The 56937-nt window shown below is 60.7% G+C and carries 53 protein-coding genes and 2 pseudogenes; 40 read left to right on the top strand and 15 right to left on the bottom strand.

What is annotated here, in order from left to right:
* The first annotated feature begins 111 nt into the window (after window positions 1-111).
* From U5782_RS36275 to U5782_RS36265, 3 genes and pseudogenes are all read left to right on the top strand, one after another.
* Window positions 112-372, top strand: a complete 261-nt coding sequence (locus tag U5782_RS36275; protein WP_322048674.1) for a helix-turn-helix transcriptional regulator — start codon at window positions 112-114, stop codon at window positions 370-372.
* A 3-nt stretch (window positions 373-375) separates the two neighbouring features.
* A pseudogene (locus U5782_RS36270) lies at window positions 376-705 on the top strand (HipA N-terminal domain-containing protein); the annotation flags it as partial.
* Between the two features lie 280 nt (window positions 706-985).
* On the top strand, window positions 986-1744 hold the full coding sequence (locus U5782_RS36265) for a GntR family transcriptional regulator (protein WP_322048673.1): 759 nt from the start codon (window positions 986-988) through the stop codon (window positions 1742-1744).
* Window positions 1745-1803: 59 nt separating this feature from the next.
* Here U5782_RS36265 and U5782_RS36260 read toward each other — a convergent pair whose 3' ends face one another.
* Together U5782_RS36260 and U5782_RS36255 are read right to left on the bottom strand one after the other, a co-directional pair.
* A complete protein-coding gene (locus U5782_RS36260) occupies window positions 1804-2007 on the bottom strand; it encodes a tautomerase family protein (protein ID WP_322048672.1) in 204 nt (67 codons plus the stop codon).
* A gap of 33 nt (window positions 2008-2040) precedes the next feature.
* Complete coding sequence (locus U5782_RS36255) at window positions 2041-2826, bottom strand: SDR family oxidoreductase (RefSeq protein ID WP_322048671.1); 786 nt, start codon at window positions 2824-2826, stop codon at window positions 2041-2043.
* 434 nt (window positions 2827-3260) lie between these two features.
* Between U5782_RS36255 and U5782_RS36250 the strand changes: the two genes are divergently transcribed.
* The 12 genes from U5782_RS36250 (at window position 3261) to U5782_RS36195 (ending at window position 16668) form a co-directional block, all read left to right on the top strand.
* Window positions 3261-5342 (top strand): hydantoinase/oxoprolinase family protein, encoded by a 2082-nt coding sequence (locus tag U5782_RS36250; protein WP_322048670.1) that lies wholly within the window; start codon window positions 3261-3263, stop codon window positions 5340-5342.
* Between the two features lie 16 nt (window positions 5343-5358).
* Window positions 5359-7086: a hydantoinase B/oxoprolinase family protein gene (locus tag U5782_RS36245; RefSeq protein ID WP_322048669.1), complete on the top strand. Its 1728-nt coding sequence runs from the start codon at window positions 5359-5361 to the stop codon at window positions 7084-7086.
* A gap of 85 nt (window positions 7087-7171) precedes the next feature.
* The gene (locus U5782_RS36240) at window positions 7172-7639 is read left to right on the top strand and encodes a RidA family protein (protein ID WP_322048668.1); all 468 of its coding nucleotides are present in this window, start codon (window positions 7172-7174) and stop codon (window positions 7637-7639) included.
* Between the two features lie 199 nt (window positions 7640-7838).
* Window positions 7839-8663 carry a substrate-binding periplasmic protein gene (locus U5782_RS36235; protein ID WP_322048667.1) on the top strand — a complete coding sequence of 275 codons (825 nt, stop codon included), beginning with the start codon at window positions 7839-7841 and terminating at the stop codon, window positions 8661-8663.
* A 143-nt stretch (window positions 8664-8806) separates the two neighbouring features.
* Complete coding sequence (locus tag U5782_RS36230) at window positions 8807-9622, top strand: amino acid ABC transporter ATP-binding protein (RefSeq protein WP_415914473.1); 816 nt, start codon at window positions 8807-8809, stop codon at window positions 9620-9622.
* Window positions 9588-10304, top strand: a complete 717-nt coding sequence (locus U5782_RS36225) for an amino acid ABC transporter permease (protein WP_322048665.1) — start codon at window positions 9588-9590, stop codon at window positions 10302-10304. Before U5782_RS36230 ends, U5782_RS36225 begins: the two co-directional genes overlap by 35 nt.
* A 30-nt stretch (window positions 10305-10334) precedes the next feature.
* Window positions 10335-10979 (top strand): amino acid ABC transporter permease, encoded by a 645-nt coding sequence (locus U5782_RS36220; protein ID WP_322048708.1) that lies wholly within the window; start codon window positions 10335-10337, stop codon window positions 10977-10979.
* Between the two features lie 34 nt (window positions 10980-11013).
* Window positions 11014-12030, top strand: coding sequence for a 4-hydroxyproline epimerase (locus tag U5782_RS36215; protein ID WP_322048664.1), 1017 nt, complete (start codon window positions 11014-11016; stop codon window positions 12028-12030).
* Complete coding sequence (locus U5782_RS36210; RefSeq protein WP_322048663.1) at window positions 12027-13316, top strand: NAD(P)/FAD-dependent oxidoreductase; 1290 nt, start codon at window positions 12027-12029, stop codon at window positions 13314-13316. The genes U5782_RS36215 and U5782_RS36210 overlap by 4 nt, the downstream gene beginning before the upstream one ends.
* Window positions 13317-13371: 55 nt before the next feature.
* Entirely contained in the window at window positions 13372-14403 is a 1032-nt protein-coding gene (locus U5782_RS36205; RefSeq protein WP_322048662.1) for a proline racemase family protein, read from the top strand.
* Between the two features lie 87 nt (window positions 14404-14490).
* A complete protein-coding gene (locus U5782_RS36200; protein ID WP_322048661.1) occupies window positions 14491-15369 on the top strand; it encodes a shikimate dehydrogenase in 879 nt (292 codons plus the stop codon).
* Window positions 15370-15522: 153 nt separating this feature from the next.
* The gene (locus tag U5782_RS36195; RefSeq protein ID WP_322048660.1) at window positions 15523-16668 is read left to right on the top strand and encodes a porin; all 1146 of its coding nucleotides are present in this window, start codon (window positions 15523-15525) and stop codon (window positions 16666-16668) included.
* Between the two features lie 91 nt (window positions 16669-16759).
* Here the strand turns inward: U5782_RS36195 and U5782_RS36190 are convergent, their stop codons facing one another.
* The 4 genes from U5782_RS36190 to U5782_RS36175 all read right to left on the bottom strand — a co-directional run bounded on the left by U5782_RS36190 (window position 16760) and on the right by U5782_RS36175 (window position 21482).
* Window positions 16760-17476: an aldolase gene (locus tag U5782_RS36190; RefSeq protein ID WP_322048659.1), complete on the bottom strand. Its 717-nt coding sequence runs from the start codon at window positions 17474-17476 to the stop codon at window positions 16760-16762.
* A 151-nt stretch (window positions 17477-17627) separates the two neighbouring features.
* A complete protein-coding gene (locus U5782_RS36185; protein WP_322048658.1) occupies window positions 17628-18749 on the bottom strand; it encodes a tyramine oxidase subunit B in 1122 nt (373 codons plus the stop codon).
* Between the two features lie 47 nt (window positions 18750-18796).
* Complete coding sequence (eno, locus tag U5782_RS36180; RefSeq protein ID WP_322048657.1) at window positions 18797-20071, bottom strand: phosphopyruvate hydratase; 1275 nt, start codon at window positions 20069-20071, stop codon at window positions 18797-18799.
* A gap of 1 nt (window position 20072) precedes the next feature.
* Window positions 20073-21482 (bottom strand): glycerate kinase, encoded by a 1410-nt coding sequence (locus tag U5782_RS36175; protein WP_322048656.1) that lies wholly within the window; start codon window positions 21480-21482, stop codon window positions 20073-20075.
* Window positions 21483-21751: 269 nt separating this feature from the next.
* Between U5782_RS36175 and U5782_RS36170 the strand changes: the two genes are divergently transcribed.
* The 4 genes from U5782_RS36170 to U5782_RS36155 all read left to right on the top strand — a co-directional run bounded on the left by U5782_RS36170 (window position 21752) and on the right by U5782_RS36155 (window position 24993).
* Window positions 21752-23107: a PLP-dependent aminotransferase family protein gene (locus U5782_RS36170; RefSeq protein ID WP_322048655.1), complete on the top strand. Its 1356-nt coding sequence runs from the start codon at window positions 21752-21754 to the stop codon at window positions 23105-23107.
* 20 nt (window positions 23108-23127) lie between these two features.
* On the top strand, window positions 23128-24318 hold the full coding sequence (locus U5782_RS36165; protein ID WP_322048654.1) for a branched-chain amino acid ABC transporter substrate-binding protein: 1191 nt from the start codon (window positions 23128-23130) through the stop codon (window positions 24316-24318).
* Between the two features lie 151 nt (window positions 24319-24469).
* On the top strand, window positions 24470-24730 hold the full coding sequence (locus U5782_RS36160; protein ID WP_322048653.1) for a type II toxin-antitoxin system prevent-host-death family antitoxin: 261 nt from the start codon (window positions 24470-24472) through the stop codon (window positions 24728-24730).
* Entirely contained in the window at window positions 24727-24993 is a 267-nt protein-coding gene (locus tag U5782_RS36155) for a Txe/YoeB family addiction module toxin (protein ID WP_322048652.1), read from the top strand. Before U5782_RS36160 ends, U5782_RS36155 begins: the two co-directional genes overlap by 4 nt.
* Here the strand turns inward: U5782_RS36155 and U5782_RS41720 are convergent.
* Window positions 24990-25166: a hypothetical protein gene (locus U5782_RS41720; protein WP_415914472.1), complete on the bottom strand. Its 177-nt coding sequence runs from the start codon at window positions 25164-25166 to the stop codon at window positions 24990-24992. The two genes, U5782_RS36155 and U5782_RS41720, sit on opposite strands and share 4 nt — an antisense overlap.
* A complete protein-coding gene (locus tag U5782_RS36150; protein ID WP_322048651.1) occupies window positions 25135-25899 on the bottom strand; it encodes a ParA family protein in 765 nt (254 codons plus the stop codon). The genes U5782_RS41720 and U5782_RS36150 overlap by 32 nt, the downstream gene beginning before the upstream one ends.
* Window positions 25900-26243: 344 nt before the next feature.
* Between U5782_RS36150 and benC the strand changes: the two genes are divergently transcribed.
* Window positions 26244-29030, top strand: coding sequence for a benzoate 1,2-dioxygenase electron transfer component BenC (gene benC / locus U5782_RS36145; RefSeq protein ID WP_322048650.1), 2787 nt, complete (start codon window positions 26244-26246; stop codon window positions 29028-29030).
* A 24-nt stretch (window positions 29031-29054) separates the two neighbouring features.
* On the opposite strand, the gene U5782_RS36140 is transcribed toward benC, so the two are convergent.
* Window positions 29055-29987 (bottom strand): helix-turn-helix domain-containing protein, encoded by a 933-nt coding sequence (locus U5782_RS36140; protein WP_322048649.1) that lies wholly within the window; start codon window positions 29985-29987, stop codon window positions 29055-29057.
* A 150-nt stretch (window positions 29988-30137) separates the two neighbouring features.
* Here U5782_RS36140 and U5782_RS36135 point away from each other — a divergent pair, with 150 nt between their 5' ends.
* Genes U5782_RS36135 through U5782_RS36125 form a run of 3 tightly spaced genes read left to right on the top strand, consistent with a single transcriptional unit; the run spans window position 30138 to window position 33083 of the window.
* Window positions 30138-30983, top strand: coding sequence for an SDR family oxidoreductase (locus U5782_RS36135; protein ID WP_322048648.1), 846 nt, complete (start codon window positions 30138-30140; stop codon window positions 30981-30983).
* A complete protein-coding gene (locus U5782_RS36130) occupies window positions 30964-32739 on the top strand; it encodes an FAD-dependent oxidoreductase (protein WP_322048647.1) in 1776 nt (591 codons plus the stop codon). Before U5782_RS36135 ends, U5782_RS36130 begins: the two co-directional genes overlap by 20 nt.
* Window positions 32736-33083, top strand: a complete 348-nt coding sequence (locus U5782_RS36125) for an NIPSNAP family protein (protein WP_322048646.1) — start codon at window positions 32736-32738, stop codon at window positions 33081-33083. Before U5782_RS36130 ends, U5782_RS36125 begins: the two co-directional genes overlap by 4 nt.
* A gap of 119 nt (window positions 33084-33202) precedes the next feature.
* Here the strand turns inward: U5782_RS36125 and U5782_RS36120 are convergent, their stop codons facing one another.
* Complete coding sequence (locus U5782_RS36120; protein WP_322048645.1) at window positions 33203-34108, bottom strand: helix-turn-helix domain-containing protein; 906 nt, start codon at window positions 34106-34108, stop codon at window positions 33203-33205.
* A gap of 340 nt (window positions 34109-34448) precedes the next feature.
* On the opposite strand from U5782_RS36120, the gene U5782_RS36115 reads away from it, so the two are divergent.
* Together U5782_RS36115 and U5782_RS36110 are read left to right on the top strand one after the other, a co-directional pair.
* Window positions 34449-35816, top strand: a complete 1368-nt coding sequence (locus U5782_RS36115; RefSeq protein WP_322048644.1) for an aromatic acid/H+ symport family MFS transporter — start codon at window positions 34449-34451, stop codon at window positions 35814-35816.
* 85 nt (window positions 35817-35901) lie between these two features.
* Window positions 35902-37077: a porin gene (locus tag U5782_RS36110; RefSeq protein WP_322048643.1), complete on the top strand. Its 1176-nt coding sequence runs from the start codon at window positions 35902-35904 to the stop codon at window positions 37075-37077.
* A gap of 76 nt (window positions 37078-37153) precedes the next feature.
* Here U5782_RS36110 and U5782_RS36105 read toward each other — a convergent pair whose 3' ends face one another.
* Window positions 37154-38026 (bottom strand): helix-turn-helix domain-containing protein, encoded by an 873-nt coding sequence (locus tag U5782_RS36105; protein ID WP_322048642.1) that lies wholly within the window; start codon window positions 38024-38026, stop codon window positions 37154-37156.
* Window positions 38027-38209: 183 nt separating this feature from the next.
* Here U5782_RS36105 and pobA point away from each other — a divergent pair, with 183 nt between their 5' ends.
* Window positions 38210-39394: a 4-hydroxybenzoate 3-monooxygenase gene (pobA, locus tag U5782_RS36100; RefSeq protein WP_322048641.1), complete on the top strand. Its 1185-nt coding sequence runs from the start codon at window positions 38210-38212 to the stop codon at window positions 39392-39394.
* Window positions 39395-39515: 121 nt separating this feature from the next.
* Window positions 39516-40148, top strand: a complete 633-nt coding sequence (locus U5782_RS36095) for an ABC transporter ATP-binding protein (protein ID WP_322048640.1) — start codon at window positions 39516-39518, stop codon at window positions 40146-40148.
* A 76-nt stretch (window positions 40149-40224) separates the two neighbouring features.
* Here the strand turns inward: U5782_RS36095 and U5782_RS36090 are convergent, their stop codons facing one another.
* Window positions 40225-42195, bottom strand: coding sequence for a hypothetical protein (locus U5782_RS36090; RefSeq protein ID WP_322048639.1), 1971 nt, complete (start codon window positions 42193-42195; stop codon window positions 40225-40227).
* Window positions 42196-42494: 299 nt separating this feature from the next.
* Here U5782_RS36090 and U5782_RS36085 point away from each other — a divergent pair, with 299 nt between their 5' ends.
* Together U5782_RS36085 and U5782_RS36080 are read left to right on the top strand one after the other, a co-directional pair.
* A complete protein-coding gene (locus U5782_RS36085) occupies window positions 42495-43178 on the top strand; it encodes a hypothetical protein (protein WP_322048638.1) in 684 nt (227 codons plus the stop codon).
* Window positions 43179-43283: 105 nt separating this feature from the next.
* Window positions 43284-44171, top strand: coding sequence for a DMT family transporter (locus tag U5782_RS36080; RefSeq protein WP_322048637.1), 888 nt, complete (start codon window positions 43284-43286; stop codon window positions 44169-44171).
* Here U5782_RS36080 and U5782_RS36075 read toward each other — a convergent pair.
* Window positions 44168-45052, bottom strand: coding sequence for a LysR family transcriptional regulator (locus tag U5782_RS36075; RefSeq protein ID WP_322048636.1), 885 nt, complete (start codon window positions 45050-45052; stop codon window positions 44168-44170). The genes U5782_RS36080 and U5782_RS36075 overlap by 4 nt on opposite strands.
* A 133-nt stretch (window positions 45053-45185) precedes the next feature.
* Here U5782_RS36075 and argC point away from each other — a divergent pair, with 133 nt between their 5' ends.
* Window positions 45186-46112, top strand: a complete 927-nt coding sequence (argC, locus tag U5782_RS36070; protein WP_322048635.1) for an N-acetyl-gamma-glutamyl-phosphate reductase — start codon at window positions 45186-45188, stop codon at window positions 46110-46112.
* Between the two features lie 511 nt (window positions 46113-46623).
* The gene (locus U5782_RS36065; RefSeq protein WP_322048634.1) at window positions 46624-46974 is read left to right on the top strand and encodes a hypothetical protein; all 351 of its coding nucleotides are present in this window, start codon (window positions 46624-46626) and stop codon (window positions 46972-46974) included.
* An 85-nt stretch (window positions 46975-47059) separates the two neighbouring features.
* Here the strand turns inward: U5782_RS36065 and U5782_RS36060 are convergent.
* A pseudogene (locus U5782_RS36060) lies at window positions 47060-47329 on the bottom strand (LysR substrate-binding domain-containing protein); the annotation flags it as partial.
* Here U5782_RS36060 and U5782_RS36055 point away from each other — a divergent pair.
* On the top strand, window positions 47299-47667 hold the full coding sequence (locus tag U5782_RS36055) for a hypothetical protein (protein WP_415914470.1): 369 nt from the start codon (window positions 47299-47301) through the stop codon (window positions 47665-47667). The pseudogene U5782_RS36060 and the gene U5782_RS36055 overlap by 31 nt on opposite strands.
* Before the next feature lie 68 nt (window positions 47668-47735).
* On the opposite strand, the gene U5782_RS36050 is transcribed toward U5782_RS36055, so the two are convergent.
* A complete protein-coding gene (locus U5782_RS36050; protein ID WP_322048633.1) occupies window positions 47736-47972 on the bottom strand; it encodes a hypothetical protein in 237 nt (78 codons plus the stop codon).
* Window positions 47973-48283: 311 nt separating this feature from the next.
* Between U5782_RS36050 and U5782_RS36045 the strand changes: the two genes are divergently transcribed.
* From U5782_RS36045 to U5782_RS36010, 8 genes are all read left to right on the top strand, one after another.
* Window positions 48284-48949 (top strand): response regulator transcription factor, encoded by a 666-nt coding sequence (locus U5782_RS36045; RefSeq protein WP_322048632.1) that lies wholly within the window; start codon window positions 48284-48286, stop codon window positions 48947-48949.
* Window positions 48949-50754 carry an ATP-binding protein gene (locus U5782_RS36040; RefSeq protein WP_322048631.1) on the top strand — a complete coding sequence of 602 codons (1806 nt, stop codon included), beginning with the start codon at window positions 48949-48951 and terminating at the stop codon, window positions 50752-50754. Before U5782_RS36045 ends, U5782_RS36040 begins: the two co-directional genes overlap by 1 nt.
* A gap of 61 nt (window positions 50755-50815) precedes the next feature.
* On the top strand, window positions 50816-52186 hold the full coding sequence (locus U5782_RS36035; protein WP_322048630.1) for a cytochrome P450: 1371 nt from the start codon (window positions 50816-50818) through the stop codon (window positions 52184-52186).
* Between the two features lie 95 nt (window positions 52187-52281).
* Window positions 52282-52842, top strand: a complete 561-nt coding sequence (locus U5782_RS36030) for a DUF2515 family protein (RefSeq protein WP_322048629.1) — start codon at window positions 52282-52284, stop codon at window positions 52840-52842.
* Complete coding sequence (locus U5782_RS36025; protein ID WP_322048628.1) at window positions 52842-53747, top strand: hypothetical protein; 906 nt, start codon at window positions 52842-52844, stop codon at window positions 53745-53747. Before U5782_RS36030 ends, U5782_RS36025 begins: the two co-directional genes overlap by 1 nt.
* A gap of 49 nt (window positions 53748-53796) precedes the next feature.
* Window positions 53797-54045, top strand: coding sequence for a PAAR domain-containing protein (locus U5782_RS36020; protein WP_322048627.1), 249 nt, complete (start codon window positions 53797-53799; stop codon window positions 54043-54045).
* 800 nt (window positions 54046-54845) lie between these two features.
* Entirely contained in the window at window positions 54846-55421 is a 576-nt protein-coding gene (locus tag U5782_RS36015) for a cupin domain-containing protein (protein ID WP_322048626.1), read from the top strand.
* A gap of 217 nt (window positions 55422-55638) precedes the next feature.
* The gene (locus U5782_RS36010) at window positions 55639-56805 is read left to right on the top strand and encodes a porin (protein WP_322048625.1); all 1167 of its coding nucleotides are present in this window, start codon (window positions 55639-55641) and stop codon (window positions 56803-56805) included.
* Window positions 56806-56937: the final 132 nt, after the last annotated feature.

Here is a 56937-nt window from a genome sequence, read left to right as displayed (position 1 = left end):
CTGCTTCGTCGCTTTGCTGTAGCCCAAGGGATGCATTTCTACAGTTGCTTTTGTAGCCTGTGGGCTACAATTATCGCTAATATGGACAATGATGATGCCCCGGGGCTACAAATGACCACACTGGCAGATGTCGCCGAGATGCTGCGCGAGGCTCGCCGCGCGGCAGGACTCTCGCAGAAAGAGCTGGCGGAGCGTGCCGGTCTCGCGCGCACGACGCTCACGCGGATGGAAACGCTCGCGCGGGGCGACATGAGCGTATCGGCGCTCGTTCGCCTGCTTGAGGCCGCTGGCTACGATCTGCGAACCGTTAAACGCGGCCACGGGCGCACGCTGGACGATGTACTCACCGAACAGCGCACAGCTGGAGACTAATGCATGCGTCTTAATGTGCACGTCAAAGGCAAACTGGTTGCCCATCTCTACCGTCAGGCAGACGACTATGCGCTGCGCTATACCGCAGACGCCGTTGCAGATGACTTTGTCAGCCTGACGATGCCGGTTCGCGAGGACGCGTGGGTCTGGCCTCGCGACTTGCATCCCTTCTTTCGACAAAACCTGCCGGAGGGCTTTCTCCTTCAGGTGATTCGCGAGGAGTTTGGCCCGTATCTCGACGGCACGGACCTCTCGCTGCTGGCCGTGATTGGCGGCTCGGGCATTGGCCGGGTTACCGTTACACCGGAGGGCGCGGCGCCGCGTTCAGAATTGCTGGCAAAGCGCGGCAAGGGCCTGTGAACGGGCCCCTGACGCTGGCGCCGCCCCTGATCGTGTGGGCAATTCGAGTAAACTGGAGCAGTCGTTCTACTTTGATCGTTCCCTGCATAATCCTGTTGACAATGTCGTCATTATGTCGACAATTAAGTGAGCAGGCTCTGCTGTTCAGTGCAGCGACGTCCGTTGCAGACGGTAATTAAAGCTATCGTGGCTGCGAAACCTGGTTTGATGCTCAGGGCTGCGCTCCATAAGCTGCAAGAATTCAGGAATTGACATGGTTAAGCCAGTAACGGAACAGCCGTCCGGCAAAGAAACGGGCGCGGCCCGAGTGTACAAAATGCTTCGCAGCGAGATCCTCACCATGACGCTTGCGCCGGGTGAAGCGCTCGATGAAGTCAGTCTCGCGGAGCGCTTCGATTCGTCCCGCTCGCCCATCCGGGAAGCGCTTGTACGGCTCTCCGCGGATGGTCTGGTGACCACGCTGGCCAATCGCAGCACGGTTGTCACACCGATGGAACTCGCGCGCGTGCCGGAATTCCTCGACGCGCTGGATCTGCTGCAACGTGTCACCACGCGTCTTGCCGCGCTACACCGCACGCCCGCCGATCTGGTCAAGATCCGTGAGACGTATAAGGCCTACCAGAAGGGCGTGGCGACGAGCATCAGGACGCGTGTCAGCCTGCCGATGATCGAGACGAATCACGATTTCCATATGGCGGTAGCGCGCGCAGGGCGCAATACCTATTTCGCCGATCTCTACAGTCGCTTGCTGGATGAGGGACGCAGAATGCTTCATCTGCACCTGCAATTCAAGTTGCAGGATCCCAACATCAGCCCGCAGGAGATGGGCTCGGATCACACGGAAATTCTGGATGCAATCGAGCGAGGCGATGCCGATAAGGCCGAGGAGTACGGCCATCTGCACGCCGTTCAATTCAAGGGCCAATTTCTGGAGTTCATGGATCGCAATCTGACTGCGTCCGTACCTTTGAATTACAAGGCGCCATCGCGCGAGACCACGACGGCTCAGTAGTACGCTGCTTCCTGCGAGATGACTCCCGTCTGCTCGACGGGAGTCATACGACCCGCTCTTTACTTCTCCACGCTGCTTCGCGTCGGTTCGGCAAGCGTGCCGCCAACCGACCACATCGAGCGTTCCACTTCCGTCATCACGAGTTGCACGTCCGCGAGCGGACATTTGGCGATGCGTGCAGTTTCGCGCGTCAGCACTTCAGCGAGTTCCGCCTTCTGGGCGTGAGTTCTGCCCGTGAGCATTTCCAGTCGGATAATTGGCATAACGAATTGTCCTTGAGTATCTTGATCGTGGTATTAGTTCGGCTGCGATGCGTAGGCGAGATAGGCCGAACGCACGAGCCATCCGCAATCGATCGGTAGGGTCGAGCCCGTGATCGCCGATGCGCCGGGTGAACACAGGAAGAAGATCGCATCGGCCACTTCAGACGGCTTGACGAAGCGTTTTAATGCCGACATATCGATGATGGCCTTCGGATCGCGCTCGCCGCTGTCAATGCGAGCCTGCATGGCGGGCGTGAGCGTGTACCCCGGGGCCACCGCGTTGACGCGCACGCCGCTCGGCCCCCACTCGGCAGCCATCACTTCGGTCATCATCTTCAGTCCGGCCTTGCCGACCGCATAGCCAATCTGCGCGGACGGCCGATAAGTCGTCAGCGAGCAGAGATTGACGATGGCGCCTTCGCCCTGACGGCACATTTCGCCTGCAAACGCCCGCGAAACGAGTAGCGTGCCGCGCACATTGATGTCGTACAGGCGGTCGATTTCCGCGACGTCGACTTCGAGCAGTCGCACCGCATTCTGGAGAATGCCGCCCGAATTCACGAGCGCATCGGGCACGCCAAAGCGTTCGACCACTTCGGTGGCGAAGCGGCGGACATCGTCTTCTTTCGATACGTCGAGCGCCAGAAACTCGGCCGTCGCCCCCGACTGCTGCATGTCCGCCACGACGCTGCTGCCGCGATCCGCATTCACATCGGCCACCACGACACGGTAACCCGCGTCGCCAAACCGGCGCGCCGTCGCTTCGCCGATACCGCTTGCCCCACCCGTTACCACGACCAGCTTTTGCTGCTTGTCCATAAGACGCCCTCATTGCGTTGAGCGCTCTCGCGCCACCACGGCGCAATAGCGTTTTGCGTACTTCCGTCTGACGAAAGCGCTTTGTTCAGTCGTTTATTAGTCGACCGAATGTCGACAAATGCTTGCACTCGCCAAAAAAACTGTCAAGAAAACATCGATTTTTGACGAGCATTTCGCGCCAGGGTTTTCCTTGAACAAGCGTAATTGTCTTTGAAAACAAAGGGAAATTTCCAGAGTTGTGGCAGCGCATGATTTTTTCTCGTTGACTTTGTCGTCATTTGGTCGACAATTGGTGTGCGGCGGATGCACCTGAGAAAACGCTAAAGCAGCATCGTGACGAGGACTTGATCAACCCTTGGCAGAAGCGATCCCAGGCACGCAGCCCCCTCTCGTTAGCGGTATTTGCATCGCGCAAACTCTGAACGGATGAAACTATGGCAAGCGCACGCATCGGCGTTGACATCGGCGGGACATTTACCGATCTGGTACTTCTCGACGACAACGGACAGGTGACCTTTACTAAGGTATCCTCAACTCCGGCTGCTCCGGAAGAAGCGGTCCTGACCGGGATCGATCGGATTCTCGGGCAAGCTGGACTCAAGACCTCGGATGTTGCCGAGGTGCTGCACGGCACGACCGTCGGCTCGAACACGATGCTTCAGAAGGTCGGAGCGAAGTGTGGTCTGATCACGACCAAGGGCTTTCGTGACGTGCTTGAAATCGGCCGCGTCCGCACGCCGTCGATGTTCGATCTCACCTGGGACAAGCCGGTCCCGCTGGCGGAACGGCGTTATCGTCTGGAAGTCAACGAGCGCGTCAATGCAGCAGGCGAAGTCCTGGTGCCAACGCCCGTCGACGAAATTCTCAGCGCTGGCGAGTTCTTCCGCGCAGAAGGTGTCGAGTCCGTCGCGATCTGCTTTCTGAATTCATACAAGAACGCAGAGAACGAAAAGATTGCGCTGGAGGCATTCCAGAAGGCCTTCCCGGAAATCAGCGTCACCGCTTCAATTTCCGTTCTGCCGGAAATGCGCGAATACGAGCGCACCTCGACCACGGTCGTGAATGCCTATGTATTGCCTGCGCTGCGCACCTATCTGCAGCGCCTCGAATCGGGCCTAAAGCGTATCGGCGTCAACGCGCCGCTGCTAGTCAGCAATTCGAATGGCGGCCTGTCCAGCGCCCGCATCGCGCAGGACACGCCGGTGTTCTTCATCTCCTCGGGCCGCTCGGCGGGCGTGGTTGGCGCGGGCCGCCTGGGCGACGCGCAGGGCAGCAAGGAAATGGTCGTGTTCGACATGGGCGGCACGACGGCATCGGCCTCGCTCATTCACGACGGGCAGCTGGCCCGCACGAACGAATACGAGTTCCGCGCCGGCATCTCCACGCCGAGCCGCTTCATCAAGGCAGGCGGCTACATGATGCGCGTGCCGACGATCGACGTGGCCGAAGTGGGCAGCGGCGCGGGCTCGATCGCCTGGATCGACGCGGGCGGCCTGCTCAGCGTCGGCCCGGTTTCCGCAGGCGCATTCCCCGGCCCGGTGTGCTACGGCATCGGCGGTGAGCGCCCGACGGTGACGGATGCGAACGCGGTACTCGGCTTCCTGCCGCCGAGCCTCGCTGGCGGCACGATGGAACTCAAGCTGGACGCTGCGCGCAATGCGATCGACACGTTGCTCGCGAAGCCGCTCGGTATTGGCACCGAGGAAGCGGCGGTCGGTATCCGCGAAGTCGTGAACGTCAACATGGCGCGCACCATCAAGGCGGTGACGGTCGAACGCGGCGTCGATCCGCGCGACTTCACGCTCGTCGCATTCGGCGGTTCGGGTCCCGTGCATGCGTGCGATCTCGCCCGCGCGCTCGACATGAAGCAGGTGATCTTCCCGGCGGCGCCCGGCGTGTTCACGGCAATGGGCATGCTGGCCGGTGCGGTGGAGCGCTATTTCGTGCGTCCGTCGCTGAACCTGCTGGATAACCTCAATATCGACGAACTCGCCAGCACGGTCGAGCAAATGCGCAAGGACGCCCGCAAGGCGCTGGCCGAAGAAGGCTATTCCGCCGATCGCATCGAATTCGTGTTCGATCTCGACATGCGCTTCCGTGGACAGGACTACGAAATTCCTGTGCGCGTTCCGGAAACCATCGATGGCGCCACGCGCGAAGCGCTGCGCGAAGGGTTCATTGCGGCTTATACGGCGATGTATGGCTACGCGTCGAAGGACGCCATCGAGTGCGCGAACCTGCGTTTGCTGGCACGCGGCGTGGCATCGAAGACGCTGGATTTCCGCGATATTCGCAGCGCGCAATCCACGAAGGGCGAGCAAAAGCGCGGCACGCGCCGCGTGTATTTCAATCGCGAGTCGGGCTGGGTGGATACGCCGGTGATGTCGCGCTCGCTGCTCGACAACGAGATCGTCGGTCCCGTGATTCTCGAAAGCACCGATACCACCATCGTGGTGCCGCCGGGCTGGCGCGTGAGCGCGGATCGGGTTGGTTGCGTCATCGCGACGCTCGCCTGACTTCATTGGAGCTAACATGACACAACGTAAAGTCGACCCGATCACCTTCGCGGTCGTAAAGAACGCGCTCGACACCATCGTCGACGACATGGCCTTTGCCGTCATGCGCACCGCGCGCTCGCCCATCATTCGCGATGTACTCGACTATTCGGTGACGATGTGCGACGCGGCGGGCCGCATTCTCGCGCAGGCGAAAACCGTCGCGCTGCATCTGGGCGCCGTGCCCGACGCCGTGGATGTAGTAATCAAGAAGTTCGCGGCGACGTGCAAGCCCGGTGACGTGATCGTGCTGAACGATCCGTACGAAGGCGGCATGCACCTTCCCGACATCTTCATGTTCAAGCCGATCTTCTTCGAGAACCGGCTTCAGGGCTTCTCGGTCGTGATCGCTCACCACTGCGACGTGGGCGGCCGCGTGCCGGGCTCCAATGCGGCCGATTCGACGGAGATCTTCCAGGAAGGTCTGCGCATTCCGCCGATGAAGCTCTACAGCGAAGGCGAACAGAACGCCACGCTGGTCGACATCATCAAGAAGAATGTGCGTCTGCCCGACCTCGTGCTGGGCGATCTGGATGCGCAGCTCGCGACCTGCAATATCGGCGAGCGCGAACTGCTGCGCATGATCGACCGCTACGGCGAAGACAATCTGCGTCTTTACTTCGACGAGTTGCTCGATTACGGCGAGCGTCTGACGCGCAAGGCGATCGAAGCGTGGCCGGACGGCACCTACGAATTCACCGACTATATCGACAACGACGGCTTTACCAGCGACGCGATTCCCATCAAGTGTGCGATCACGGTCGCGGGATCGAGCCTGTCGGTAGACTTCGCGGGCTCCTCGCCGCAGGTCAAGGGCGCCATCAATTCGACGCTGTCGTTCGTCAAGTCGGCCACGTATCTGAGCATCCGCTGCGTGCTCGATGCCGATGTGCCCAACAACGCCGGCGTGTATCGCTGCATCGACATCACCGCACCGGAAGGGTCGATCCTGAATCCGAAAATGCCTGCGCCGGTGGCGGCGCGCGCCCTTACGGGCTACCGCGTGGTGGATACGGTCTTCGGCGCACTGGCGAAGATTGCGCCGAAGAAGGTTATGGCCGCGGGCGAAGGCGGCAATACCGTGATCGCGCTGAGCGGCTATGACGGCGACGCAAGTGAGCCGTTCATTCTGGTCGACATGATCAATGGCGCGTGGGGCGGCCGCTCGAACAAGGACGGCGTGGAAGGCGTGACGAACCCGTCGCAGAACATGTCCAATCTGCCGATCGAAACGCTCGAAGCGCGCTATCCGATCCTGATGGAGGAGTACGGCTTCCGTAACGACTCCGGTGGTGCGGGCCGCTACCGTGGTGGCCTGGGACTCGTGCGCCAGTATCGTGTGCTGGCAAAGCGGGTCGTGGCGCAGATCCGCTCCGACCGCGCGGATCACGCCCCGTACGGCCTGTTTGGCGGTGCAGCCGGCGCGCCCTCGCGCAACGTCCTGAATCCGGCTACCACGGCTGAAGCCGCCCCCAGCAAGTTCACGATGGAACTGGAGGAGGGCGTGGTGATCCGCCACGAGCAGGCAGGTGGCGGCGGCTACGGCAATCCGCTCGAACGCGACGTCGATCTCATCGAGCGCGACCTGCGCGACGGCAAGGTGACGGCGGCGTTCGCCGAGCAGCACCACGGCGTGGTTGTCAATGCAGCGGGGTCGATCGACCGTGACGCCACGACGCAAAAGCGTCAGCGCGTCGCTGCCTGACCATAAATCGCGAAATCTTTGCAGATCATGCCGTCGGCGTCCTGATGCGCCCGCCGCCGACGGCAGCTCGATACAGGAAACGGAAATGGAGCAAATCGAAAAACGTCTCGCCGAACTGGGCTACACGCTGCCGGCCAGCCCGGTTCCCAAGGCGAATTACGTCCCTGCCCGGCTGGTCGGCAATCTGCTGTTCATCGCAGGACAGATCCCGACCGCCGATGGCGAAGATAAGTTCGTCGGCAAGGTGGGGCGCGATCTGTCGCTCGAGGACGGTCAGGCAGCCGCCAGGCTCTGCGCGCTGAACATGCTCTCGCAGGTTCGCACCGCGCTGGGCGGCAGCTTCGAGCGTCTGGCCGGTTGCGTGAAGCTTGGCGGCTTCGTCAATTGCGAGCCGGATTTTGGCCAGCAACCCCAGGTCGTCAACGGCGCCTCCGATCTCATCGTGCAGGTGCTGGGCGAAAGCGGCAAGCATACGCGCTTCGCGGTGGGTGCGAATTCACTGCCCAGAAATGTCGCGGTGGAAATCGACGGGATTTTCGAAATCCGTTCGTAATCAACTCGTCGATTGTTTCGAGTACGGCTTTGTGTATTTTTAGTATTCCGATGTAAATCATTTCGGATCATGGAAATTGCATTGACGTATGGTTGGTTTGTCTCTGGTACTGACTTGGCGTTCTACAAAAAATAGATTGCGACGTTGAATCGAAAGCGTCTGATTTCACCCTTACCCTGCGAGGTTAGCAATGATCCGGATGTCCAGCCTTATTCGCCGCACTTTGATGTGCGCCACCGCATTCTCGGCCCTGCTGTCGAGCGTTCCGTCCCATGCGCAGGATACGTCGACGTGGCAAAGCGTCAGACAGGCCGGCGTGCTTCGCTGTGGTATCGCGCTTTCGCCTCCCTACACCATGCGCGATATCAAGTCGGGCGACTACAGCGGCATTTTCCCGACGCTTTGCAAGGACTTCGGTGAAAAGGTCCTGCATGTCAAGGTTCAATTCGTCGACACCTCGTGGGACAACATCGTGGCGGGCCTTCAGTCCGACAAGTGGGATCTGTCGCTCTCGCTCAACGATACGCCGGAACGTGAAAAGGCCATCGCCTTCTCGCGCTCGGTGATCGACTATAACGTGACGCTCGCTTACAACAAGAGCAATCCCAAGCTGCCGAAGGCGATCCATTCGATCGCCGATATCGACAAGCCGGGCGTGATCATCACCGTGATGTCCGGCACGGCGCAGGACAAGGCGATCTCCGGCCAGATCAAGCAAGCGCAGATCATGCGCCTGCCGGGCTTTGACGAGACGCGCCTCGCGCTCATGTCAAAGCGTGCGGACATGCTTGCCGACGACAACATGACCAACCGCATGCTCGATGCCGCGCATCCGGACTGGGCCGTGACCTTCAATCCGAATCCGCCGCTCGCGCAACAGGGAATCTGCTTTGGCGTTCGCAAGGAAACGTCGGCAGCCGATATCGCCGTGCTCAACAAGTTTATCGAAGACGAGCAGAAGTCCGGCGGCGTGAATGCCATCGTTCAACGCTCGGTGAAAGAAACGATCGCTTCGACCAAATAAGGGCAAAAGGGCAGGCGGCGCGATGGGGCGTTTGCGCCGCACTGCTTGCTGAATGACGTTTCCGGCTTCAGCCATCAGGTTCGGATCAAACCGGAATGCCCGTCCGGCGTTCTACGGAGAAAGTTCCCATGTTGCAATCCACTATGAAGATCGTACCTAACTCCGTTCCAGCGGATGATCCTGTCGATACGGCAAGCGCCGGTGATTTCGTCCAGTTGCGCTCGGTTTATAAGTCGTATGGCGAGAATCTCGTCGTCATGGACCACATGAATCTCGACATGCGCGCAGACGATCGCCTCGTCGTGATCGGACCCAGCGGCAGCGGGAAAAGCTCGCTGCTGCGCGTGATGATGGGGCTTGAGGGCATTCAGAGCGGGTCGATCGACTTTCAGGGAAAGCCGTATATTCACGGCGCGGATTCCGGCCGCGGCAAGCGCATCGACGGCAAGCTGCAACGCCAGATCGGCATGGTGTTCCAGCACTACACCTTGTTTCCGCACCTCTCGGTGCTGAGCAACCTGATCCTGGCGCCGGTGAAGGTCGGCGGTGTGTCGAAGGCGCAGGCGACGGAGCGCGCCCGCATGTATCTCGCGAGACTCGGTCTGGAGAGCAAGCTAAACGCCTACCCAAGCCAGCTTTCGGGCGGCCAGAAGCAACGTGTCGCCATCGCCCGCGCGCTGATGCTGGAACCCAAGCTGATGCTATTCGACGAGGTCACGTCCGCGCTCGATCCGGAAATGGTGGTGGAAGTGCAGAACGTGATGCTCAAGCTCGCCGAGCAGAAGATGGCCATGATCATCGTCACGCACGACATGCATTTCGCGCGGGATATCGCGACGCGTGTGGTGTTTTGCGCCAGCGGCAAGGTGGTGGAGCAGGGTGCGCCGCGCGAGATGTTCAAATGTCCGAAGGAAGCGCGCACGCGTGAGTTCCTCGAGAAAGTTCTTCATCTTGATTGAGGGCACGGCCATGCACTATCACTTCGATTTCAGCTTTCTCACGAGTAGCGTGCCGCCCTTGTTACAGGGCTTGAAGGTGACCGTCGAACTGGCGATTGCCGCGAACCTGATGGGCTTGACCCTGGGCTTCGTGCTTTGCTTGCTCGTGATGAGTCGCTGGGCCGTCGTGCGCGTACCGGCGCAACTCTTTATCGAGTTTTTCCGTTGTACGCCGGCGCTGTTGCAGATCGTCTGGTTCTTCTACTGCATTCCCATGATGGTGAACGTCTTTCTCGATCCCGTGTGGATGGGCGTGCTTGCGCTGGGGCTGAACCTGACCGCATTCAACGCCGAGGCCTATCGTGCGGGCGTGCAAGCCGTGCCGAAAGAACATATTGACGCTTGCGTGGCGTTGGGGCTCAAGCCCTGGCAGCGCACGGTTTTCGTGATTCTTCCGCAGGCGTTGCGAAACTCGCTTCCCGTGTTGATGACGAACGGCATCGGCACGTTGCAGCAGAGCGCGCTGGTGGCGATCGTCGCCGTGGCCGATCTGATGTATGTCGCCAAGACCATCGCGACGGAAGCCTACCGCCCCATCGAAACCTACTCGGTCGTGGCGCTCGTCTATTTCCTGTTGTCGTTGCCCATCGCACGGCTGGTGCACGTGATCGAGCGCCGCCAGGACCTCGCCCATCAGCGCTAAGGAGCCGACATGAATATCGATTTTTCAGTCGTGTTGCCGTACTGGCTGCTGCTTCTGAAAGGGCTGGGATTGACGCTGGGCCTGACGGGGCTCTGCGCGATCATCGGCAGCTTGCTGGGCTTCGTAGTCAGTTTGTTGAGAAGCTCGCCCGTTGCATGGATTCGCATGCCCATGACGCTCTATGTGGAGTTTTTCCGCGGCACGCCGCTGCTGATCCAGCTCTTCTGGGTGTTCTTCTGCTTCCCGGTGGTTTTCCGGTTGCCGATTCCGCCGTATCTGTCCGTGGTGATCGCGCTGACGCTTTTCATGGGCGCCATTACCAGCGAGACCTTCCGCGCCGCGCTGAAGTCCATTTCGTCAGAACAACACGATGCCTGCATCGCGCTGAGTCTGTCGCCCCAGGCGAAAGTGCTCTATGTGATTTTCCCGCAGGCTCTGCTGCGTGCGATCCCGCCGCTGCTTTCGAATATCGTCAGTCTGTTCAAGGAAAGTGCGCTGATCTCTTCAGTGGGCGTGGCGGATCTGATGTTCGTGGGCGAAAGTATTTCCAACAGCACGGCGAGGCCGCTGGAATTCCTGACCACCGTAGGTCTGATCTATTTCGTCGTGGCGTTTCCGCTCACGCGGCTGGTCGGCCTGGTCGAGCGGCGATTCCTGCGACGTTTTGCATACTAGATTGAGCAGCGCACAACTTGTGATGAGAAATACTATGAATAAGCATACGTTCAAGTGCATTGAAGGCCATACGGAAGGCATGCCGGTGCGCATGGTGGTCGAGGGGGCGCCGCAGTTGCAGGGGGCGACGATGAACGATCGGCGTCACTATTTCATCGAGCACTATGACTGGATTCGCCGTGCGTTGATGCTGGAGCCGCGTGGCCACGCGCATATGTCGGGCACGCTGCTCTATCCGCCCATCAGCGATAACGCGGATTTCAGCCTGATTTTTATCGAAACGTCGGGTTGTCTGCCGATGTGCGGTCACGCGACGGTAGGTTCGATTTCGTTTGCGCTCGAATCCGGACTGGTGACGCCGAAGCAGGCCGGGCTGGTCGTTGTCGACGTGCCGGCGGGACAGGTGAGTGCCCGCTACGAGATGGATGGCGAGAAGGTCAAGTGGGTCCGCTTTACCAATGTGCCGAGCTTCCTGCTCCATCGCGACCTTGAAATCGAGGTCTCGAAGCTCGGCAAACTGAAAGTCGATATCGCCTATGGTGGTAACTTCTATCCGATCGTCGAAGTCCAGGAGAATTATCCGGGATGCGAACACTTCACGCCGGACGAACTGCTGGCGATGGGGCGCGAAGTGCAAAAGCGCGTCAATGAAGCGCTCGACGTCGTTCATCCGGATAATCCGAAGATCGGTGGCGTCAAGCATTGCATGTGGACGGGCCGCCCGGTCGCGGCCGATGCCGATGGGCGTGCGGTCGTGATCACCGGCGATATCCTGATCGACCGCTCGCCGTGTGGAACCGGCAGTTCCGCGCGAGTCGCGCAGCGCTACGCGCGCGGCCTGCTTTCGCAAGGGCAGGCGTTCCGGCACGAGAGCCTCATATGCAGCCGCTTTATCGGTCGCGTGGAAGGAACAACGAAGCTCGCAAGCGGGCTGGATGCGGTGTTTCCGAGTATCGAGGGGCGTGCGTTTATTACGGGTCGCGGCGAGCATTATGTGGACGAATCGCAACCCTATGCGCACGGTTTTACCCTGGAGGATTTCACGAAATGAACGCGATTCCCCAAGCACGCATTCCGCTAGCTGACAGCGCTGCGCCGCGGGAGCAGGCTGTGGTGATCGGCGGCGGCATTGTCGGCACCTGCTGTGCGCTCTATCTGCAGCGCAGTGGCTATGCCGTGACGCTGGTCGATCCCGCGGTGGCGGGCGACAGCACGGCGAAATGGAGTTGCGGCCAGATTTCGGTCGGCGAAATTATTCCGCTTTCCAAGCCCGGCATTCTGAAGAAGGTGCCGGGCTGGCTGCTGGATCAAACCGGGCCGCTCGCGCTGCGGCCCAGCGCCATGCCCGGCATCATTCCGTGGTTCCTGCGTTTTCTTTCGTGCGCCCGGCCTTCGCGCCTCCATGCGATCGCGGGCGAAATGGCTTCGCTCACGCAACACGTGTTTGCCGATTACGCGCCTCTGCTCGACGCCTGCGATGACAAGGCATTGCTCGGACAACGCCCGATCTTGCAGGTGTTCGATAGCGCGGCGGGTGTCGAACATGAACGCGATCACAATGCAACACGCGCGGCGCTCGGCTTTTCGTCGCAGGTATTGAACGGATCGGATATCGCCGATCTCGAGCCGGCGCTGGCCGGTCGCTTTTCTCACGGCCTGCTATTGCCGCAGTGGCGATTCGTGAGCGACACCGAAGGGTTCATTCGCGCGCTGACCGACAGCTTCGTTGCGCAAGGCGGCCGCCGTGTGCAGATCGGCGCCGATCGCATCGACGAATCCAATGGACGGGCCACGGGCGTCACGCTGGCCAATGGAGAGCGTCTGCCCGCGGCGCATGTGGTCGTGGCGGCAGGCGTGGGATCGCGGCGCTTCTTCAGCCAACTGGGTGTCGATCTGCCGCTCGAGGGCGTGGCGGGCTATCAGACGCTGCTGGCCAACCCGGGAGTGGAGTTCAGACACTCCGTGATTTATTCGGATGGCGGGTTCTGCTTCACGCCGATGCGACGCGGCTTGCAGATTGGCGGCACGATCGAATTCGCGGCGCGTGGCGCTGCACCCAACTTCAAGCGTGCCCAGATCATTGTCGAAAAAGCCAAAAAAATTCTTCCGGAATTGCGAACCGAGCAGCACGAATATGGCGTGGGATATCGCCCGCTTCTGCCAGATACCAAACCTGTTATCGATCGTTCGAAACGTCTCGCCAACGTCACGATGGCGATTGGACATGGCCAACTCGGTCTCACGCTGGGCGCGACAACGGGACGACTGGTAGCGGACCTCGTGGCCGGTCGAACGCCGCAAACGGATTTGAGTCCTTTCAGCGCGTATCGTTTTTGAATGCGTCGCAACAGACTGACTCGACAGCACACTCCTTTTTGAGGACGGTTCAATCATGCGTTGGAAAAAAACTCTGCAACTCGTAGGCGTTCACTGCGAAGGCGAGATTGGCAAGGTCATCACGGGCGGCGTCGTCAGCATTCCTGGCGAGACGATGCTCGACAAGATGAATTACATCAACGAGGTGGACGACAGCCTGCGGCGTCTCGTGGTGCTGGAGCCGCGCGGCTGCCTCCAGATGTCGGTGAACCTGCTGCTGCCGCCCACGCGGCCCGAAGCGCACGCGGGATTCATTGTGTTGCAGTCGGACAAGGCGCATCCCATGTCGGGCAGCAATTCGATCTGCGTGGTTACCGCGTTGCTCGAACTCGGCATGGTGCCGATGCAGGAGCCGGTGACGACGGTGGTGCTCGATACCCCCGCAGGTCTGGTCACGGCCAGGGCGACGTGTCAGGACGGCCGCTGTATTTCGGTGTCGCTCGATATGGTGCCCGCGTTTGTGGAGCAGCTTGATGTCGAGATCGACGCGGAAGAATTCGGCAAGATCCAGGTCGATCTCTCGTTTGGCGGCGTCTATTACGCGCTTGTCGACGTGGAGCAACTGGGTCTCGCGATCGCGCCCGAGAATGCCCGCAAGCTGGCCGACCTTGGCGTTCGTCTGCGTGCGCTGATCGATAGCCAGGTGAAGGTGCAGCATCCGCTCTATGCGTCGATTAACCGAATCGCGTATGTGATGTTCCGCAATCGCGTGGACGGCACCACGTATCAGACGTGCACGACGCTGCCGCCGGGCCGAATCGATCGCTCGCCGTGTGGCACGGGCAGCTCGGCCAATCTCGCGACGCTTGCCGCGCGCGGCCTCGCGCACAAGGGCGCGAAGCTGACGTCGCGCTCGACCATTGGCAGCGAGTTCCGCGTGGAGCATCTGGGCGACGCTGAAGTTGGCGGGCGCGCGGCGGTGCTGCCGCGCATCACGGGCCGCGCGTGGATCTACAGCGTGGAGCAGATGGGCGTGGACCCAGATGATCCGCTGGCAGCGGGCTTCATGTTGAGCGACACGTGGGGCGAGGGCTCGCCCGGCGCTTGACGTTACGGTATAGGACGCGCGTGGTCGGTCATCGGCGTCATTGTCCCGTGACCGACCGCCTACCAGACAGAATGTGAGGAATGAATTGTGATTACCGGAAAAACAGGGGTGTTCTTCATGGTGGCGGACCCGATCGATCAGGTCCGTACGCCGGAAATTTTTAATCAGGTATTCGAGCAATTGGGCATCGACGCGGTGATGGTGCCGCTGCATGTGAAAGCGGGTCATTTGCCCGAGACGATCCGTTCGGTATTCGGGTCGCCGACGACTCGCGGCATGGTGCTCTCGATTCCGCACAAGACCGCTGCTGCGCAACTGGTCGATCATCTGACGCCTGGGGCGCAGGTGGCCAATTCGGTGAACGCTATCCGACGTAACGCGGATGGCACGCTCGAAGGCGCGCAGTTCGACGGTATCGGCTTCGTCGAGTCGATGGACCGCTATTCGATGGACTATCGCGGCAAATCCGTTCTGCTGATTGGTGCGGGCGGGGCGGCCTCGGCCATCTGTACGGCGCTCGCGGAAGGCGGCGTCGCGTCGCTGGCGATTTTCGATGTCGATACGGCAAAGGCCGAAGCGCTCGCACAAGCGATTGCGCAACGCTACCCGATTCGTACGGTAGTTCAGGGGAGCAACGATCCGGCGGGCTTCGATGTGGTGATCAATGCGTCGCCTATCGGCCTGAAAGAGTCGGATCCGTTGCCGGTGCCCACCGAGCGGATTGGCGAGCACACGCAAGTATGCGACATCCTGATGAAGAACCAGCCGACGCCTTTGCTGCGCGCCGCGATGGCCAGGGGCAACGCCGTTCTGCCGGGCTTCGATATGCTGATTCTCCAGTCGCCGCTGTTCCTCGAGTTCTTTGGCGTCAAGGAAGCCGCCGAGCAGTTGCGCAAGGACGATTCGCCCGCCCGTGATCTGCTGTTTCCCCACGAGCTTCGCAGCATGGTCAAGTCCGTCGCCTGATTTTCTTTGCAGTTCGTTGTGAGCAGGGCCGCTGTGTCAAGTCCGTAGCGCCGGGTCTGACGCTACGTCATTTGAAGTTTTCCCCATCTTCGCCTTCCCTGATGCAGGCAATCAATGAAGGTGCGAGTTTAACGACAAAGGTTTGGATTGCTAATGAAAAAAATGATATTGGCGGGATGCATGGCGAGCATTGCGTTGCCGGCATTCGCGCAAAGCTCGGTGACGCTTTATGGTCTGATCGACGAAGGGTTCGATTACACGAACAACGTCAAGGGTGGCAAGGTCTACGAGTTGCAAAGCGGCTATACGCAAGGCAGCCGCTGGGGTCTCAAGGGCAACGAAGACCTGGGTGGCGGCCTGAGCGCCATTTTCCAGATCGAAAGCGGATTCGACGTGAATAGCGGCAAACTCGCACAGGGCGGCCTGGGATTCGGGCGGCAAGCTTATGTTGGCTTGAACAGCGACAAATTCGGTGCGCTCACGTTGGGTCGACAATACGATTCGGTCGTCGACTATCTGGCGCAAACCACCTCGAACGGTAGTTGGGGCGGTTACCTGTTTTCTCATCCGTACGACAACGACAACACGGACAACACCTTCCGGGTGAACAACACGGTCAAGTACGCCAGCCCGAATATCGCCGGGTTGCAGTTCGGCGGCACCTATAGTTTCAGCAACGACACGAACTTCGCCAATAACCGGCAGTACAGTATCGGCGCGCAGTACACGATCGGCGGACTGCTGCTGGCGGCGGCTTATCTACAGGCGAATAACCCGTCGGCCACATCGAGCGGCGCAATCAACAACGGTGGCGACGAGAACTTCCTGGCGAAGCGTCTGCGTGTCTTTGGCGCGGGCGCGACCTACGGATTCGGCAATGCCACGGTCGCTTTTGCGTACACGAATACGTTCGTCGCGCAACCGGTCAGTTCGGGTTACGTTGGCGCCATCATGCCGGGCGGCGGCGCGACGTTGTCGTCGCTGCGCTTCAATAACTTCGAGGTGAACGGGAAGTATCAATTCACGCCGGCCTTCTTTGTCGGCGCCGCCTATACCTACACGCGCACCGATTTCAACGCGAGCAACGGCCAGTCGCATCCGCAGTTCCACAGCGTGGGCATCATGGCGGACTACAACCTCTCGAAGCGCACCGACGTGTACTTCCAGGGCGCGTATCAGCATGCGGGTGGCGGCAAGACCGGCTCTGTGCTGGATGTCGCTTATGTCCCTGGCGCGGATGGAGTCTCGTCGACCTCGAATCAGGTTGTCGGTCGCGTGGGCATCCGGCACAAGTTCTAAGGTTTGCACGTGAGCAGATGTTCGTCGCTCGAGAAGTGCGACGTTTTAGCCCGGCCTGGCCGGGCTTTTTTTGTGAGTCTTGGGAGCAGCTTTAAAGCATGCGCTTGAGCGACGCAAAGAACAATTCCGATTGCAGGCGTTCGCTTTCCATTTGCGCGGCTACGGCGGCGGCGAGTTCGGCGCTGGCCGGGCGCAGCGGCCTGCCCGTCGACATCGCGAGAACCTGCGATTCGCAGGCGCGCTCCAGGTAGTACAGATCGTCGAAGGCGTAGTCGATGCGCTCGCCGCAGACGACCACGCCATGATTGCTCAGAAACACGATGTCCTTGCCATTCATCGCGTTCGCAATGCGCTCCCCTTCGTTGGCATTCAGCGCGAGACCGTTGTAATGGCGATCCGCTGCGACACGACCGTGGAAACGCATGGCGTTTTGCGAGAGCGTGGTATCGAGCCCGCAGTCGTCGATCAACGTCAAAGCCGTCGCATTCGGCATATGCGTGTGGAGCACGCAGCGCTTGCCTGCGATCCGATGAATCGCGGCGTGGATGAACATCGCCGTGGGTTCGACCTCGTGCTTGCCGGCCACGCGATGGCCGTCTTCATTGACGATGACGATGTCATCCGCGCGGACTTCACGCCACATCAGGCCGCGCGGGTTCAGCAGAAATAGGCCGTCCTCGCCGGGTAGCGCGACGCTAAAGTGATTGCAAACGCCTTCTTCCAGACCAAAGTGCGCGGCGGCGCGCAGGGCGAAGGCCAGATCGTTGCGCAGGGCCGTGACTTGCCCGGAGCGGTAGAGTTCACCCATATCGATGCTCGCTGCGTGGAGATACGGAAAAGGGTGAAGGATCGTGTGCATGTTCACAAGTCTATCGGGCGCGGGTGTTGCAATTCGGCGACGTTGCGATGAACGTTGGCGGCGTGCCCTTTCGGTAAGGGGCACGCCTTCCAGGCGACGATCAGAGGCCAGCCGGCTTGTTCCAGAGATTCAGGGACTGGCCGATGCCTTTATCGAGGGCGTTCTTGTAGAGGTCGAAGCCCCAGCTGATATCGAACACCGCCATGCCGCAAGCGATAAAGAGAACGCGTTCGTCGGCGCTGGCGCGACCCTTCTTGTTCCCGTTGACGACATCGCCAAGCCCCGTCGAGTCCTTCAGCGAAGGCAGTTTGCCCGCATCGATCAGACGATACAGCGGGCCGCCGATCACGCCGCTGTAATAGCCTTCCTTGTTGCCCGATGCGATGGCGTCTTCGACATACGCCTCTTGCAGGGCGGTGTGGTCGTACACCACCTTGCAGTGGGTGAGGAACGATTCGTCGGTGTTGAAGGGACCGGATGCGAGAATCGTCGCGCCTGCCTTGATCCACTCGTCCTTGAAGAACAGCGGCTTGAGACGCGACGCCGCCACAGTTATAACGTCGGCGTCGCGGAAGCCTTGTTCGGCCTCGTCCACACCAATCGCGCGAACCTGGTATTTTTCTTCGACCCAGCGCGCGAACTCGTTCGCTTTATCGAGGAACACGTCGAAGCAAACCACTTTCTCGACGGCTTCCAGTTGCGTCATGATCGCGGTGAAACACGCCTTGTTGATTGGGCCGCAACCGATGACCGCGACGTTCTTCGCTTCGCGGTTTGCCAGGTACTTCGCCGCCACGCCCGGAACCGCACCCGTGCGCGCCGCGCTCAGCAGATTGGCGGACATCAGCGCGAGTGGCGCGCCCGTGTCCTTATCGTTGAGCATCATCGTCAGGATCGAGCGAGGCAGGTCCTTTTCCGCATTCGCGTGATTCGAGCCATACCATTTATTTCCGCAAACATCGAAACGGCCGCCCAGATAACCCGGCATCGCGGCGAAGCGACGATCGGGGCCGGCAACCGGCATGTTCGGGAACTTCGTTTCCTTGGGGAACACGATGTTCATGCCGTGGTTGTTGTGATTGGCGCCGCCCATCAGATAATCGCCCTTGCCGAGCAGACTGAAGGTTTCCTCGCAGACATCCACGCAACGCGCGGCATCGAGCACACCGGCTTCGATCATGTCGGGCTCGGATAGATACAGGAAATCGATTTTCGGATACATGTTTTTGCCTTTGGAGATGTGCGGAAAGTGCTTGCTATGCCCCGGCTTCAAAACCGGAGCAGCGACGAGATGTCGTAGAGACGGCAGCCAGGGCTGCGGGCATTGGCCCGCATGAGGAAGTTCAGTTTCTCGATACGCTCACCCGAGCGCGGCGCGCCGTTCTTCTGGAACGGCACTTCGAGTCCAACGGAGAAGTCCATCACGACATCGTCGACCACACCGCCCGAGCGGCCAGAGGGGACGGCGAGCATCGCGTGCTGCTCGGCGAAATGAAAGGCGTCGAGCGCTTCGGTAATCGTGCCGACCTGATTGGGCTTGAGGACAAACCCATCCACTGCACGCGTTTCATGGGCTCTTTGCAGTAATGGCAGGCTGGTCACGGTCAGGTCGTCGCCAACCACGATGGTGCGCGGCAGCGCACGAACAGCGGCGCTGTAACCGGCCCAGTCGTTTTCGTCCAGCAGGTCTTCGATAAAGACCAGGTTGAAGCGCTCGGTCAGATGTCTGGCGTAGTCGATCAACTCCTCGGCGGTGACCTGCTTGCCCTTGAGGAGATAGGTGCGCGCTTCCTTGTCGTACATTTCGCTCGACGCGCAATCGAGCGCGAAAGCAATCCGGCCCGTATAGCCGCAATCGTCGATGGCTTTCTGCATCAATTCGAGGATGACCTCGGGGTCGTCGGATGGCGCGGCATAGCCATAGGAGCTTGCGACCTGAGGCTTGTGTCCGAGGTAGTCGGTGAGGACATCGCCGAGACGCTGGAACACGGCCACCGCCATTTCGATCGCGAAGTCGACGCTATCGGTGCCGAAAGGAACGATCAGGAATTCGTTGAATGCCTGGGTCAGATGCTCGTAGCGGCCGCCGTTGATCACGTTGAAGCAGGGCACCGGAACCGTCCAGATGTCCCGACCGGCAATATGCTTGTAGAGCGGGACGGCACGCGCGGCCGCCGCGGCGCGGAACGCCGCGATCGAAACCGAATAGATCGTGTTGCCGCCCAGGCGCTGCTTGTTGGGCGTACCGTCCAGCGCGATCATGCATTCGTCGATCGCGCGCTGATCGAATACGTCCATGCCCAACAGCGCGGAGGCGATGATGTCGTGAACGATATCGACCGCCTTGTGCACACTCAGACCGTTGTAGGTCGATTTGTCACCGTCTCGCAGTACGAACGATTCGTGCATGCCCACCGACGTCCCGGTCGGTGCCGCACCGCGCCCGATTGCGCCCGACTCGGTGACGATTTCCACCTCGACAGCGGGACGGCATTTGCAGTCGATGATCTGCTGCGCGCGGATAGATACGATTTTGTCCTGCACGTTACTTGCCCTCGTGGATGGCCGGAACATAGAGAATGTTCAGGTCGCAAAGATTGGTGCCGGTATTGCCGGTGAAAATGGCTGAATCGATCGCGTCGAGCGCTTCGAAGCAGCTGTGCTCGCGCAGCGTTTGAAAGAGGCTGATGCCTTGCTTTTCTGCGGCGGCCAGACTCGTGGAATCGGTGATGCCACCCGCGACTTTGGCGGTGCCGTCCGTGCCTTCGCTGTCGATCGAGAGCAGACAGGCGCCTTGCGTTTTCGCCGCGGTGATCGCGAAGCTCACCGTCATCTCCTGACCCGGGCCGCCGTGTCCCTTGATGACGCTGTTGTCCGCGATGTGCGTCGTCACTTCGCCCGAACTCAGCAGGACGCAAGGCGGCTTGATCGGATTGCCGTAGGTCTGGATTTCGCGCGCAATGGAGGCGAACAGCGTGCCCGCATCGCGGCTTTCGCCTTCGAGAAAGGACGTGACGATCATCGCGGGCAGGCCCATTTCCTCGCAGACCTGTTTCGCGTAGATGCACGAATCGGGCAGCGTGTTGAGCAGGAAATAGGTGTTGTCGGGAAAGGCTTTCGGTGTTTCGCCTTCAGGACCGGCATGCATCAGATAATCGACGACGCTTGCCGGCAAACGCTCGGCGACATTGCGATTGACGATGGTTGCGCGCGCATCGTCCAGCGTCGTCATGTCGGGACCGATCGGCGTGCTCTTGTACGCCGCATAAGGCACGGCGATGTCGCCGGTCGCGGGCGAACCGACTGCGTCGCTGATGCCGAACCCGATCAACTCGGCGCCCACGGCCTGGATGCGTTTGGCCAGCATGCCGCCGTTGAGCGCGGAAATATGGCGTCGCACCGCATTGATTTCGTAAATGCCCGCGCCGGATTTCAGCAGGACATCGGTGGTGTCGATTTCGTCCTGAAGCGAGATGCCGTCGATAGGGCACGACATGAGGGCCGAACTACCACCGCTGATGACGGCAATGAACAGATCGTCGGGACCGGCCTCGTCGACCAGCTTGATGATCTCCTTCGATGCGCGATGACCTTCTTCATTGGGCAGCGGATGGCCGCCCACATACACCTCGGTCTTGTCGAAGCGATCCGTCTCCTCGTGAATTTTCACGATCGCAATGCCACGCGTGAGCCGATCGCCCAATACGTGATCGACGGCCATCGCCATGTGATTGCAGGCCTTACCAGCGCCGATCAAATACACGTGACGCTTGTGCGCGAGATCCCAAGAACGGGTGCCGATATGCAGCACGCTGCCTTCGAGCCGCATGATGCTGCGAATGCGCTGGTAGCTGTCGAGACGGGCAAGGGTTCGGTCGGCGATCTCAAGCACGATACGACGTGAAGCCACGTCGCCCTGCGAGAGGAGCGCATCGGAATTGCGGATTTTCTGCATACCTGGAGACTCGATTCGATTTTGAGGAAAACGAATTCAGCGCTATTGCGACTTCGCGCCAGCTTCGTTCGCGACGAAATAACGGCGCTGAACTGGAATCGAATTTAAATTTTTGACCTGTACGGAACCATGTACACTTCATTCAGGTGTTAATCCACTGTGCAGGTCAATAGACCTTCACAGTTCGTCGAATCCGCATCTGTGGGCTGTTTATCCGATCCATGAATCCTGTTCTGACCCTGGACGCGACGGCCGAAGCGCCATTGACCTTGCAGATCATCGACGGCGTCATTCGGGAAGTGGAGGAGAAGCGCTGGAGAGCCGGGATGCGCGTGCCGAGCATCCGTGCTTTCGCGGAAGCGCACAGCGTCTCCACCTTTACGGTCGTCGAGGCCTACGACCGGCTGGTTGCCCAGGGCGTGCTTGTCGCGCGACGTGGCTCCGGTTTTTATGTATCGGAGCGGGGCCACGCAAAGCCAAGACTCGCGGTCGAGAAACTCGACGAGCAGCTAACGAACGGCTGGTCATTGCGCAATTTCGCGGGGGCTGGCGAAGGCACGATTCGCGCGGGCGCGGGTTGGCTCCCGGATGCCTGGTTCGATAGCGACGGGCTCGGTCGTGCACTCCGGCAAATCGCGCTGCATTCGGAGAGCCTGCTGGGATATGGTCATGCCAGAGGTTATGAGCCGTTGCGCGCACAGATCGTTCGCCAACTGGCCGAGCAGGAAATACCGGCGGATATTGCCGGCGTGATGACAACGCTCGGCGCGAATCAGGCACTCGATCTCATCATCAGGCAGTTCACGCAGCCCGGTGACACCGTGTTTGTGGACGAGCCTTGCTACAGCGATTTACTCGTTGCCTTGCGACTTCGCGATCTCAACTGCATCGGGATTCCGATGACACCGTCGGGGCCCGATACGGCCATGATCGAGACGGCCTTCGAAACGCATCGTCCGCGTCTTTACTTCACGAATAGTCGTCTGCACAACCCGACCGGCGCGAGCTACAGCTCCGCTGCGGCGTTCAAGGTGTTGAAGGCGGCGGAGCGGTTTGACTGCCTGATCGTTGAAGACGATGTGTCGGCGGGGCTGGTCCAGACACCGCTGGTGACGCTCGCGTCGATGGACGAACTCAAGCGCGTGATCTACGTGGGCAGCTTTTCAAAGACCATTGGCGCCGGCCTGCGCGTTGGCTTCGTCGCCGCGGACCCAGGTGTTCTCGAAGGGCTGCTTTATCAGAAGCTCGTTTGCGGCATGTCGACGCCCACGGTCACGGAGCGCCTGGTGCATTCGATCTTGTCGGAGGGGCATCTGCGCAAACAGATGGAGCAGTTGCGCGATCGCCTCGCCACCGCGCAGGAGCGCGTTTGCCGCCGGCTGGAGTCGATCGGATTCGAACTATTTTGCGAGCCGCGGGCCGGCATGTTCGTGTGGGCAAAGCCCGCGCAATGGGAAGGCGATTCGGCCGATCTTGCCGCTCTTGCCCTGGAAGAACAGATACTGCTCGCACCGGGAAAGCTGTTTTTCAACGGCAACGTCACGACGAGTTATATGCGCTTCAACGTGGCTCACGCCAATGTCGATCGCTTGTACGCTTTTCTGGCCAAGGCAACGGGGCGCTAGTGCCACGGCAGACAAACACCGTGCTCGACAAGTCTGGAACGAAAAACGGAGGCGAGATGCTTCATCGAAGCATGGGGATGGTCGTTGCTTTTTCAGTGTTCTTCGGTGTCAATTTGCCGGCGCGATGCGAAGGCGTCGATGTCGTCAAGATAGGTATTGCCGAACCGCTGACGGGTTTTTCGGCATCCTATGGAAAGGACGAGGAGAACGCGGCCCGGCTGGCGTTCGAAGAAGCCAATCAGCAGGGTTTCGTCATTGGCGGTCGGAAAGTGCGCTTTGACGTTGACGCTCAGGACGATGCCGCCGATCCCAAAACGGCTGTGATCGTGGCACAGCGGTTTGTCGACGAGGGCGTGAGCGGCGTAATCGGTCATCACAATTCGGGTTGCTCGGTCGCCGCTTCTGCACTGTATGCGCGAGCCGGTATTCCCCAGATCTCACCCACTTCGAGTTCGCCTTCTTACACCGCACAGGGGTTCAAGACAGCGTTCAGGACGACGAGCGACGACGAACAGATGGCGGCGCTGAGCGCGCGCTATTCCGCTCGACAGTTGCATGCGAAGCGTATCGCGGTCGTTGACGACGGGACCGACTACGGTAGCAACTTCGTCAAACAATATGCTGTTGCGGTCCAAAAGGACGGCGGTGAAATCGTATCTCGACAATACACGACACCCCAGTCCGTGGATTTTCGCGCCATCCTCACGGTAATCAAAGGGGTGAACCCCGATCTGATTTTCTTCGCGGGGCAGGACGTCCAGGCCGCCGGTCTTGCAAGACAGATGCGTCAGCTTGGAATCAGGATTCCCTTCATGGGCGAGGGCGGTTTCACCAACGACAGCTTTCTCAAGCTGGCAGGCGAGGGCGCTGAAGGCATGTACAGCTGGGAGTATGGATTGCCGCTCGAGCGAATGCCGCGAGCCGCTGAACTCGACGGCAAATTGAAGGCCCGTTTTGGCACGGGTATCGTCCATTACGCTCCGTTAGCCTATGACGCCTCCTGGGCAATGATCGATGCGATGAGGCAAGCCGATTCGACCGATCCGAAACGCTACGTACAAATGTTGCGTACCGGCTCGTTTGACGGGGTGAGTGGCCCAATCGCGTTCTCCGCGAATGGAAATCTTCGCGATGCGACTGCAACGGTTTATCAGGTGCGAGGCGGAAAGTGGGTCTTGCTTGGCGTGGAGCACCTCGGCGGTAAGGAATAGGCCGTTAGCGGACCGCGTGACAAGGCGAGTGTCCGGGGAGCCGCGCTAGCAGGTGATGTATGAGCACTATTTGTACAACTACTTGTACATGATTGGTGTGCGTGTTAGACTTGTACAGTATTTTGTACAAACACGCCTCGAAGGAGGGCCTATGCGCACGATTCCCTTTTCGGACGCTCGCGCGAATCTGAAGCGCGTCATTGACCAGGTAGTCGATGACGTAGACGTTACGCTCATCACACGGCGAGACGCGCCCAACGCTATCGTCATGTCTCAAGAGCATTACGACAGCTTGATGGAAACGGTTCATTTGCTGCGCTCCCCGGCCAACGTAGCCCATCTGGAACGATCCATCGCACAGGCAAGAGCGGGCAAGGCCAAGCCCCGCAAGCTGGTCGAAGACAGCGAATGAGCGGCGCGTTGAACATCCTGTGGACGTCCGAGGCATGGGACGACTATGTCTACTGGCAGGGGCAGGATCGAAAGACGTTAAAGCGTATCAATCAGCTCATCAAGGATACGCAGCGCTCGCCGTTTGAGGGCATCGGTAAGCCCGAGCCATTAAAGGAAAACCTGACCGGATTTTGGTCACGCCGGATCGACGAGACGAATCGCCTGGTCTACGAGATAGACGGAACGCAGATCAACATCATTTCGTGTCGCTACCATTACTAATCGGCTTTATCGAATTCCCCAAGCACAAAAATAAGCGCGAGGAGGCCCAACCACCTCGCGAAATGAAGCATCGAAAATCGATCGACAAAGGCGGACGACGAGTGAGTGCCCGAATACATCGAGTACGTCCGCCGATTCCCCTTATTCGGACAATTCACGATGCAAGGCGCGATATTCCTGTGAAAGTTTATGTCCCGGAACGAGGTGAATGAGGGGCGAAGCCTGCTGATGTGATTCGCGGACCTTCACGGACGATGAGAGTCGCGAAGCCAGAACCGGCAAGCCCTCGCTGAGCAGCTCGTCGACCAGCTTCTGGGGCAGGCTCGCGCGGGGCTGAAACTGGTTGACGACGATCCCTTCCACCTCCAGCGCGACATTGTGATCCTGCTGGATCTCCCGCACGTTTTCCAGCAACGTGTACAGCGCACGACGTGAAAAATCATCACAGTCGAACGGGATCAGGCACCGCTCGGCCGCGATCAATGCGGAGCGGGTATAGAAGTTCAACGCGGGCGGCGTGTCGATATAGACCGCGTCGTACATGTCGAGTTCGTTCAGCGCGTCACGTAACTTGTAGATCTTGTAGCGGGATTCCAGTTTGCCATGCAGGGTGTCCAGATCGGGATGGGCTGGCATGACGTCGAGGTTCTCAAACGGTGTCGGATGAATGAACGACGTGACTTCGACAGGCCTGAAGCTGAACGTGAGCGCGGTTTCAAAGAAGCCGGCGACGGTGGGGCTGGCCTGGCCGGCTTTCGCGCCGAGCAGATATTGGCTTGAATTCGCCTGCGCATCCAGGTCGATGACCAGTGTGCGCAGACCCTCGCTGGCGCTGATGGCCGCCAGGTTGCAAACAATCGTCGACTTGCCTACGCCACCTTTCTGATTGAATACGACGCGCCGCATATTCTCCCCTTGAACGGAACCGGGCCAAAAACTCTCAGCATACCCGAGACAGATGACGCAGCGATCGCAGATGAATCGAACCGAATGGCACCATGATGGTGCGTCGCGCGGGCCGCTCGCGTGAGATCCCGGCTACCAGGGTCATCCCGCATCCGCGGCAATGCACGTTTTGTCCGGGTGAACGTCGTCTCTGTCCATTGAGGGGAGAGCCGCTCAGGCTCTAAATTGGCGTCCTTAAACCCAACGGGCGCTAGCGAGAGATTGTGCCGTGCCTCGCACGCCCCCAGCCTGGACATACCATCAGTACATCGAAATGTCTGGGCGGACCTAGAGGAGACACCGCCATGACCCATCAGATAACGTTGCGTTTCGAGGACGGCGTGACCCGCTCCATCGAGTGCGAAGAGAGTGAGCGCATCACCGACGCCGCCGTTCGCGCAAGAATCAATATCCCACTCGACTGCCGCGATGGTGTGTGCGGCACCTGCAAGGCGGTCTGCGAGTCAGGCGAGTATGTTCTGGGCGACTGCGTGGACGATGCGCTTAGCCCCGAGGAGGCAAGCGAGCGAAAGGTGCTCACGTGCCAGATGAGCCCGCGTTCCGACTGCGTGATCCAGATCGCGACGAACTCCGATGTCTCTGGCACGGGTCCGTCCTCTCACAGGGGGCGCATCGTCGCCTGCCAGCGAGCCTCGGACACCACGATCGCCTTTTCGGTCGAGCTGGAGAACCGTGCCGATCTCAGTTTCCTTCCTGGGCAGTATGTCAACATCCGGGTGCCAGGCACGGATCAGACGCGGTCCTATTCCTTCAGTTCCGGCCCGACCGAATCGCATGTGTCCTTCCTTGTGCGCAACGTGCGTCACGGGGCGATGTCGACCTGGCTCGACCAGACCGCCAAAGCCGGTGACCCGATAGAATTTCGCGGCCCGATGGGGAGCTTCTATCTGCGCCCCATCGAGCGCCCCGTGTTGTTCCTCGCGGGCGGCACGGGCCTCGCGCCCTTCCTCTCGATGCTGGACAAGATCGTCGCCGATGGCGGCAGTCCCTGGCCGATTCACCTGATCCTGGGCGTGAACAACGACGAGGATCTGGTTGGCGTCGGCCAGCTCGAAACCTATACGCAGCGCCTGTCGAACTTCACCTATGCCTGCACCGTCGCCAGCCCCGACAGTGCCCATCCCCACAAGGGCTATGTCACGCATCACATCGTTGCCGCCCAACTCAACGATGGCGATGCGGATGTCTATCTCTGCGGCCCGCCGCCGATGGTCGACGCGGTGCGCGATTTCCTCGCTTCTGAGGGGCTGACGCCGCGCAATTTCTACTACGAGAAGTTCGCCGGCACGGGACTCGTGGTGCAGACCGGTGAGGAACGCATCGCCCCTGTCGATGTCGATGAAGCGTTTGACCTGCGTATGGCGCTCGAACTGGGCGCGGCTCAGCTTACGATGGGCCGGCTGTCGAGCGAGCAATTGATCGTCTTCCGGCAACTCGCCGAAGCGACGGCGCCGTTCGTATCGGGGCGGCGCTTTACCGATGTATCGCGCTACATCGAGGCCAATCACGCCTTCCATCTGTTCACGATCGAAGCTTCCGGCAACGGCCAGCTCATCGCGCTTTACCGGCAACTGGCGGTGCAGGATTACATCGCCAGCGCGCTGACCGACCAGATCGAGATCGTCGGGGATATCGTCCAGCAGCATCGGGACATTGTCGCCGCCTTCGAACTGGGCGACCTGAACAAGGCGCGAGACGTGATTGCGCTCCATGCGCTGCATTCCAAGGCCACGATGAGCCGGGCACTGGAAAGCATGGCGTCTGGCAAGGTAGCGCCTGCCAGGACTGCACCGATGGTCGCCGCACCACCCGCTCCCACGTATGTCGCGCCGCAGGTTTGCCCCTTCACGGCCAACACCTTGCCAGCCTACTCGCACGAACTGGACTGGCCGGAAGGGCTGGAACCATTCAAGGTCGTCGACGACGGCTCGCAAGGCGATCCGTACGAGCACTACCGCTGGATGCGCGAGCATGCGCCCGTGTTGCGTTGTCAGTCGGCGACGTCGGACGTGTGGTTCCTCTCGCGCTATGACGATGTTTATCAAGCGATTCGCAATCCGAAGTTGTTTTCATCCGAAGTCGTGAGCCCGCCGCCGCTGACGTTTCTGACGCTGTTCGATGCACCGGACCACACTCGGTTACGCAAAGTCGTCCAGCCTTCCTTCCTGCCGCTCGCGCTCGATCCTTTTGTCGAGCAGATCGCGCAACGGGCGGAGGTCCTGCTGGACGCGATGATCGCCAAAGGCGGTGGCGATGTCGTCAACGACTTCGCTATCCCGCTCAGCATCTCGACCATCTCCACCATGATCGACGTGCCCAACGAGGATGAGGAGAAGATGAAGTTCTGGTCGGACGAGACCTTCAGCTACTTCGGCCGCCTCGCCCGCAATGCGCCGGGGACCGGCACCGACGAGCAGAGCGCGCATGCTTTTTTCGCCTATCTGAAGGATGCGATGGAGCGACTCGCGCGCAGCGATAGCCCGTCGATTGGCGCGCATATCGCGCGCATGTGGAAGGACGGATTGCTTTCGGAAAAGGAGGCGAAGGAGTTGTGCGCGTTCGTCTTTATCGCCGGGCACGACACGACAACGATTCTTGTCGCAAACGCCTTTCGCATGCTTGCCGAGCAGCCGCAACTGCTGGGACGTATCCGCGAAAACCCCGCCGATGCCGACCGTTTTGTCGAAGAGGTGGCGCGCTATCGTGGGACCGTCCAGCGCGTGAGCCGCATGACGACCGAGGCGACCACGGTTGCGGGCGTCGCGCTACCGAAGGGCGCTGTGGTGCGCCTGCTGCTGTCGGCTGCTAACCGCGACAGCCGCAAGTATGCCGACGGCGAGGTGTTCGACATCGACCGGGATTCCAGCGGGCATCTGGGGTTCGGCAACGGCATGCACAAGTGCCTTGGCGCGCCGCTCGCCAAGCTGGAGACGCTGATCGCAACGAAGGCGCTGGCCCGCAAGATTGGTGCGATTGCGCTCGATCCGGCAAGGCCCATTCAGTATGTGAGAGGCAACAACCTCACTAACTCCGGGCCGGAGCATCTGTTCGTGAAGCTGGGCGGGTTATAGGCCTGAGGCGAATCAGGGAGCGGTTCAGGCCGCTCCCGGCTTTTCAGCCGGCAGGGATCGATCGTGCGCGGCGCTGCGGTATTCGGTTGGCCGCAGTCCTGTCTGCTTGCGGAAAAAACGCCCGAAATAGGCCTCGTCCTGAAACCCCAATTCACTGGCGATCTGCTTCACGCTGAGCGTCGAATAGCCGAGCAGACGCTTGGCTTCATGGACCGAGCGCGCGTCGATTGCCTCGATAGCTGAGACGCCGAAGGTAGCGCGGCAGATGCGCGACAGTTGACCGGTGGAGACGCCCATCTCGTCGGCGTAACTGGCAACGGGACGTCGCTCACGGCAATGGCGGTCGAGCAGGGCGCGGAAGCGTTCGATGCGTGCCGCCATGGTCCGTTGCTCGGAGCTGGCTGAAAGTCGGGCATTTTCGCTTAGGCGTCCGATCTTGACGAACAGGGCGATCGTCAGGGCTGCGCCCGCGGTGAATTGCCAACGCTCGTGGCTTTGCGCTTCATGCCCGATTGACTGAAACAGCGTATCCAACGGTGTGCCGCGCTCGACTTCGGGATCGATCGACAGCACCGTTGGCGTGCGCATGAATTCCAGCAGATCGGGCGCGGCCGTCATCGCGAGCGATTCCAGTGCCGGCTGTGCCGCGGTAATGACGTGACCGTCGATATCGCTGCGGAAGTGAAAACCGTGGACCGAGTGCGCGGGCACGACGATCAGACAGGGCGCCACCACGGCCCATGTTCTGCCGTCGATGAAGGTCTCGCCGCCGCCGCGGGTGACGTAGAGCACCTGGATCAGCGCATCGTGGACATGCGGCTTGATCTCGAAGTCGAAACGCCCGGCCCGCAGGGAAATGGGCTCGTAATGCACCATGTCCACCCAGGGTTGGCCGGCTTCAGCGCCATAGAGTGAGAAGTGCAGAACGCTGCGGCTGCGCTGTGGATCATCGGGCATGGTGCACGTTATGTCCTGTTATTTGTGGGCTCTGTCCATTGTTCCATAGGCGCTTGAGGCGTTCAATGGCGATACAAATTTCGGTAAGCGCAATCGTGTGAAAAATTCGCACACAAGATTTGCGCGGAAAATTTCAGGAAGGTGAATTTGATGGAACAGAAACTTCAAAATCGCGCAGGTGACTCGACCGCTTACGGGTTGAATCTCGGCGGCAAGGTTTGCGTGGTCACGGGCGCGGGTAGCGGCATTGGCGCCGGTATTGCGCGCGCCTTCGCCAGTGTCGGCGCCCATGTGGCGCTGGTGGATCGCAATCTCGCGGGCGCTGAAGCGGTGGCCGCCGAACTCCGCGAGGCCGGTGCCGTCGCGCAGGCATTCGGCTGCGACGTGTCGGACGAAGCTTCGGTTGCGGCGGCTGCGAGCGAGGTTCGCGCCACGCTCGGCGCGGTCAGCGTACTCGTCAACAACGCGGGACTATTGCGCGCAGGACCGCTCGAGACGGTCTCGATCGACGACTGGAACCAGGCGATTGCCGTGAATCTGACCGGCTATCTGCTGTGTGCACGCGCTTTTGGCCGCGACATGCTGGCGGCGGGCAAGGGCAGTATCGTCCACGTGGCTTCGATTGCGGCGCTCAACCCGCAGACCCATAGCGGCTCCTATAGTCCGAGCAAGGCGGGCGTGCTGCTGCTCTCGCGGCAACTGGCGGCGGAGTGGGGCCCACGTGGCGTGCGCAGCAACTGCGTGCTGCCCGGCATGATCCGCACCGCACTGTCTGCGAAGTTCTACGAAGAGCCTGGCTTCGAGGCGCGCCGCGCTGCTGCTACGGCAAGCCGCCGTATCGGCGAGCCGGAGGATCTCGCTGGCCCGGCCATGTTCCTCGCTTCCGATCTCGCGGCCTACGTCAACGGTGCGGAGGTGCTGGTCGACGGCGGGCTCGATTGCATGCTGATGGACATGGTTCCGCGCCCTGGCTTCAATGCCACCGCGGCCGCGTGAGCGCCATCACACCATAACGAAAAGGAGAGTGGATATGGCCAAGGAGATCACCTGCGATCTGGTCGTGGTGGGATCGGGTGCTGCGGGGCTTGCCACCGCAATCACAGCGCGCAAACGCGGACTCGATGTCGTCGTGCTCGAAAAGGAGCCCGTGTTCGGCGGGACCACCGCGCTGTCGGGCGGGGTCTTGTGGATTCCGCTGAGCAAATACGGCCGACAGCAGAACCCGGCGGACACCGTCGAGCGCGTGCGCGAATACATGATGAGCGAGACGGGCAGCAACTACGATGCCGCCGCGGTTCAATGCTTCATGGAAAACGGCCCGAAAATGGTCGAATTCTTCGAGCGCGAGACCGAGATGAAGTTCGTACCCACGCTCTATCCGGACTATCACCCGGATGCTGCCGGCGGCGTGGACATCGGCCGCTCGATCCTCGCCGCGCCCTATGATATTCGCGGGCTTGGCAAGGACATGCAGCGCCTGAAGCCGCCGCTCGAGACGATCACGTTCATGGGAATGATGTTTAACTCCTCGAACGCGGACCTCAAGCACTTCTTCCGCGCGACCAAGTCACTTGTTTCGTTCTTCTACGTAACACGACGTCTGGCCACGCATATCAAGGAGCTGGCGCTCTACCGTCGGGGGATCAACGTAACGAGCGGCAACGCGCTCGCTGCGCGACTGGCAAAGTCGGCGCTGGCGCTCGACATTCCGATCCATACGTCGACGCCCGTGAAGGAATTGCTGAGCCAGAACGGCAAGGTGACCGGCGTGCGCGCGAGCGCGGCGGACGGTGAGATCCGGATCACCGCCCGGCAAGGCGTCGTGCTGGCATGCGGCGGCTTCCCGCACGATCTCAAGCGCATTGCGCAGGTCTATCCGCACGTGAAGCGTGGGGGCGAGCATCTCTCGCCCACGCCCGTCGGCAACACGGGCGATGGGCTGAGCATGGCGGAGAAGGTCGGCGGCGCCGTGAAGCTTGGCTTTTCCGATGCATCGGCGTGGATGCCGGTCTCGAAGGTGCCGTTCGGCAAGGGCCGCTCGGGCGTGTTCCCGCATCTGCTCGACCGCTACAAACCCGGCGTGATCGGTGTGCTGCGCAACGGCCGGCGCTTTACCAATGAATCGAACTCCTATCACGATGTTGGATCGGCGCTGATTCGCGCCTGCGAGGGGGAGCGGGAGACGGCGATGTGGCTGATCTGCGATAAGGTCGCGCTGGGCAAATACGGCCTGGGCTACGCCAAGCCCGCGCCGATGCCGACGGGTCCGTTGCTGCGCAAAGGCTATCTCGTCAAGGGTGAAACGATTGGCGAACTGGCGCGCAATTGCGGCATCGCGCCGGATGCGCTCGAGCAGACGGTCGCTGCCTACAATCGCGATGCCGTGCGCGGAGAAGACCCGGCGTTTCATCGCGGCAGCACCTCGTTCAACCGCTATCTCGCGGATCCCGAAAACAAGCCGAATCCCTGCGTTGCACCGATCGCGACGGGTCCCTTCTACGCAGTAAAGGTGGTGATGGGCGATCTGGGCACATTCGACGGCTTGAGCACCAGCGTCACCGGCGAAGTGCTGCGGGCCGATGGCAGCGAGATTGACGGCCTTTATGCGGTGGGCAACGACCGGCGCAGCGTGATGGGCGGCAACTATCCGGGCGCGGGCATCACCCACGGGCCCAACATGACTTTCGGCTATGTCACTGGCAATGCGATTGCCAACAAGGCCGCGACGCGTAAAGAGAAGGTGCATGCATGAACACCCGCCAAATGTATCTGGCAAAGCCGCTGGTGGACGTGCGGGTCTATACGATCGCACTGCGCAAGATGCCCGAGTTCATGGAGGTGTTCAATCGCCTCGCCATGCCGATCCTGCTTGAGACGCTTGGGCATCCGCTCGGTTTCTGGACAAGTCTGGTCGGGCCACAGAATCAGTTCACCCACCTGTGGGGCTACGACGATCTTGCGGACTACGAACGACGATGTCTTGCGCGCGATACGCATCCAGATTTCCCGGCTTATCTCAAGGCTTCAGGTCATCTGATCACGGCGCAGGAGACGCGCCTTGTCCGCGCCGCCACGCTGGGTAGTCTCGCGGCGTAAGCCGATCTGGCTGGTTCATTGGCCCACCGCGCCCGGCGGCAGGTTCCGGTTGTGGTTCCCGCTGCGGGCGCGAACGCGCCAGCTTCAAGGCAACGCGTGCTCAGGCTGAAACGTTCTCCCTAAGACGACCCCAGAGCCAGATCGCGATGCGCGGAGCTCTGGAATTCGCGGGGCGTGGCGCCCGTCTGCTTGCGGAAATAGCGGCTGAAATAAGCGCTGTCCTCAAAGCCCAGGCTGTGAGCAATCTGCTTGACGGTCATTCCCGAATAGACCAGATCGCGCTGCGCCTCGCGGATCAAATGGTCGTTGATGAGCGCAGTGGGCGACGCACCGAGTTCCTCGCGGCAGATGCGCCCGAGTTGCGGCGTAGTGACGTCAAGCGCGTCCGCATAGAACTCGACCGGACGATGGTCCCGGAAATGCTGGGCGATCAATTCGCGAAAACGTCGGATCTGCAGGCTGCGTCGTGCGGCGAGCGCGGCCACCGGCACGTTGGCATGGTCGATAAGCCGCGCCGCCTGTACGAAAAGTGCCATTAGCAACGACATCCCCGCAGCCGAATAACCTGCCGCACCACGGCGGAACTCCATTTCGAGCATCGTGAATAGCGGCATCAGCGTTGCGTCGCTGGCCGTCGGCCCACGCACGGGAATCACGGCGGGGCGCTGGAGAACCGTGATCAGCGTCGTTGAAACGGACTTCGCGATGGACTCCAGTGCGCGCTGCGCCGCCGTGACGACAAGACCGTCGATCTCGGGTGAAAACGAGAAGCCGTGCACCACCTGCGCGGGGAGAATCACGAGGCACGGCGGGTCAAACAGCTTTTTCTCACTCTCGATGACGACGTGACCTTCGCCGTTGCGGATGTAGAGAAACTGCAGGAGCGCGTCATGACGATGCGCGGGAATGTTCCAGTCGTTCGGCCGGCTGCGCTCGGGAATCCATTCGAAATTGAAGGCGTCATGCCACGGCGGGCGTGCGGCCGCCGCTTCGCCATACAGTTCGTAACTAGGGATTTTCCTCATGCCGCCCTCCATCTGATTTGAAAATTGTCCTGTTTTTCGAAAGCTTTGTCCATGCTCTGTCGCCGCCGTCTGCCTATACTTCGAGCACAGGGAATTCATCGCGAATCCTTGCTGGAGACGAAGTACAAGATGGTCCGCGCGTCAGTCGTCAATGAGATTCGGATGACTAATGAAAGGCGCGAGGCGCTTCGTTGCCAACCCTGAGCGTCCTGCGCTCGCGGGAACAGCGCCGCAAAAAAACGACATCAATATCTGGAGACATCGCAATGAAAACGATCGATCGCGCCGGTCATGCCGGCGTGCGCCCTTCGCTCGTCCATCACGCAGCGCGGGGGCAGCAATGAAGACCCCCGCACGCGCCGTCGACACGCAGGCCTTCATTGACGGCCAACGATTCTCCCCATTTCAGTGGGTCATTCTTGTCCTGTGCTTTTTCGTTGTCGCGGCCGACGGCTACGACACGGCGGCCATCGGCTTCATCGCGCCGTCGCTCGTGCAGCAGTGGGGGATTGCGCGGGTGGCGCTCGGCCCAGTGATGAGTGCCGCGCTGGTTGGGTTGGGCATCGGTGCAGTACTCGCGGGCCCGCTCGCCGACCGGTTGGGGCGCAAGACCGTGCTGGTGCTGTCCGTCGCGTTTTTCGGCCTGTGGAGCCTTGCTTCGGCTTTCGCTAATTCGGTCGAGTCGCTGACTATCCTGCGCTTTTGCACGGGACTCGGACTGGGCGCGGCCATGCCGAACGCCGTCACGCTGATGTCCGAATATGCGCCGACGCGCGTGCGCGCCGTCATTGTCAACGCGATGTTTTGCGGCTTCTCCACGGGTCTTGCGCTCGGCGGATTCGCATCGGCATGGCTGATTCCGCATTTTGGCTGGCAGAGCGTGCTGGTCGCGGGCGGCATTGGGCCGATCGTGCTGACGGTTCTCCTGATCCTGTTCTTGCCTGAGTCCGTTCAGTTCATGGCCGTGCGCCAACGTGCCGACGCAAAAATCGCGCGCATTCTCAGCCGTATTGCACGGGACGCGACGCTCGAAGGTTGCCGCTTCGTCGCCCCGGAGGGGGGGGCGAACGCTAAGCGCGAGTCGGCGATTCGCGTCGTTCTCTCGCGGCAATATCGTTTCGGGACGCTGATGTTGTGGCTCGCGTACTTCATGGGCCTGATGATCTATTACCTGCTCACCAACTGGTTGCCCACGTTGTTTCGCGACACGGGCTTCTCCGGTGCGCGCGCGGCCTTGATGACGTCGCTTTTCCCGCTTGGCGGCGTGGTGGGCAACCTGTGTGTCGGTTGGGTCATGGACCGCCTCAACGCCAATCGCGTGATTGCAGCAACGTATGTGCTCGCCGGCTTGATGGTGTTGCTGGTGGGACGTGGCGTAGGCCATCAGTTGTGGCTCGGCACGCTCATCTTTCTGACCGGCACCCTGGTGACGAGCGCGGTGACATCGATGTCTGCACTGGCCGCCGCGTTCTACCCGACGCATGGCCGCGCGACAGGTGTTGCGTGGATGCTCGGCGTGGGGCGCATAGGCGGGGTGACGGGTGCGCTGGTTGGCGCGGCCTTGATGGGCTTCGGCTGGCAGTTTGGCTCGGTGTTCAGCCTGCTTGCCCTGCCGGCGCTGGTGTCGGCGGGTGCCTTGTTCCTGATGATCGGACGCGGTGCGCCTCTTTCGCAGACGCGAGGTCAGCAAAGCGTGCCAATGCACTAGGTTAGGTCACGAGCCGTTTGGGTTGTACATTTCATAAAAATAATTAGGCATACAAACAATTAACGAAGGTCTTGGAGATCCGCAGATGAAAAAGAAGTTTCTTGCCTTGGCCCCGCTCTGCCTGTACGGTGCAGCGGCGTGTGCGCAGAGCAGCTTGACGCTGTATGGGGTGCTGGACGAAGGGCTGATGTTCAACAGCAACGTTGCGACCGGCGCGTCGCACGGTGCGCATAAATGGTATCTCGACTCGGTCAACGGTCTGTACGGCAGTCGCTGGGGTCTGAAGGGCGCGGAGGATCTGGGCGGCGGCATGCGCGCGATCTTTACGCTCGAATCCGGCGTGAATCTGAATACGGGCGCAGCGGCACAAGGGGGCCTCGAATTCGGACGCCAGGCGGCCGTTGGCCTGAGCGACCGGCGTTTAGGCGACCTCACGCTGGGCAGGCAATACGATTCGGTCGTCAACTACGCGCAGGCGGTCACGATCCAGGGCTATCTGGCCAGCGAAATTTTCCAGCATCCGGGGGACTTCGACAACACGGCAAACTCGCTGCGCACCAACAACGCGATTCGCTACGCGAGTCCCAACATCAATGGGCTTACGTTTGGCGCGGAGTGGAGCGTGGGTGGTTCGCCCGGCAATATCAGCGGCAACGGCGGCTATTCGGCCGGCGCCGCATACTCCAATGGCGTCGTGACACTGGCGGCCGCCTATCTGTATTTCAAGAATCCGACCGCCGGCACCGCGAGCCAGGGTTTCTTTACGAGCAACGGCAGCGGCACGCAGTTGACGGGCATCCTGAACAAGGGCTATGCAAGTGCAAACTCGTATCAAGTCGCGGTAGCGGGCATGTTGTACACGTTGGGTTCCGTGCAACTAGGCGCGTCGTGGTCGAACGTCGAGTACGGCAATATTGTGGCGCTAGGCGGTGCAAGCGCGCGATTCAATAACGTTGACGCCGGTATCAAGTGGGCGGTCACGCCCGCATTCAGTCTGGGCGCGGCTTACGATTACGCGAAGGGTAATAGCGTTTCTACGCCGGAGGGTGGCAACGTCGGCAATCAGCATTTCAACCAGTTCAGCGTATTGGCCGATTACTTCCTTTCGAAGCGTACCGACCTCTACGCCGCAGCGGCGTACCAGATCGCGGCTGGCACGTCGTCCACTGGCGCGGCTGCGGTGGCCAACATCGGCAATGCTGGCGACTCTTCGAACAGCCACCAGGTGCTCGTGCGCGCTGGAATTCGCCATAGGTTCTGAAGCCAGGCGAGTGGCCACGCTCCCATGCGATATCGTCTGGGAGCGTGGCCTTTTCCGAAATGTTGGTGCCGCGCATTCACTTTCGCTTGCGAAAGGCGTTTGGTGTAACGCCGGTGAACCGCTTGAAAAAGCGGGTGAAATACGCTGGCTCCGTGAAGCCTAAAAAGTCGGATACCTGATTGATATTGAGCGAGGTGTACGTGAGACTGCGCTTCGCTTCGAGCAATAATCTCTGATGAACGAGTGCAAGGGCGCTCTTGCCTGCGATTCGCTGGCAAATCATGTTCAGGTACACGGGTGTGACGCCTAGCTGCTCTGCGTAGCCACTGATTGGAAGGTGTTCCCGGTAATGTTTTTCGATCAGGCCGGAGAACGTTTTCAGGTGGGCGTGCCCACGATCCTGCGATTCGCCCCTTTCTTCGCCTTCTTGACTCTGGCGACTGACCCATACGACCAGCGCGCTCACCAGCGAGCGAAGCAGCAGGTCTCTTGAAGGCGCAGGAGCGCCGTATTCCTGATTCAACTGGCTGCACAGGGTGTTCAGGTAAGCCCGGTCCTTGCCAGCCGGATAGCAGCCTGGATGCTCCAGAACGCGGCGAGGTGCGTTGATCTGTTGCTGAAGCCAGTTCATCAGGGGCGCGGCGATCGTAATCACGTAGCCGTCGACCTGCGGAGAAAACTGGAATCCATGCACGTACATCGGCGGCACGACCTGGAGCGAGGGGGTGTCGATGCGGGTCGTCTCGCCCTCGATTTCAATCAGGGCGACGCCTTTCTGCACGTACAGGAGTTGCGCGAGGTCGGCGTGCGTGTGGCGCCGGATTTCCCAGTCGTGCAGGCTGCTGCGCTCAGGAATCGACTCGCAGTGCAGCAAATCGGGCGTACTCCAGTCAGGCCCTTCACCGTATAACTTGAAGACGGGGATGTCGTGCCGTGCCGGTTGCTTCATGGATTCGTCACCGCTTTATCGATCCCAAACAGGACTTTTCAAAAGTCCAATTTTAATCGAAAAAATTGCCTTATCAGCCCTGCACATTTCTAGAAAAATGCAATTCAACCGTGGCAACAATTATTGGGGCTCGACGAGCAAAGTAGCAACGCCACGGTTCAGAGAAATACAGGAGACACGGTCATGAAGACCAAGGTAGCGATCATCGGCGCCGGGCCGTCCGGCCTGCTTTTGGGACAGTTGCTGCACAAGGCGGGCATCGACAACGTCATAGTCGAACGTCAGAGCGGCGAATACGTGCTCGGCCGGATTCGTGCAGGCGTGCTCGAACAGGGCATGGTCGACCTGATGCGCGAAGCGGGCGTGAGCGAGCGTATGGATGCGGAAGGTCTCGTCCACGACGGCATCGAACTCGTGTTTGGCGGACGCCGCGACCGGATCGACCTGCGATCGCTCACAGGTGGCTCGTCGGTGCTGGTCTACGGCCAGACCGAAGTCACGCGTGATTTGATGGCCGCGCGCGAGGCCAGCGGCGCCACGACGATTTACGAAGCCGCCAACGTTCAGTTGCACGACGTGAAGGGCGAAGCACCCTACGTCACGTTCGAGAAGAACGGCGAGACTTACCGTCTGGATTGCGACTACATCGCGGGCTGCGACGGCTTTCATGGCGTGTCGCGCAAGACGATCCCCGAGGAAGTGCTCACGCACTACGAGCGCGTTTATCCGTTTGGCTGGCTCGGCCTGCTGTCCGACACGCCGCCCGTCAATCACGAACTCATCTACGCACATCACGAACGCGGCTTTGTGCTTTGCAGCCAGCGCTCGACGACGCGCAGCCGCTATTACCTGCAAGTGCCGTTGACCGAGAAGGTGGAGGACTGGTCCGACGAGCGCTTCTGGGAAGAGCTGAAAACGCGCCTGCCGCAAGACGTGGCGGAGAAGGTCGTCACCGGCCCGTCGCTGGAGAAGAGTATTGCGCCGCTGCGCAGCTACGTGGTCGAGCCGATGCAATACGGCAAGCTGTTTCTCGTTGGCGACGCCGCGCATATCGTGCCGCCGACCGGCGCAAAGGGCCTGAATCTCGCGGCGAGCGACGTCAGCACGTTGTATCGCATCCTGACTCGCGTCTATCGCGACGGTCGCACCGATCTGCTGGAAAAGTATTCGCAGATTGCGCTGCGCCGTGTCTGGAAGGCGGAGCGTTTCTCGTGGTTCATGACGAACCTGCTGCACGAGTTCTCGGAGCGCGACGCGTTCGACAAACGCATGCAGCGCACCGACTACGACTACTACACGACCTCCGAGGCCGGACTCAAGACGATTGCGGAAAACTACGTGGGTTTGCCGTACGAACCTATTGAGTAAGGTCGCAAGCTCCCCTTGAAAAAGGGCAGGAGACTGTCCGGGCAAGGGGAGCCTAAGTTGCATGAGGAAAACAAACGTACAGTCAGGCATCATGTGACTTTTCGCTTGAACGTCTTCCCCCATGCTTCGATTCGACAACCTCAGCAAGCGCTTCGGCGATCACGTCATTTTCAAAGGGCTGCATTACGCCGCCGGTGCCGGATGCGTGGTGCTAAGCGACGAGAACGGCAGCGGCAAATCCACCTTGCTCGGCATCCTCGCGGGCGCGCTCCAGGCCGATGAAGGAGAGGTATGGCTTGGCGGCCATTCGCTTCGCAGCGCGCCGCTACTCGCGAAATCGGCGCTGGCGTATGTGCCCGATGACTGCCTGGAGTTTCCGACGCAGACCGGGCGGGCGTTTCTTGAGCAGGTGGCGTCCAGCAGACGAGCCCACGTCGATGCCGCGACGCTCGATTTGGCCGATCGCTTCGGTCTCGCTGAGCATCTGGACAAGCGCTTCGAGCAGATGTCGCTCGGCACGCGCAAGAAAATCTTTCTGACGGCTACGCTTATCGGCGACCCTGCCGTCGTCATTGCGGACGAACCCGTCAACGGACTCGATGCGCCCGCGCGCGCGGTGGTCGGCGATCTGTTCAAGACGCTGGGCGCGGGGCGTACCGTCTTTTATGCGAGCTACGATCAGAAGCTGGCGCAAGCCTGTGAAGCCCGGGTAGTCAGCTTTTCGGATCTAGGCTTTAACTCTTCCGCTGTGTAAGCTTCGCGCAAAAAAACGTGGGTGCTGAGCGTAGCACCCACGTAGCCCGGGCGGACTCAATCGTTATCGCTGCAATTCAGTCGTAGTATTTCCAGATGTTGTAATAAGTCACGCCGTCCGTTGACCAGTTCAACTGCACGAGCCGCGAGACGCCTGCAACAAGTGCCGGGAAAGTGCAGGCGGTGGAGCAGGTCTGCGTGCCGTTCTGTGCGACGCCGGCTGTCACCGATTCCGAGAACTGACTGTTCTGCGCACTAGCGAGGCCCGTCCACCAGCCGTCGACTTCGGCGGGCGTGCTGGAACTGGTATCGCTGCCCGCCTGGATCTGGACGCCCGTCACCAGTGGCGAAAGATTCGCTCCATTGACCACACCGGCCCAGTCGATCGTCGCCGTCGTCTGTGCGGCCGCGAGCGAACCCGACGGGCTCATGAAATTGCTCGTGACGTCGCTGCCGAGCGTCTGCCATGTCACGGACTGCGCCGCATCGGGCAGCAAGGGCGTCGTCGCATTGACGACCTTGACCGGGTTGCCGATCTGCGCGCCCGTCGTGTCGTAAAGCGTAGCCGTGTAAGTCGAATACGCAGACGGGAGCGTCTGGGCCGTCAGTGCCGTGGCCGCGTAGAAGCCTTCGTCGCTGGTCGTCGGCGCGAACGCAAACGTGCTCGAATCGCTCGACAGCGCCTGCCACGCCCAGCGGTATAGCGAGGTATTCGAACTGCTGGTCGCCGCGCTCGTCGGGGCGCTGGTCAGGGCGTGGCTCGTCAGCGCGAGCGCCGTGTTGCCGGTTCCGCTGCGCGGTTCGAGCCAGACGCCGGTGGAGGGCAGTCCTGCTCCGGTCACCTGCACCGAGCCGATATTGGCAGGGTTCACTGTCGACGCGCTATGCACCGGAATGCTGATGCCCAGCCCCGTTTCAAAGCGGCTGCCCGACGCGTCGTCCGCATCGAGGAACTGGCGCTGCGTTACGAACGAGCCGATGCTCACGTCATACGCCTGCTGGTTGCCGATGATGTCCCAATTGCCGCTTCCGGTCGATTGCACCACGGTCGTGGCGAACTGATGTTGCCCCGCCGAGTTGGTGAAGAAGATGTTGACCAGCGCACTCGCGGCCGTGATGTTGGGAAACGGGCTTTGACCGGCCGCCCAGTAGCTCAGTGTCTTCGCACCCGTGATGGTGGAGCCGCTGGCGCTCAGGCGTGCGTGCCAGGTCTGGAATCCGCCATTGCTGCTGTTGTAGCCGTTCTCGAGATAGCTCGCGTCGATGGCGGACGAGCAGGCCGACGATGTGCCGGACAGGCACTGCGAAAGCTGCGTCAATAGCGTCGCCAGATAATTCGCGGCCACCGGCGAGGCGATGATCTGCGTGCTCGCCGACGTGCTCGAATTGAGCGCGATTGTCGATGTCGGTGCGGCGATGCTGGCGATCTGAAGGCCGCCCGAAGGCGCTTGCGTGAGCGCCACGGAATCGATCACGGCGTCGGCGCCGGTCTGATTGGGCGTGAAGGACTGGCTGACCGGATTGAACGTGGAGGCCGCGAGTCCGTTGGCGCTGAGCACCGGGGTGAGAATGCCGTTGAGCGTGGAGACGGCGTTGCCTACCGACGATGTCGTGACCTTGGCGGCGAGCGTCGCGGGCTTGGTCAGATCGAGGGGATTACCGTCGCTGGTCAGCTCGGCGGCGACCGCGGTGGTCAGCGGCGTGACATTGGCGATCAACGCCGCACCCGACGACGTTTTCGCGCTGGCCGTGACCGAATACATCGGTGCATTGGCGCCGCCCGGATCGGTGGCGACCAGCAGGAAGGGCGCGGTCATCCCCGAGAGCGCGATGGAGTAGTTGCCGCTCGAATCGCTGGTGGCGCCCGCGCTCTTGCCCGCCGAATCGAACAGCGTGACGGTTGCGCCCGCGAGCAGATTGCCCACGGCCACCGTGCCGCCGATGCTGGAAGCGTCGGTGCTCGACGATCCCGAATGTCCGCCGCAGGCCGTGAGCGTGGCCAGCAAACCGAATGCGATAGACCGTCGTTTGTTTGCGTTGATGTTCATCCCGGTTACTCCCTTGGTGTGTATTCTCGTCGCGCCGCGTTTTCAGGCCTGTGCCGTGTGCCGGTCTTCGCCATGATCGTCTTGATGTAGGAAGCGATTGCTTCATCAGCACAGTGAAGTGCTTCGGTATGCAGATTTTCTCCACCATCGTCTGGGTGTCCATTCCTCCTTTAAGGTGTTGCGCGCTATAGTTTCGTGTGTCTGGTCTTCGCAAGTCAGGGAGTTGAAAGCTCATGCGCGCGGCCACACGTAATGGCTGCGCGATCGCTCACGGTGCATAGACGACGGGAACAAAAGCGATGCTCGAGATTGCGAATGCCTTACAGCGGTCGATTCCATTCGACGCACTATTGATCGGCACCGGCAGTGCAAATGACGATGGCACGGTGCGTATCAACGCAACACAGTTGGTGAATCTGCCGTCCGTATTCGTGGCGGAGTATCCGCAGGTCTCGGCGGTCGATGTCGTGGCGCAGGTTTTCGCGGCGCTCCCGCATACGGTGCAGGTGGTGTCGATACGCGATTACCGCGCGCTCAGACCCGACCACCCCATCGCCGATTATCTTGAGAAATACGATATCGAACATCTGATGCTGACTGGCATCCTGAGTTCGTATGGACTGGCCTGGATCACGATGTACCGCTTTAAACACGGCCCCTGTCCGCAAACATTCAGCAGCGAGAATGCCGAAGCCGCTCGCTATGCGGTGCCGGCCGTGCTGTATGAGTGGCAATGCAAGACGCAGCCAAAGGGCCGCGTGCCCAGCGATATTCCCGCCGCGCTTGCGCCGCTCGATCGCGACGAATTGCAGATCGTTCTGTTGAAACTCCAGGGTATGCTAAATAAAACCATTCAGGACAAGCTGAACGTCAAGGAAGACCGCGTCAAGGACGTACTGAAGAAAGCCCGCTTGTGGCTGGGCGTATCGGGCAGAAAGCTCACACCGAAGGATCTGGAAAGGACGGCTCAGATAAAGGAGTGAGGGTACTAACGCGCCAGCTACCGGGGGCAGGGGGCCGCGCCTGTCTTTGCGTAGATGGTTGTATGTAGTGCTCTTCTAGTCGTAAGTCGCATCGGGCGGTGACCTATGCATGAAGTCCGCAGTGGCCTCTTCATCTTGCAGACGACGGTCCTCACGTCGGCGGCCATGCTTGCATTCGCGGCCAACTCGTTGCTGTGCCGGCTGGCGCTTCAGCGTGGGGAAATCGATCCGGTTAGCTTCGGTTGCATCAGACTGGTTTCGGGCGCGATCGTGCTCACACTCATCCTGCGCTTCAAGGCCGGACGCTCAGCAGGTCGTGCCGACTGGCTCGCCGCTGCCATGCTCTTCGCCTATGTCGCCTTCTTCTCTTTCGCGTATTTGACCTTGTCGGCGGGAACAGGTGCGTTAGTCCTGTTCGGCGCTGTGCAACTGACGATGTTCAGCGCCGGGTTGCGCTCCGGCGAAAAGTTCGGATCAATCGCCTGGCTGGGTCTCGCCCTGGCAGTCGCAGGGCTTGTCTATCTGGTGTCGCCGGGCGTTGCTGCGCCGCCGCTCCTCGGCGCAGCGCTGATGGCGGCCGCCGGCATCGCCTGGGGTGTCTACTCGCTGCGCGGTCGCCGTGTAGTGGACCCGCTCGCGGCAACGGCGGGAAACTTCGCAAGGGCGGCGCCTCTTGCGCTCGTCTTGAGCGTGCCGGTCATCGCCGCTACAGGCGTTCACGCCAACGAGGCCGGCGTCTTGTGGGCGATCGCTTCGGGTGCGCTCACATCGGGTATCGGGTATGTCATCTGGTATGCAGCACTCGGCAAACTCACCGCGATGCGCGCGGCCACCGTGCAGTTGTCGGTGCCGCTGATCGCTGCATTTGGCGGCGTGGCGTTTCTCTCGGAAGCCATCACGCCGCGCCTTGCTGTGGCCTCCTTCATGATTCTCGGCGGCATTGCGATGGTGCTTGGCAGGTCGCACGCCAGGAGGCTGTCGCGCGGCGCCTAAGCCAGGCGCAGATCCCACAACGCATCGAGTACATGTTGCGTGGAACGCTCGACGTGCCCGGCTCGATGCGCAATGCCGAGCCGCCGCCACAATGCCGGGCGCAGCGGGCGCATAACGATGCGCGCGTCGGGAAGGGGCGTCGTGGCTTCATGAGGCAACAGTGCCGCGCCATAACCGGCTGCCACCAGACTCTTGATCGCATCGTTGTAGTTGAGCTGAATGCGCGGGGCGGGATGGTGCCCCGCGCTCGCGAACCACTCCGCAGTCAGGCGCGACAGACGCGTGGTCGCATCGTTGAGAACAAGCGGTCGAGCGGCGAGCCATTCCGGCGTAATGCGAGCCGGACAACGCCAATGCGCGGGCACAAAGGCCATCACGGGGTCGCGGCGCCAGGGCTTGATGGCGAGTCCCGCCACTGGAGACTGAGGCAGTGCGACCAGCCCGATATCCAGCGTCCCGTCCGCCAGTCGGCTGAGCGTTTCATGCGAGGTGAGCACCGCGATCTGGATGTCGATGGCGGGATGGTCCTGACGCAGCGCTTCGAGCGCTTGCGGCAAAAGATGCGCAATCGCACCGGTCGATGCGCCAAGCCGAACGCGTCCGACCAGTCCTTGAACCTGGCGCTGAACATCGTCTAGCGCCTGTTCCGCGTCGGCCAGCAGACGCCGCGCGCGCTCGACCAGCAACTCGCCGGTCGCCGACGGCCGGACATGCCCACGCTTGCGCGACAGAAGTGGAGCCCCAATGCGCTCTTCCAGTTCGGCGATGTGGAGGCTGACCGTTGGCGGCGCCAGATGCAACGCACGCGCGGCTTCGGCGAACGAGCCACGGTCGACGATCGCGACCAGGGTGCGCAAGCGGTCCAGACTGATCTCTCGCATGTTGGCGTCCTGATTCAGAAAATCTGAATATTGAAGTCATGAAATTCAACTTTCTCTATTCTATCGGTGCGCGGAAGATAACAGGCGTGTTCCGTTTGTCCCACCTGTTACCTATCACCGGAGTATCGCGCGCATGAGTTCTCCCCTCGTTTTCATCGACGGCGACCAAGGCACCACCGGGTTGCAAATTCACGAACGGCTTCGCGGCCGCACCGATCTGGAAGTGGTGACGCTTCCCGCAGCGCAACGCAAGGATGCCAGGCATCGCGCGCAAGCCATCAACGCCTGCGATATCGCCATCCTCTGTCTGCCCGATGGCGCCGCGCGCGAGGCGGTGGGCGCCATTGTGAATCCCGCCGTCAGGGTCATCGACGCCAGCTCCGCCCATCGCACGCAGCCGGGCTGGACCTACGGCTTTCCGGAAATGACGCCGGGGCAAGCCGGGCGCATTGCGACCGCGCATCGGGTCACCAATCCCGGTTGCTATCCGACCGGTGCAATTGGCCTGCTGCGTCCGCTACTGGACGCCGGGCTCATTGCGCAGGACCACCCGCTCAGCATTTACGCGGTGTCGGGTTACTCCGGACGCGGGCGTGCGGGCGTGGAAGAACACGAGGGGCCGGGCGCTGCCAACGCCCCGTTGTTTCAGGTGTATGGTCTGGAGCTTGCGCACAAGCACGCGCCGGAGATCCAGCAATACGCAGGGCTCGCGCGGCGTCCGATTTTCGTCCCTGCGTATGGCTCGTTCCGCCAGGGGATCGTATTGACGGTGGCGCTGGATAGGCGGCAATTGGCCCCCAACGTAGACGGCACCGCGCTGCACGCGTGCCTCGCAAGCCACTATGCCGGGGCGACCCACGTTCATGTCTTGCCGCTGCACGAATCGCGTGAACTAAAGCAGCTGGATCCGCAGGTCTTGAACGGTACGAATGATCTGCGCTTGAGCGTGTTTCCGAACGAGGAGCACGGGCACGTTCTGCTGTCCGCGGTGTTCGACAATCTCGGCAAAGGCGCCGCCGGCGCCGCGGTGCAGAACCTGAACCTGATGCTCGCGCAGTAAGGATGGCCGATGCTCGGCTGCACGTCGATGCCAACGACGGTTGGCAATCCGGGCGTAGCAGTCGAACCGCTCACGGGGCATTGGCAGGGTGCAAATCCTTGCGCTAACGGCTTTCGGTTTGTAATGGGCTCGATGGCTTGTTGCGTTGGCAACCAAAGGCGATGGGGCCATTGCATTGTGCAACTAACCGTCCTCGCCGCCTGCACCCCAAAAACGCCGGTTTACGGCGCACCAACCCCGTCAGCAGACATTGGAGCGGCGGGCTGCTGAACCTTGGCCCGATCCGGATATCCGCGAATCCAGTCTCACCGCATCTGGCAAGGTCGCGTGATCGAAGCTCACGTCGTCGCTTCCCCCTGCGCACGATTAAAGGACTCGCCGATAGCGACCGATAACTACGTTGTCGACCGTTGGCGGCGACACGGAGGTCTCGAAGGCGACGCGCCTTCTACCTTCGCCACATACAAGGCCACCGAAAAAACATAACCAGGCCAAAGGGGAGAGGTTGGGCATGAAGGTCTATGCAAGTGCGCTTACTTTGCTGGACTGGCTGGCGCAACGTGAAAGTGCGTCGGTCAGCGAGATCACGGCTGCGGGTTTGATGGGCTCGCGCACAGCGTCGGACGTCATCCGCTATGCGATACGCAATGGCGCGATCGCACGCGTAGACGGCACGACAGCTGTGCGAGGCACAGCGCGTTACCGGTCAACCGGCGTGCCATTGGCTGAGCCACGGTCTTCGACGATTGCCGCTTCGTTCGACGGTCTGTTGCGGGCGTGGGGCATTGCACAAGAACCTCCCCAGCTTGACGGGCTGCAAACGCGGGTCTACCAGATGTCGGATAGCAAACAGGAAGTCTGAGCGCACCCTGTGCGCCCGCAGCGTGCCGATTGGTTCCTTGGGATAGGACAAAATGTCCCGTCTGATCGCGAAGCTGCGGGACATTTTATCCAGTTCGATGATGCCTCTCGACCTCGCTTTCACCTTGATCCGACGGAAACACGCGCGCGCTCAGGAAGTCGACTAGCGCTCGAACCTTCGGTGAAGGATGCTTGCTCGCGGGCCAGAGCACATGAACCACGCCCGCACGCTCGACATGATCCGCCAGGACCGCGCGCAGGCGTCCATCGGCGAGCGGCTCCTTGATGGAGAACTCAGGCAGGTAGGCAATGCCGCGTCCTTGTAATGCGAAGCAGAGTCGGGTTTCGATGTTGTCTGACGCTCGACCGGGTCATCGATGTGCCCATCGTCGTCTACGTCGCGGTCGCTGTCTGGGGGGGCGCGTTCGGCGGTGCGGCGACGCTCTTTCAGACCGCGCTGGCCAAGGCGACCGATGCCGCGCAAGCCGTGCTCGTCACGGTCTGGAATGCGGCGATTGCTGGCGGCGGGATACTCGGTGGTGCATTGCTCGACTGCCTGGGCTTCAGCGCATTCTTTCCGGTACTGCTTTTATTGCTGGCGGCGACTTTTGTTGTGGTGTGGAAAGCCAGGCGACATGGATTTCCGGTGTCAACGCAACGAAGTGCCGTTGATCTGGTGAGATCGGAACCATGATGCGTGAGCATGACGCCGCTGATCGAAGGAAAGGAAAAGTAAGGCGCGGGCGTGGATTTTCGTCTGCGTCAGCGATTTTGTTTCGCATTACGATCGGGTTTTGACGTGTAACGACGCACGAAACCGGCGATATCCGGACGACGGCGAGCGTCGAGTGCCTGGGCCAGCAATTCCAGGAACACATCGAGATCATCCGTTCCGTATAAACGATGAAAGTCATTCACAATATCGGATATCGCGGCGCGCTCGCCCTCAGGCGTCAACGTGCTGGCGATATGCGAACCACCGCGTGCGAGTTCGGCCATATATCGTCCGCGGCCCTGAAGCATTCGCTGTGATTTTGAACTGCTCGTATTTTTTATCATGGTGAGGATGACTCCGTGTTGTGGTAGGGATCTCACTTTCTCCGTGCGCTCGGGTCTGCGAGCGGTTGCGGCGCAACGCTCGCCGATATGAATTCGTGCTGAATCCGGAAATATCGTGCCCTAGGGGAATTACCGCTTCAATACCTTGATCAAGGGATGCGCGCACCACGCGCCATACGTTATGCTGCACGGCGCGTCATGCATTGCGCAGGCCACGCAGTTCTTCACGTAGTTCTTCAGATAGCACGGCAATGAAACCAGTCACGCCGATCGGCGTTTTTCTCGTCGAAGACGACCCGCGTATGCGAGAGGCATTCGAGCGCATGGTCGACTTGCACCCCGATCTGGTCTTGCTGGGCAGCGTCACCACAATTGCGGATGCCAAAGCCTGTCTTGCGCATATCGCACCCAATGTCGCGATTGTCGATCTGGGTCTGCCGGACGGTGACGGCGCGTCGCTCATCGAATTCCTGCGCGCGAGCCTGCCCGATACGGCGATACTCGTGAGCACCATTTTCGGCGACGAAACCCATGTGGTGCGCGCGATCGAAGCAGGCGCGGGCGGCTATCTCCTCAAGGACACGACGCTCGACGAGTTCGCCCGTTCGATCCTGCTGGTCGTGAGCGGCGACGCGCCGCTCTCGCCGCAGATTGCCCGGCATCTGCTCAAACGCTTCGCGCCGCCAAACACGGTCAAACCGACTCGCCCGCCCGTGGGCGCACAGGATCTCACCCCGCGCGAAATCGCCATTCTCGAACAGATCGCCAGTGGCTTCTCCGTTGCGGAAACGGCCGCATCGCTGGGCATCTCGGCGCATACGGTCGCCACGCACGTCAAGAATATTTACGCGAAGCTTGCCGTCACCAACCGGCAGCGTGCGGTGAACGAAGCCCGCTTGCGGGGCATGATCCGTTGATGCCGCGCGGGCGAGCACGCACTCCTTTGCACCGCTTGTGCGCTTTGCTTTGGGCCTCGCTGCTTATCGCCCTGCTGTGCCTGGCCGGACGGGCACGGGCCGCCGTCCCGCCTGAGATCGATCTCACGTTGCAGAACGCGGAGTTCGCCGCTTCCGATGCCCTGACATCGCCGCAAACCGGCTGGTCGCCCGTCACGCTGCCCGACAACTGGACGCGCAGCCATCCGGGGCTCGGCGGCGTGGCCTGGTATCGGCTGCATTTTTGGCTCGATCGGGTGCCCGATGTGCCGCTCGCGCTGTACGTGCCTCATGTGTCGCTCGCCGGTGCGTTTTACCTCAACGGCTCCCTGGTGAACGGCGATGCGCGATTCGACAGGCCCGGTCACATGGGCTCGGCCATGAGCGATACGCCGTTTTACCTCGAGCTTCCGTCGGGGCTTTTTCGTGCGGGCGACAACACGTTGTATGTCCGGTTGCAGGGCAACGCGCGCCTGCGCAGCGGCCTGTCCACGATTGCCATCGCGCCTGCGCCGACGCTTCAGGCGCGGCAAAGGCTGCGCTACCTGCTGCAGGTCACGCTGCCCAATGCGGTCTTTGTCATTCTCATCGGCGCGTTCGTCTTTCTGGCCGCGCATTTCTGGCATCGACGCAGCAGCAACCTGATGCAGCTTTCCGGGCCGCTTGCGTTCCTGCTGTTGCTCTCCTACCTGAGCGTGTCGTTTCCGGTTTCGCGCGAAACGGAAGTGTTCGTGCGCGTCGTCGCCTATCTCATGCTGCATTGGACGCTGGTGGTCGGCGGCTACCGGCTCTCGGAACATCAGAGCCGATGGTTTTTGCCTGTGTGGCACACGCTTTCCGCCGCAACCGTTGTGGCCGCAATCATATGCTATGGGGTTGGCGTGACCGGCGACCCGATGTGGCTGGTTGTCTGGCCGTCCACGTTGCTGCATCTGCTCGTGGCCTACTGGATGCTCTCGCGTGCCTGCCGCACCCGATCGCTCAAACTGGGCGCGCTGGCCCTGACGGGGACGTTATGGATCGCCACTATCATCCAGTCCTTGCTCATCGTGCTGGACTGTTTTTCGTGGGATACGATTCGCCTGAGCAACTCGGGCGGCGTGCCGTTCGGCGTCGTGCTGCTCTATATGTTCGCCGGGCAATTCATCCTGGACCGGGAAGAGGCCGCTGTCGCGCAGCGTGACGCTATCGCCGCCGAGCGCAACCGTATCCTCCAGGAAATGCACGACGGCATGGGCGCACACCTTATCACCGCCCTGCATCTGGCGCGCCGCGACGACGTGGAACGTGTCACGCTGGTGCGTTCGATCGAAGAGTCCATTCAGGACATGCGCTCGATCATTGACTCGCTGGACCTCGGCGATCGGGATATCGTGCCGCTGCTTGCGAATTTGCGCTCGCGCCTCGAACCGCGTCTCAGCGCGCTGGGTATCCGGCTCGTATGGGGCGTGATAGCGCCGCTGCCTGAGATCGCCCACCTGACGCCGCAGTCGGCGTTGGCGGTGATGCGCATCATCCAGGAATGCGTCAACAACGCGATCCAGCACGCGCAGGCGCGGACCTTACGAATAGGGGCGAGGGCCGATGGCGACGGCGTGCGCATCGAAATCGCCGACGATGGCCGCGGCTTCGATTCCAGTGCGGTACGCGAGGGAGCGCGCGGCATCGCCGGGATGCGGGCGCGTGCGCGAGCGCTGCATGCTCGCGTTTCGATCCTGAGCTCGCCGCAGGGGATGCCGGGCACGACGGTTATCGTGTACGTTCCATGCTCGATTGCGGCGAGCTGAATCGTCCATGCCAATGCGCAGAGTTCAGTAGAACCGCTTGCCAATGATTGATTCGATTTCGATGGATACGACGACACTTTCGCATGCGCTTCTGACGCCGCCGATGCCGCCGATGGCCGACGACTCGATCGGCGGCTTCGGCGTGCTCAAGGGCATCCGGCGCAACGCGTTCGAAGCGTTCCCCGCGCGTTGCTGGCAAGAACCGGTCGTGCGGGTCAATACGCCGCTCAATCCGGTGGTCATCATTTCGTCGCCTGAGGCGATCCGCCATGTGATGCTCGATTGCCATCGGGACTACGTGCGCATGCCCGTAGGCCGGCGCGTTTTAGGCCCGATCGTTGGCAAGGGACTGCTTGTCAGCGAGGGCGAGTCGTGGCGAAACCAGCGCCACGCGATGGCGCCCGCCTTCACGCCGCAAAAGGTTCAGGCACTCACAGGGCTAATCCATGAAGTGGCGGAGCGCGCCTGTACCGAAATGGAGTCGCGGCGGGCGCTCCCACAAGACCTGTTCACGTTTTTTCAGGCCGTCAGTCTCGACATTGGCGCGAGTGTCATGTTCTCGACCGACGTTTCGTCGATCGGCGCGGAGTTGCGGCGGTTGCTGACTTTCTATATGACGCGCATTGGCAGCCCCTCGGTGTCGGACTTTCTGCTGCCGTCGTGGATGCCAACGGTGCTGTCCGCTCGTCGCGCCGTCTTTCGCCACCACTGGCAGCGGCTGCTGGCGAGCACAATCGCGCAGCGGCGTGCGCGTGCCAGGGCGCCCGCTCACGGCAACGGGACGCAGGATCTCTTCGACCTGCTGGAACAGGCGCACGGCGAGCGCCCGGACGATCTGCTCGCGGACGAAGTCTCGACCATGCTGGTTGCCGGGCACGAGACCACTGCGCTGACGCTGTTCTGGGCCACTGTGCTGCTCGCCCACTCGCCGCAGATTCAGAGCGAGCTTGCGGGCGAGGCCGCGGCGTTTGACTGGGACGCTCGAGGCACAGCACTGGATCTGACGAAACTCCCGCTGACAAAAGCAGTTATTCAGGAAACCTTACGGCTCTATTCGCCCGCGTTCATGACGGCACGGCTCGCGGCGCGCACGCATACGGTTGGCGGCGTCCAGATTCCGTCTGGCGCGATGCTGCTGGTTCCATTCTGGCTCTTGCATCGGCATCCGCAACGCTGGGCGTCGCCGGCGTGCTTCGATCCGTGGCGCTTTTTGAGGGGCCCTCAGCCCGGTCGATTCGACTACCTGCCGTTCGGCGTGGGACCACGCGTGTGCATTGGCGCGCAACTGGCGATATCGGAGGCGGTGATCGTGCTGGCGCGGCTGTTGCGGGATAACCGGATTGCGCCGATGCGCGACGATATTCCGCTGCCGGTCGGCAAGCTGTCGACGCGTCCATCGTTTCTCCCGGAGTTTGTGGTTTCTGCGCGGTGATGAGGCGGAGTAGAGTTGCCGCGCATGGTTGGTAGTCTGGAGTCGACGGCCTTTTGGGGGGGGCGTAGCCTGGCTCGACGCCCATGCGGCGAACGATGGCATCCGGTGCGAAGAAATCCCAGCTCGGTTATCTCCAGCACACGGATATCATTGCGGACGGGTTCAAATCGGTCGGAGATTGGGAAACGGGGACGGCTAAAGAGCGCCCGGGCTATGCGCTTGCTCATTTGCTTAGCATCGCGCAGCATGAGCAAGGGGAGGTATTGCAGGGGTTGATTTATGATGATGAGCGATTTCAGTGGTGGCTCAAGCTGCAACGCGGTGCTCTGGCATCATCCGACGATACGGCAATCAACGACTCCACCAACGCGATGCACGCTGGCCAATCCGACGGATCGGAGGTTGCATTGGCGCCCCTGGTTCGAGCCTTGGTGCCGAGTCTTCAATTGGTTCTCACGTCCGACGATGAGACCGACAATGCTGACTTTAGATCCGATGCGCCAGACCGTTTGGTTCTTTGGGACTATCAGAAGCGCATGGACTGGATACAGAAAGCTGCCGATAAATTTCACGACTTGATGCAAGGTGAGAAAAGTGGATTCATGATGGACTACCTTCATGAGATCAAGAGCTGGGGTGACAAGCCCGACAGATAATGAAGAAAACCTTAATTTTTTCACTGATTCTGGGTGTGCTGTTAGTCGGCGGCGCCTTGGCTTCGCATGACCTGAGTTCCCATTCAACTCCCGCTAATGAAAAAGGCATGAATTCATCGCCAACAATTATCCGACTCGGCAACCCCACGAGTCTGGATCTCTCCGGACCGGGGGCATCGGTAGACAATCACCCGTCGGGTGCGACGTTCTATCAGTACGACTGGATGCGAGGTAGTCTGGGTACGGTCAGGTTCGAGGACGGGAAACACAGCTTCGTAATCGACAATGCGTTGTCAGCATTGGGCTCCGCCGATAAGGATGTGCCGGGTGGGATTTACAAGTGGAGCGTCAACTTCGGCGTGAGTGCCGATCAGGCAGACACGCACGAGGCAGCGCGCGCTCGCGTAATGAAATTCCTCGAGGGTCTCCGCGCTAGCGGCTGGAGTCGATACATCGATACGGACTACCCACGTCTGACAGGGGAGCAGGCGTGGAACTATCGCGTCACCAAAGCCCTCTACTCGCTGGATTCGACCTATACGCCGACCATTGAGCAATGGAAACTCGCGGTCGGAAAGCAACCCCATTGGAAATTCTTTGCCGATGGGGTCTATCTGGATGTATCGATTCTGGAAAATGACATGGGAGGTATTGCCGGGAAGAGTACTTATCTCCTGACTGTGAGCATAAAGAACGAGTACGCTTTTTATGGTCTGGGATATTTCCCGGGAGATCCAGAGAAAATTCGTCAGTGGAAAGCCTTGATTCCGGCCGAGAACCAGAAATATCACGCGGCGCGCGTCAAGACTGAAGAAGCCCTGAAAGAGCAAGGAATGACGATCGACACGAGCTACGAAGATCCTCCAATTCAGGCTTTGCGAGGATCGACGGAAAATTCGCCATGAGGGCACGTTGACGATGCGAGCGAGTTTGCATGGGCGAGCGCAGATCGTGGTGGGCGACAAGACGAGTCACGGCGGGAAGGTGATTTCCGGTAGCCCATCCTCGACCTGGAGCGCAGCCAATATTCCCATCGCTCGCAAGGGCGACAAGGTGACGTGTCCTTTGTGTGCCCCGCATCTGTTTGAGATCGCCGAAGGAATGGACGGATGCGAGGACTTTGGACAATTGATGGCGATCGAGGGGCACAAGACCACGTGCGGCGCGATACTGATTGCCGATCCGGCGCCGGCTGACGATTGATTTAATCTGCTGGCGCAAATTGAACAGGTAGCCAGCGAAATCCTCCATACCTGGCACCAGAAGGTGTCAGGCGAAGCGACGGAATGTTCAAATCGTCGGCCAGCCTGGCGACACCACGCCATACGATTCACGCCACCTGGCAGCCTGCCGGTGGCCTCTGCGAATGTGCCGGTCCATGGCATCAGTGTGTGTGCCGTCTCCGACCTCGACCTGGTCATCCTCACCGCTTCCACTTTCATGTGAGCGTTTCTCTATCGCGATTGCCTGCTGTGCAGGCTGTGGCGAATCCTTACCGGCCTTTGTGGGAGAGATAGGCCACGCCGCCTGGCTTGGTCAGCGGGAGCGTTGCGGACTGTGATGTCTTCGGATTGATGGCCCGCAACCCCCGATTAGCCGTCGTCACTCTTCTCGCCTTTACGGGCTCCTCAAAGCGACTACGACGCTTTCCTGCCGATGCCGGGAATGGCGACTGACGCGCGCGACCACGCCGACATGCCACTCACCTGGCGAGTTCCGACAGTCGAAGGGCTCAGCAACCTTCGTGGGATGCTGCGCGCGGAATTCCAGGGTTAACGCTAGCCAGAACGAACGGCTGGCATTCGTCGGTGCGATCGCGCCGGGTGATGCTGCCTCTCCAGCCCGGGTGGCCTGCGAATCGAGCAGGCCCCAAGCTTACAAATTCATTCTCCGCGCGAGCCCATATAAGGCAAAACCCAGCGCCACGCAAGCGCATCAGACGAGATTTGCTTCTATCAAACAATTTTTGACGGCAATTTTTGTTCCTGATATGGTCTCTCCAAATGGCATCTACAAGTGGAAAAAAGGACCCCGCAGCGCTGGCGATTGGCGAAAAAATCCGCGCACTGCGTCAGCGGCTGAGCCAGACGCTCGATCAGACAGCAACCGCGGCCGGCATTTCGAAGCCGTTTTTGTCGCAGGTGGAACGCGGTCTGGCTTCGCCGTCGCTGACCTCGCTTTCGGGCATTGCGCGGGCATTGGGCGTGACGATGCAGTATTTCGTCGAAACGCCTTCGGAGGAGCGTTCGGTCAAGCGTGGCGATCAGCTCGAGTTTTTCGGCTTCGCGGATTCGGCGAACCTGTTCGCGCGGCTCACGAATACGTCAGACGGACGGCAGCTCGAATCGATCCTCGTGCGCCTGCCTGTTGGCAATACGCGCTCGGAGGTCACCACGCATGCAGGGGAAGAATTTCTCTACGTGATCGACGGTGAACTGTCGCTGGAGCTGGAGGGCAAAGCGTTTGTGCTCCAGACAGGAGACTCGGCACATTATCAGTCGACGGTGCCGCATAGCTGGAGCAACAACGGGGGCAAGGAAGCCGTGGTCGTCTGGGTAGGGACACCGCGGCTGTTCTAATCGGGGGAGTACCGGAACATTCGAGACATCGGGTGCTTCCCTAATTGAAATTATAAGGATGACGAAGTGAAGGACCTTCACCTGGTGATAACGCGAATATGACGCTGGCCATCCCGGCTTGAGGTGGCGCGCGGGCTGTGTGCCGTCATCTGCATTTGAATAAAACAAAACCCACTCAAATCATTCCAACAAATTACTTCTCGTTAGTGAAATACAGATGAAAAACAGCAAAATCAAAATCAGCGTTATCGCAGTTGCCGCTTTCGCCGCATCCTCGGCAGCCATGGCACAGTCGTCGGTCACCCTGTATGGCATGCTCGACGCAGGCCTCAGCTATACCTCGAACAATGGTGGTCACAGCCAGTTCGCCCTCGTCGGCGGCGCCGCAGGTTCGAACAAGTGGGGCCTCAAGGGTCAGGAAGACCTCGGTGGCGGCCTCTCGGCAGTCTTCAAGCTCGAAAATGGTTTCAACATTGCCAGCGGCGGTATCGGCGGCCAGGGCCCGATTGGCTCCTCGCGTTCGCTGTTCAACCGTCAGGCTTATGTCGGTCTCTCGTCGGAGCAGTACGGTACCGTGCGTCTGGGTCGCCAGATCGACGCTGTGACGGAAATGGTTCAAGGCCTGACGGGCGATGCTATTTCGGCGTCGACCTTCTCGACCCCGGGCGACGTCGACAACAACGACAACACGACCAACCAGAACAACGCGGTGAAGTACATTTCGCCGCTCTACCACGGCTTCCAGGTTGAAGGCGCGTACTCGTTCGGCGGCGTTGCCGGTTCGATGGGTTCGGGTCAATCGTGGTCGGTCGCTGCGGACTACACGCAAGGTGGCCTGACGGCAGCAGGCGGCTACTTCAAGGCAACCAATCAAGGCGAGAGCGGTTGGCAAAACGCCACGGCACAGCCGTCGTTCGGTGGCACGCTCGGCTACCCGAGCTCGGGTTACTACGGTGGCAACGCGTTCAAGAGCGCGGGCATCGCACAAGTCGCCGGCCAATACCAGTTTGGTCCGTACACGGCTGGCCTGCGTTACTCGAACGCTCAGTACCAGGGCTTCGATGGTCAACCGTCGATCCACTTCAACGTGCTGGCTGGCCTGATGCAATACCAGGTGACCCCGGCGCTGTCGCTGGCGGCTGGCTACACGTACGTCTACGGTTCGGCAGCGACGGCTGCGGAAGCCGCCAAGGGCCGCACGATGGCTTCGATCAACCAGGTGTCGCTGGGTGCGACGTACTCGCTGTCGAAGACCACCGCGGTGTACGTGATGGGTGCCTATGTCCATGCTCTGGGCGCTCAGGCTTCGGCTGCTGACTTCGGCAACACGGCATCGGGCGGCAACCAGATTCAAACCAACATCGGCATGTATCACAGCTTCTAATCGAAGACTCATCAGCCCGGGCTAGTGGACACACTACCCGGGCAAAGATTATTTCTGCTACTGAACCGCACCTCAAGCTAGCAGCACATCATTGGTCCGGCTGGCGCCGAATCGGAGTAAACATGAAACAAG

It is taken from the genome of Paraburkholderia sp. J67 (assembly GCF_905220265.1).
Classification (GTDB): domain Bacteria; phylum Pseudomonadota; class Gammaproteobacteria; order Burkholderiales; family Burkholderiaceae; genus Paraburkholderia.
Note: the sequence above shows the minus strand (reverse complement) of the source record. Positions and strands in the feature narration are given on the sequence as shown.

Coding starts and splice junctions, on each gene's coding strand:
- U5782_RS36275 (WP_322048674.1), top strand. CDS start 112: ATGACCACACTGGCAGATGTCGCCGAGATGCTGCGCGAGGCTCGCCGC.
- U5782_RS36265 (WP_322048673.1), top strand. CDS start 986: ATGGTTAAGCCAGTAACGGAACAGCCGTCCGGCAAAGAAACGGGCGCG.
- U5782_RS36260 (WP_322048672.1), bottom strand. CDS start 2,007: ATGCCAATTATCCGACTGGAAATGCTCACGGGCAGAACTCACGCCCAG.
- U5782_RS36255 (WP_322048671.1), bottom strand. CDS start 2,826: ATGGACAAGCAGCAAAAGCTGGTCGTGGTAACGGGTGGGGCAAGCGGT.
- U5782_RS36250 (WP_322048670.1), top strand. CDS start 3,261: ATGGCAAGCGCACGCATCGGCGTTGACATCGGCGGGACATTTACCGAT.
- U5782_RS36245 (WP_322048669.1), top strand. CDS start 5,359: ATGACACAACGTAAAGTCGACCCGATCACCTTCGCGGTCGTAAAGAAC.
- U5782_RS36240 (WP_322048668.1), top strand. CDS start 7,172: ATGGAGCAAATCGAAAAACGTCTCGCCGAACTGGGCTACACGCTGCCG.
- U5782_RS36235 (WP_322048667.1), top strand. CDS start 7,839: ATGTCCAGCCTTATTCGCCGCACTTTGATGTGCGCCACCGCATTCTCG.
- U5782_RS36230 (WP_415914473.1), top strand. CDS start 8,807: ATGAAGATCGTACCTAACTCCGTTCCAGCGGATGATCCTGTCGATACG.
- U5782_RS36215 (WP_322048664.1), top strand. CDS start 11,014: ATGAATAAGCATACGTTCAAGTGCATTGAAGGCCATACGGAAGGCATG.
- U5782_RS36210 (WP_322048663.1), top strand. CDS start 12,027: ATGAACGCGATTCCCCAAGCACGCATTCCGCTAGCTGACAGCGCTGCG.
- U5782_RS36205 (WP_322048662.1), top strand. CDS start 13,372: ATGCGTTGGAAAAAAACTCTGCAACTCGTAGGCGTTCACTGCGAAGGC.
- U5782_RS36195 (WP_322048660.1), top strand. CDS start 15,523: ATGAAAAAAATGATATTGGCGGGATGCATGGCGAGCATTGCGTTGCCG.
- U5782_RS36190 (WP_322048659.1), bottom strand. CDS start 17,476: ATGGGTGAACTCTACCGCTCCGGGCAAGTCACGGCCCTGCGCAACGAT.
- U5782_RS36185 (WP_322048658.1), bottom strand. CDS start 18,749: ATGTATCCGAAAATCGATTTCCTGTATCTATCCGAGCCCGACATGATC.
- U5782_RS36175 (WP_322048656.1), bottom strand. CDS start 21,482: ATGCAGAAAATCCGCAATTCCGATGCGCTCCTCTCGCAGGGCGACGTG.
- U5782_RS36160 (WP_322048653.1), top strand. CDS start 24,470: ATGCGCACGATTCCCTTTTCGGACGCTCGCGCGAATCTGAAGCGCGTC.
- U5782_RS36155 (WP_322048652.1), top strand. CDS start 24,727: ATGAGCGGCGCGTTGAACATCCTGTGGACGTCCGAGGCATGGGACGAC.
- U5782_RS36150 (WP_322048651.1), bottom strand. CDS start 25,899: ATGCGGCGCGTCGTATTCAATCAGAAAGGTGGCGTAGGCAAGTCGACG.
- benC (WP_322048650.1), top strand. CDS start 26,244: ATGACCCATCAGATAACGTTGCGTTTCGAGGACGGCGTGACCCGCTCC.
- U5782_RS36140 (WP_322048649.1), bottom strand. CDS start 29,987: ATGCCCGATGATCCACAGCGCAGCCGCAGCGTTCTGCACTTCTCACTC.
- U5782_RS36135 (WP_322048648.1), top strand. CDS start 30,138: ATGGAACAGAAACTTCAAAATCGCGCAGGTGACTCGACCGCTTACGGG.
- U5782_RS36130 (WP_322048647.1), top strand. CDS start 30,964: ATGCCACCGCGGCCGCGTGAGCGCCATCACACCATAACGAAAAGGAGA.
- U5782_RS36125 (WP_322048646.1), top strand. CDS start 32,736: ATGAACACCCGCCAAATGTATCTGGCAAAGCCGCTGGTGGACGTGCGG.
- U5782_RS36120 (WP_322048645.1), bottom strand. CDS start 34,108: ATGAGGAAAATCCCTAGTTACGAACTGTATGGCGAAGCGGCGGCCGCA.
- U5782_RS36115 (WP_322048644.1), top strand. CDS start 34,449: ATGAAGACCCCCGCACGCGCCGTCGACACGCAGGCCTTCATTGACGGC.
- U5782_RS36110 (WP_322048643.1), top strand. CDS start 35,902: ATGAAAAAGAAGTTTCTTGCCTTGGCCCCGCTCTGCCTGTACGGTGCA.
- U5782_RS36105 (WP_322048642.1), bottom strand. CDS start 38,026: ATGAAGCAACCGGCACGGCACGACATCCCCGTCTTCAAGTTATACGGT.
- pobA (WP_322048641.1), top strand. CDS start 38,210: ATGAAGACCAAGGTAGCGATCATCGGCGCCGGGCCGTCCGGCCTGCTT.
- U5782_RS36095 (WP_322048640.1), top strand. CDS start 39,516: ATGCTTCGATTCGACAACCTCAGCAAGCGCTTCGGCGATCACGTCATT.
- U5782_RS36090 (WP_322048639.1), bottom strand. CDS start 42,195: ATGAACATCAACGCAAACAAACGACGGTCTATCGCATTCGGTTTGCTG.
- U5782_RS36085 (WP_322048638.1), top strand. CDS start 42,495: ATGCTCGAGATTGCGAATGCCTTACAGCGGTCGATTCCATTCGACGCA.
- U5782_RS36080 (WP_322048637.1), top strand. CDS start 43,284: ATGCATGAAGTCCGCAGTGGCCTCTTCATCTTGCAGACGACGGTCCTC.
- U5782_RS36075 (WP_322048636.1), bottom strand. CDS start 45,052: ATGCGAGAGATCAGTCTGGACCGCTTGCGCACCCTGGTCGCGATCGTC.
- argC (WP_322048635.1), top strand. CDS start 45,186: ATGAGTTCTCCCCTCGTTTTCATCGACGGCGACCAAGGCACCACCGGG.
- U5782_RS36065 (WP_322048634.1), top strand. CDS start 46,624: ATGAAGGTCTATGCAAGTGCGCTTACTTTGCTGGACTGGCTGGCGCAA.
- U5782_RS36055 (WP_415914470.1), top strand. CDS start 47,299: ATGCGAAGCAGAGTCGGGTTTCGATGTTGTCTGACGCTCGACCGGGTC.
- U5782_RS36050 (WP_322048633.1), bottom strand. CDS start 47,972: ATGGCCGAACTCGCACGCGGTGGTTCGCATATCGCCAGCACGTTGACG.
- U5782_RS36045 (WP_322048632.1), top strand. CDS start 48,284: ATGAAACCAGTCACGCCGATCGGCGTTTTTCTCGTCGAAGACGACCCG.
- U5782_RS36040 (WP_322048631.1), top strand. CDS start 48,949: ATGCCGCGCGGGCGAGCACGCACTCCTTTGCACCGCTTGTGCGCTTTG.
- U5782_RS36035 (WP_322048630.1), top strand. CDS start 50,816: ATGGATACGACGACACTTTCGCATGCGCTTCTGACGCCGCCGATGCCG.
- U5782_RS36030 (WP_322048629.1), top strand. CDS start 52,282: ATGGCATCCGGTGCGAAGAAATCCCAGCTCGGTTATCTCCAGCACACG.
- U5782_RS36025 (WP_322048628.1), top strand. CDS start 52,842: ATGAAGAAAACCTTAATTTTTTCACTGATTCTGGGTGTGCTGTTAGTC.
- U5782_RS36015 (WP_322048626.1), top strand. CDS start 54,846: ATGGCATCTACAAGTGGAAAAAAGGACCCCGCAGCGCTGGCGATTGGC.
- U5782_RS36010 (WP_322048625.1), top strand. CDS start 55,639: ATGAAAAACAGCAAAATCAAAATCAGCGTTATCGCAGTTGCCGCTTTC.